The sequence below is a fragment of the Oribacterium sinus genome, assembly GCF_963553175.1.
Lineage (GTDB): Bacteria > Bacillota > Clostridia > Lachnospirales > Lachnospiraceae > Oribacterium > Oribacterium sinus_B.
Map to the genome: position 1 here is coordinate 1 of NZ_CAUVME010000008.1, position 57,671 is coordinate 57,671.

Annotated in this window: 42 protein-coding genes (1 of these 42 running past the window's edge); 8 read left to right on the plus strand and 34 right to left on the minus strand. The window is 44.5% G+C overall.

Annotation, left to right across the window (positions count from 1 at the left end):
- Positions 1 to 253 precede the first annotated feature (253 nt).
- Complete coding sequence (locus RYO92_RS03405) at positions 254 to 1,909, plus strand: LicD family protein (protein ID WP_315369494.1); 1,656 nt, start codon at positions 254 to 256, stop codon at positions 1,907 to 1,909.
- Between the two features lie 115 nt (positions 1,910 to 2,024).
- Here RYO92_RS03405 and RYO92_RS03410 read toward each other — a convergent pair whose 3' ends face one another.
- The 17 genes from RYO92_RS03410 to RYO92_RS03490 all read right to left on the minus strand — a co-directional run bounded on the left by RYO92_RS03410 (position 2,025) and on the right by RYO92_RS03490 (position 28,463).
- On the minus strand, positions 2,025 to 3,395 hold the full coding sequence (locus RYO92_RS03410; RefSeq protein ID WP_314344031.1) for an NAD(P)/FAD-dependent oxidoreductase: 1,371 nt from the start codon (positions 3,393 to 3,395) through the stop codon (positions 2,025 to 2,027).
- A gap of 368 nt (positions 3,396 to 3,763) precedes the next feature.
- On the minus strand, positions 3,764 to 4,852 hold the full coding sequence (locus RYO92_RS03415) for an HD-GYP domain-containing protein (RefSeq protein ID WP_315369495.1): 1,089 nt from the start codon (positions 4,850 to 4,852) through the stop codon (positions 3,764 to 3,766).
- 262 nt (positions 4,853 to 5,114) lie between these two features.
- Positions 5,115 to 6,158: a ribonucleotide-diphosphate reductase subunit beta gene (locus RYO92_RS03420; RefSeq protein ID WP_308579114.1), complete on the minus strand. Its 1,044-nt coding sequence runs from the start codon at positions 6,156 to 6,158 to the stop codon at positions 5,115 to 5,117.
- A 386-nt stretch (positions 6,159 to 6,544) separates the two neighbouring features.
- Positions 6,545 to 9,055 (minus strand): ribonucleoside-diphosphate reductase subunit alpha, encoded by a 2,511-nt coding sequence (locus tag RYO92_RS03425; protein ID WP_315369496.1) that lies wholly within the window; start codon positions 9,053 to 9,055, stop codon positions 6,545 to 6,547.
- 256 nt (positions 9,056 to 9,311) lie between these two features.
- Positions 9,312 to 9,662 carry a hypothetical protein gene (locus RYO92_RS03430; RefSeq protein WP_308579116.1) on the minus strand — a complete coding sequence of 117 codons (351 nt, stop codon included), beginning with the start codon at positions 9,660 to 9,662 and terminating at the stop codon, positions 9,312 to 9,314.
- A gap of 266 nt (positions 9,663 to 9,928) precedes the next feature.
- The gene (aepY, locus tag RYO92_RS03435; protein ID WP_304070026.1) at positions 9,929 to 11,044 is read right to left on the minus strand and encodes a phosphonopyruvate decarboxylase; all 1,116 of its coding nucleotides are present in this window, start codon (positions 11,042 to 11,044) and stop codon (positions 9,929 to 9,931) included.
- A 156-nt stretch (positions 11,045 to 11,200) separates the two neighbouring features.
- Positions 11,201 to 12,373 (minus strand): phosphonoacetaldehyde reductase, encoded by a 1,173-nt coding sequence (locus RYO92_RS03440; protein ID WP_315369497.1) that lies wholly within the window; start codon positions 12,371 to 12,373, stop codon positions 11,201 to 11,203.
- A 206-nt stretch (positions 12,374 to 12,579) separates the two neighbouring features.
- Positions 12,580 to 14,601, minus strand: a complete 2,022-nt coding sequence (gene aepX, locus RYO92_RS03445) for a phosphoenolpyruvate mutase (protein WP_315369498.1) — start codon at positions 14,599 to 14,601, stop codon at positions 12,580 to 12,582.
- A 50-nt stretch (positions 14,602 to 14,651) separates the two neighbouring features.
- Positions 14,652 to 16,646: a LicD family protein gene (locus RYO92_RS03450; RefSeq protein WP_315369499.1), complete on the minus strand. Its 1,995-nt coding sequence runs from the start codon at positions 16,644 to 16,646 to the stop codon at positions 14,652 to 14,654.
- A 165-nt stretch (positions 16,647 to 16,811) separates the two neighbouring features.
- Positions 16,812 to 18,710, minus strand: coding sequence for a LicD family protein (locus RYO92_RS03455; RefSeq protein WP_315369500.1), 1,899 nt, complete (start codon positions 18,708 to 18,710; stop codon positions 16,812 to 16,814).
- A 21-nt stretch (positions 18,711 to 18,731) separates the two neighbouring features.
- Positions 18,732 to 20,714, minus strand: a complete 1,983-nt coding sequence (locus tag RYO92_RS03460) for a LicD family protein (protein ID WP_315369501.1) — start codon at positions 20,712 to 20,714, stop codon at positions 18,732 to 18,734.
- A 258-nt stretch (positions 20,715 to 20,972) separates the two neighbouring features.
- Positions 20,973 to 21,611 (minus strand): PilZ domain-containing protein, encoded by a 639-nt coding sequence (locus tag RYO92_RS03465; protein WP_308579123.1) that lies wholly within the window; start codon positions 21,609 to 21,611, stop codon positions 20,973 to 20,975.
- Positions 21,612 to 21,639: 28 nt separating this feature from the next.
- Positions 21,640 to 22,527, minus strand: coding sequence for a lytic transglycosylase domain-containing protein (locus tag RYO92_RS03470; protein ID WP_315369502.1), 888 nt, complete (start codon positions 22,525 to 22,527; stop codon positions 21,640 to 21,642).
- 948 nt (positions 22,528 to 23,475) lie between these two features.
- Complete coding sequence (locus tag RYO92_RS03475) at positions 23,476 to 24,822, minus strand: N-acetylmuramoyl-L-alanine amidase family protein (RefSeq protein WP_315369503.1); 1,347 nt, start codon at positions 24,820 to 24,822, stop codon at positions 23,476 to 23,478.
- A 321-nt stretch (positions 24,823 to 25,143) separates the two neighbouring features.
- Entirely contained in the window at positions 25,144 to 26,550 is a 1,407-nt protein-coding gene (locus RYO92_RS03480; RefSeq protein ID WP_315369504.1) for an N-acetylmuramoyl-L-alanine amidase family protein, read from the minus strand.
- A gap of 22 nt (positions 26,551 to 26,572) precedes the next feature.
- Positions 26,573 to 26,908, minus strand: a complete 336-nt coding sequence (locus RYO92_RS03485) for an EscU/YscU/HrcU family type III secretion system export apparatus switch protein (RefSeq protein WP_007157565.1) — start codon at positions 26,906 to 26,908, stop codon at positions 26,573 to 26,575.
- Positions 26,909 to 27,059: 151 nt separating this feature from the next.
- Positions 27,060 to 28,463 (minus strand): hypothetical protein, encoded by a 1,404-nt coding sequence (locus RYO92_RS03490; protein ID WP_315369505.1) that lies wholly within the window; start codon positions 28,461 to 28,463, stop codon positions 27,060 to 27,062.
- Between the two features lie 214 nt (positions 28,464 to 28,677).
- Here RYO92_RS03490 and RYO92_RS03495 point away from each other — a divergent pair, with 214 nt between their 5' ends.
- The 7 genes from RYO92_RS03495 to csrA all read left to right on the plus strand — a co-directional run bounded on the left by RYO92_RS03495 (position 28,678) and on the right by csrA (position 34,352).
- Positions 28,678 to 28,989 (plus strand): flagellar biosynthesis anti-sigma factor FlgM, encoded by a 312-nt coding sequence (locus RYO92_RS03495; protein ID WP_007157568.1) that lies wholly within the window; start codon positions 28,678 to 28,680, stop codon positions 28,987 to 28,989.
- 15 nt (positions 28,990 to 29,004) lie between these two features.
- Entirely contained in the window at positions 29,005 to 29,439 is a 435-nt protein-coding gene (locus RYO92_RS03500; RefSeq protein ID WP_314833767.1) for a flagellar protein FlgN, read from the plus strand.
- 96 nt (positions 29,440 to 29,535) lie between these two features.
- Positions 29,536 to 31,320, plus strand: coding sequence for a flagellar hook-associated protein FlgK (locus RYO92_RS03505; protein ID WP_304071470.1), 1,785 nt, complete (start codon positions 29,536 to 29,538; stop codon positions 31,318 to 31,320).
- A gap of 243 nt (positions 31,321 to 31,563) precedes the next feature.
- Entirely contained in the window at positions 31,564 to 32,793 is a 1,230-nt protein-coding gene (locus tag RYO92_RS03510; protein WP_315369506.1) for a hypothetical protein, read from the plus strand.
- A gap of 86 nt (positions 32,794 to 32,879) precedes the next feature.
- Positions 32,880 to 33,458 carry a hypothetical protein gene (locus RYO92_RS03515; protein WP_315369507.1) on the plus strand — a complete coding sequence of 193 codons (579 nt, stop codon included), beginning with the start codon at positions 32,880 to 32,882 and terminating at the stop codon, positions 33,456 to 33,458.
- 126 nt (positions 33,459 to 33,584) lie between these two features.
- Entirely contained in the window at positions 33,585 to 34,049 is a 465-nt protein-coding gene (fliW, locus tag RYO92_RS03520) for a flagellar assembly protein FliW (RefSeq protein ID WP_040649253.1), read from the plus strand.
- Between the two features lie 54 nt (positions 34,050 to 34,103).
- The gene (csrA, locus tag RYO92_RS03525; protein ID WP_007157574.1) at positions 34,104 to 34,352 is read left to right on the plus strand and encodes a carbon storage regulator CsrA; all 249 of its coding nucleotides are present in this window, start codon (positions 34,104 to 34,106) and stop codon (positions 34,350 to 34,352) included.
- A gap of 72 nt (positions 34,353 to 34,424) precedes the next feature.
- Here csrA and RYO92_RS03530 read toward each other — a convergent pair whose 3' ends face one another.
- The 17 genes from RYO92_RS03530 to RYO92_RS03610 all read right to left on the minus strand — a co-directional run.
- Positions 34,425 to 35,540, minus strand: a complete 1,116-nt coding sequence (locus RYO92_RS03530) for a DUF4349 domain-containing protein (protein ID WP_315369509.1) — start codon at positions 35,538 to 35,540, stop codon at positions 34,425 to 34,427.
- Between the two features lie 270 nt (positions 35,541 to 35,810).
- Positions 35,811 to 39,512 carry a DNA-directed RNA polymerase subunit beta' gene (gene rpoC / locus RYO92_RS03535; RefSeq protein ID WP_308579129.1) on the minus strand — a complete coding sequence of 1,234 codons (3,702 nt, stop codon included), beginning with the start codon at positions 39,510 to 39,512 and terminating at the stop codon, positions 35,811 to 35,813.
- A gap of 10 nt (positions 39,513 to 39,522) precedes the next feature.
- Positions 39,523 to 43,422 (minus strand): DNA-directed RNA polymerase subunit beta, encoded by a 3,900-nt coding sequence (gene rpoB / locus RYO92_RS03540; protein WP_315369510.1) that lies wholly within the window; start codon positions 43,420 to 43,422, stop codon positions 39,523 to 39,525.
- A 408-nt stretch (positions 43,423 to 43,830) separates the two neighbouring features.
- Positions 43,831 to 44,337, minus strand: a complete 507-nt coding sequence (locus RYO92_RS03545) for a hypothetical protein (RefSeq protein ID WP_314344078.1) — start codon at positions 44,335 to 44,337, stop codon at positions 43,831 to 43,833.
- Positions 44,338 to 44,399: 62 nt separating this feature from the next.
- Positions 44,400 to 44,816 (minus strand): DUF1934 domain-containing protein, encoded by a 417-nt coding sequence (locus RYO92_RS03550; RefSeq protein ID WP_007157581.1) that lies wholly within the window; start codon positions 44,814 to 44,816, stop codon positions 44,400 to 44,402.
- A gap of 237 nt (positions 44,817 to 45,053) precedes the next feature.
- Positions 45,054 to 46,124: a D-alanine--D-alanine ligase family protein gene (locus RYO92_RS03555; protein WP_315369511.1), complete on the minus strand. Its 1,071-nt coding sequence runs from the start codon at positions 46,122 to 46,124 to the stop codon at positions 45,054 to 45,056.
- A gap of 102 nt (positions 46,125 to 46,226) precedes the next feature.
- Entirely contained in the window at positions 46,227 to 46,508 is a 282-nt protein-coding gene (yajC, locus tag RYO92_RS03560; protein ID WP_315369512.1) for a preprotein translocase subunit YajC, read from the minus strand.
- 35 nt (positions 46,509 to 46,543) lie between these two features.
- The gene (gene tgt / locus RYO92_RS03565; protein WP_315369526.1) at positions 46,544 to 47,716 is read right to left on the minus strand and encodes a tRNA guanosine(34) transglycosylase Tgt; all 1,173 of its coding nucleotides are present in this window, start codon (positions 47,714 to 47,716) and stop codon (positions 46,544 to 46,546) included.
- 34 nt (positions 47,717 to 47,750) lie between these two features.
- A complete protein-coding gene (secD, locus tag RYO92_RS03570) occupies positions 47,751 to 49,889 on the minus strand; it encodes a protein translocase subunit SecD (RefSeq protein ID WP_315369513.1) in 2,139 nt (712 codons plus the stop codon).
- A gap of 269 nt (positions 49,890 to 50,158) precedes the next feature.
- Complete coding sequence (locus RYO92_RS03575; RefSeq protein WP_315271920.1) at positions 50,159 to 50,653, minus strand: MarR family transcriptional regulator; 495 nt, start codon at positions 50,651 to 50,653, stop codon at positions 50,159 to 50,161.
- An 811-nt stretch (positions 50,654 to 51,464) separates the two neighbouring features.
- Positions 51,465 to 51,893 (minus strand): 3-hydroxyacyl-ACP dehydratase FabZ, encoded by a 429-nt coding sequence (gene fabZ / locus RYO92_RS03580; protein WP_183683756.1) that lies wholly within the window; start codon positions 51,891 to 51,893, stop codon positions 51,465 to 51,467.
- Between the two features lie 296 nt (positions 51,894 to 52,189).
- Positions 52,190 to 53,425 (minus strand): beta-ketoacyl-ACP synthase II, encoded by a 1,236-nt coding sequence (gene fabF, locus RYO92_RS03585; protein ID WP_314669478.1) that lies wholly within the window; start codon positions 53,423 to 53,425, stop codon positions 52,190 to 52,192.
- Between the two features lie 204 nt (positions 53,426 to 53,629).
- Positions 53,630 to 54,376 (minus strand): 3-oxoacyl-[acyl-carrier-protein] reductase, encoded by a 747-nt coding sequence (gene fabG / locus RYO92_RS03590; RefSeq protein WP_315365127.1) that lies wholly within the window; start codon positions 54,374 to 54,376, stop codon positions 53,630 to 53,632.
- 118 nt (positions 54,377 to 54,494) lie between these two features.
- Positions 54,495 to 55,433 (minus strand): ACP S-malonyltransferase, encoded by a 939-nt coding sequence (gene fabD, locus RYO92_RS03595; protein WP_315369514.1) that lies wholly within the window; start codon positions 55,431 to 55,433, stop codon positions 54,495 to 54,497.
- A 9-nt stretch (positions 55,434 to 55,442) separates the two neighbouring features.
- Positions 55,443 to 56,360, minus strand: coding sequence for a nitronate monooxygenase (locus RYO92_RS03600; protein WP_315369515.1), 918 nt, complete (start codon positions 56,358 to 56,360; stop codon positions 55,443 to 55,445).
- A gap of 28 nt (positions 56,361 to 56,388) precedes the next feature.
- Complete coding sequence (locus RYO92_RS03605; protein WP_331648123.1) at positions 56,389 to 57,420, minus strand: 3-oxoacyl-ACP synthase III family protein; 1,032 nt, start codon at positions 57,418 to 57,420, stop codon at positions 56,389 to 56,391.
- A gap of 10 nt (positions 57,421 to 57,430) precedes the next feature.
- Positions 57,431 to 57,671: the final stretch of an acetyl-CoA carboxylase carboxyltransferase subunit alpha gene (locus RYO92_RS03610; protein WP_315369516.1), read on the minus strand. Its footprint extends 674 nt past the window's final position; 241 of the gene's 915 nt are visible here — the last part of the coding sequence; its start codon lies beyond the right edge, outside the window — the gene reads right to left on this strand; it ends in the stop codon at positions 57,431 to 57,433.

Consider the following 57,671-nt stretch of genomic DNA (forward strand, 5'->3'; position numbering starts at 1 on the left):
CGTAATTACGCCGTTTATGGGCTCTTGACTCTTTCGCAACTGTCAAAGACGGGATATTAACACTTGAGCTTAAGCTTGTCAACAAAAATTGTAGATTTATTTCGAAAAAGATTTTTCTCTTTTTTAAGATACAAGATATGCCAGCTTGGCTTCCATATTTTGTAGTTTATTTTTTCCCTTGCTTAAATAATGATGGCTTTCTTTTTACCGAAGTATATAATGGATATACATTTACGGAAAAGGAGTACAAAAGATGGAATTTCCAATAGATTTCTTTTTGGATGAAGTTAGAGAAGGTTTTTTTATTCCCGCCATGATGAAACGGGCTTGGGCTGCGGAATTGGAAATCCTAGTTGAAATTGATAGAATTTGCGAAAAGTATAAACTTCGCTATTTTATTGATTATGGGAATCTATTGGGTGCCATCCGCCACAAGGGTTTTATTCCTTGGGATGATGACATTGACATTATGATGCTGCGAAAGGATTACGAAATCTTCGCGGAAGTGGCTAATGATGAGTTACCTAAAGAATTGGTTTTCCGCTCTCCGGAAGATAACAGCGGAAACTACGAGCTTTTCAGTTCCGTTCAGCATAGAGAAATGCTGATTTCCACTGATGCTATCGGAAAATATCACAACTACCTTTACGGTGCCGGTGTTGACATTTTCCCTTATGACTACCTTGCAACAGATCCGAATAAGGAAAAACAACGGGAGGAAATTTTAAAATCCTTGTGCATCCTGGCTTCTTTCCCTTCTATAGAAGGAGAGAATCAAGCGGTTCTGCAAGAAGAAGCGAAGAAGGTACAACATCATTATGGTATAGACCTTTTCCATTCATCGGATTATCGTAAAACTGTCCTTCATCTTTTAAATGACTGCTTTAAGGAATTTAATCAAGAGGGCGGCAGCAAGATTGCTTATTTGCTGGATTTAATTCTTTATAAAGAACAGGGTAACGGAATTTTTGAAGAACAATGGTATAGTGAACAAAGCTATTTGGATTTTGAATTTCTTGCTCTGCCGGTGCCAAAGGAATACAAGAAGGTTATCTCCGAAAAATACGATCATTATGAGCAGATAAAAAAAGCCGGCGGTGCGCACGACTATCCTTTATATCGAAAAATGGAATCAGCCTACAGGGATGGAATTGGAGGAAAGCTTTTCTACGAATATCCTATCGATAAAAATGATTTAAAGAAAAGATCAAATGTATTATCTATCTTTAAAGAAGAAAATAAGCCAGAATCCCAAAAGCCGCGCCTGTATTTTCTTCCTTCCCTTTACTCTCGCTGGGAGTCCATGAGAGGGCTATTTTTAGAGGCAAATAAAGATGACTCTGTGGATTGTTTCCTTATGCCCCTTCCTTATTATTACAAAGATGGGCTGGGAGGCTGTTCTCCGGCACAATGGGACTATGCTTTATATGAAGATGAGTTGGGAAAAGACAATCCTTCTCTTTTGGATTTTAGGACTATCGATTTACAGGAGATTTCTCCGGATTTTATTTTCATAAATGATCCCTGTGATGAATATAACTTAAGCTTTATGCTTGATCCGGCCTTTTTTAGCAAAAAGCTTAAGTCTTGTACGAAACAGTTGATTTATATTCCTTGGTTTGTTACTTCCGAAATTGATTTAGAAGATAAGGAAGACGGAAAAGCCATCGTGAATGCGGAAAATTATGTGATTATGCCCGCTCCGGTACATTCCGATTATGTGATTTTACAATCCGAAGGAATTGCAAAGCTGTATCAAAGTCTTTTAGAAAAAGAAAGCGGAACAGAATTTGCAAAATACTGGAAAGAAAAGCTTCTTCCCTTCGGAAGCCCCCTCTTCGACAAGAATAAAGATAAAGAAAAATATGCTTCTAAAGCTATATGGGAAAAGTTGAAAGCATATCAATAGATTCAAAAGACCGACCAAGGCAACGCTGCCCTATGGTCGGTCTTTTTTAGAATTTTTAATTCCTTTACTACTATATATACTGCAATTCTCAGTCTCAATTTTTTGCTTTATATAACTAGCCTGCGATTTCTCTGGCTACGAAGATTCCGGATGCGGAGGCATGGGAAAGGGAGTGGGTCACACCGGAACCGTCTCCAATCACATAGAGCCCCTTTACGCAGGATTCCAAATGCTCATCAAGAGCCACTTCCATGTTGTAGAACTTAACCTCTACCCCATAAAGAAGGGTATCTTCATTGGCTGTACCGGGAGCAATCTTATCCAAGGCATAAATCATTTCCATAATACCGTCTAAAATTCTCTTCGGAAGCACCAGGCTCAAATCTCCGGGAGTCGCCTGAAGGGTAGGCTGAACCAGTCCTTCTTCAATTCTCTTATGGTTACTTCTTCTTCCTCGCACCAAATCACCGAAACGCTGAACGATTACACCGCCTCCCAGCATGTTGGAAAGTCGGGCAATACTTTCACCGTATCCGTTACTGTCCTTGAAAGGCTCGGAAAAATGCTTAGCCACCAAAAGAGCGAAGTTGGTATTCTCCGTATGCTGCTCTTCTCCCTCGTAGCTGTGTCCGTTTACGGTAACAATGCCGTTGGTATTTTCGTTAACCACGATACCGTTAGGATTCATACAGAAGGTACGTACATTATCCTCAAAAAGCTCGGTACGATAAACAATCTTACTCTCATAAAGCTCATCGGTTAAATGGGAGAAGATTACGGCAGGAAGCTCCACGCGAACACCGATATCTACGCGATTGGACTTGGTGGGAATGTTCATGTCTTTGCAAACCGTTTCCATCCACTTACTTCCGGAACGACCTACAGAGATAATGCATTTATCCGCATAAAAATCTTCCTTCTTGGTATGGAGATGGAAGCCATCATTCTCCAGCTTTTCCACCTTCTCCACCGGACAATCAAAATGGAATTCCACCTGATCCTTAAGCTTGGCATAAAGATTTTCCAATACCACGTAGTTGATGTCTGTTCCAAGGTGGCGAACGGAAGCATCCAAAAGCTTCAAACGATTCTGCATGCAAAGCTTCTTAAACTTTGTTCCTGCAGTGGAGAAAAGTCTTGTTCCTTCTCCACCGTTTTCCATATTGATTTCATCTACATAACGCATCAGGGAAAGAGCTTCCTCTTTTCCGATGTATTCGTAAAGCGTTCCGCCAAAGTCATTGGTAATATTGTATTTTCCGTCGGAGAAAGCTCCGGCTCCTCCAAAGCCGCTCATAATGGAACAGCTTTTACAGGAAATACAGCTTTTAATCTTCTTTCCGTCGATAGGACAATGTCTCTTTTCCAGGCTATGTCCCGCTTCCAAAACCACCACGGAAAGCTTACTGTTTTTTTTCATCAGCTCGTAAGCCGCGTAAATTCCTCCCGGTCCTGCACCAACAATCGCTACATCATATTTCTTCATCCAAGCCTCCTGTAACTCCCTTACTACCGCAAAGGACTAGACCCCGCTTTTTTGAAAAAAGCATTTTACGACTTAGTATAGCATAAATTTCTCCTCTTTAAAGTATTTAAAATATACAGAGGAAATGGGATGGATGATAAGCCTTCACATTCTTTTCTATAGAACAGGTCCGGAAAGAGGGCACGCTCTCGCTAACCTCGCCTCGCATCGGTACTAAGCTTCAAGCTTCGCTTTCAGCAAGTACCGGCGGGCTCAGATTGCCTCTTTTCCGGACCTGTTCATAGAAAAGTGGATTTCCTTATATTTCCAATGCATTAAAAACAGAAAAAGAGACAAAAGCTGCTCTCCCATCCCTTTTCCTCTGTATATTATAAAACTATGATTTTGTTGCATTCCATGTCATGACATAAATCGTAAACCATTCCGGTCTGTAGCTCTACCACCTTGGGTCTTGTGGGATAACGCTTGTTGTTCTCTACCACCTTGGCCATCTGTCCCGTGGACAGCTCCACAATGGTATCTACCGGATAGAGGATAACGCTTTCAATAAAGCTTTGAATGATAGCGTTGTCCAACTCGGAGCCCATAGCCAAGACCATTTCCATAGCTTCTCTTCCGGTAATCGGGCCTTTGTATGGACGCTTGGTTACCAGTGCATCAAATACATCCGCTACGGAAATAATTCTGGAAAACAGGGAAATCTGGTTGCTGTCCAAGTTGTCCGGATAGCCCATGCCGTTCATCTTCTCGTGATGATGCAGTACACCATCCAAAATAATGGGAGAAAAGCTGTTTTTTTCCTTCAGGATTTCATAGCCGTAAAGACTATGATTTTGAATAACTCTGAATTCATCATCCGTAAGCTTTCCCGGCTTATTTAAGATTTCATTGGGAATTCTGGCTTTACCCACATCGTGCAGTAGCCCGGCAATCCCCAGCTGATGAAGCTCTTCCTTTGGCAGTCCGTATTCTCTTCCAATCATCATGGAAATAGCCGCCACGTCCACACTGTGCTTAAAGGTGTACTCATCACTGATTTTAATGAGGTTCACGTCAATCGCCACCGCATCATTTTTGAAAATGGCTGACTCCAGCTCTCCGAAAATATCTAAAGAGTTGGTAGCAAAGTCCTTATCCTCCGTGTGGTCGAAGATATGGTTCATTCTTTCTTCCAGCTGTTTCTTCATTTCCACGGAAAGCTGAATTTTAGCACGATCCGGTTTTCTATGCTGGCGAATAATCTGCTTGGTTTTCTCCGGAATTTTGATGTCTTTATCATCTCGCACCCGGTAAATATAGATTCCCGGCAGCTTTTTTTCTTTGATATAACGAACCTGATAGGCATCCAGATAAACGCCGTTTTCAATCATGGCTCTTCCACGAATGTCTTTTACCGACTCACCCAGTTGCATGCCAATCTGTATATCATCTCTTCGTACAAATAGCTTTTCTTCCATTCCTTCCTTTCCTTCTCTGATCATCTATGGCCGAACACACTTTTCCCTTTTCGGCCTTTCCCTATATCTCTATCTTATGCAAAGGAGAATGCAAAATGCCTCCTTCTAACACAAAAGCGGTTACTTCGAATTTCGTCAAAGTAACCGCTTTTTATAAGATTTTCTATGGATTTCAGAAAGAATTAATAATGCTTATTAAATTATTCTATGGAAGTAAAAGCATCCATATTCCGGATTCTTGAAAAGCTGTTTTTCAGCTTTATTATAGGTCATCCTCAATCGCTGTACTCTTAGCATAGGCTGTGGAACGAGCCTCAAAGAAGTCCGTCTTTACCATGTTGGCATCCGCATACTGGGATACCCATTTCATGGATTCCGGCTCCTTCTCATAGCCCTCATAAAGGTTGGGCAAGCCCAGAGAACGATAACGAAGGTTTCCTAAATAACGGATGTAATCCTCCACCATTTTCCCGTTAAGACCGGGAATGGAGTCTCCGATTACATACTGCCCCCAGGCGATTTCCTGCTCCACACCCTTCTTCACCATCTCGGTAATTTCCGCAATATGAGCCTCGTCAAATAGCTCCGGTTCTTCCTTTTTTAACTCCAAAAGCATATTTCTGAAAAGCCAAAGGTGAGTATTTTCATCTCGGTTAATGTAGCGAATTTCCTGTACGGAACCGGGCATTTTTCCATTTCTTCCTAAGTTATAGAAGAACATAAAGCCGGAATAGAAGTAGATTCCCTCCAAAATAAAATTCGCAATACAAACTCTTAAGAAGCTGTCCTTACTCTGCTTTTCCACAAACTCATTGTAGAGATTTCCGATAAACTCATTTCTCCGTAAGAGATGCTCATCCGTCTTCCATTGGTAGAGAATGTCGTTTCTTTCCGTAGGATTACAAATGGTATCCAGCATATAGCTGTAGCTTTGGCTGTGGATACACTCCTGGAAGGTCTGGATGGAAAGGCAGAGGTTCACCTCATTTGCCGTAACATACTGAGAAATGTTGGGCAGGTTTGCGGATTGCAAAGAATCCAAATAGACCAGAAAGCTCAGGATTTTATCATAGGCTCTTCTTTCCGCCTCGGAAAGCTTGGGATAATCACTCTTGTCCTGATTTAAGTTAATCTCCTCAGGTACCCAGAAGTTGTTCATGGCCTGACGATACCAATCCGACACCCACTCATATCTCATGTTGTTAAAGTCATTGATATTGGTCGTATTAAAGTTAATCATTCTACGATTACGAACATCAATATCCCCTTCCGGGTTAAATAAGGGCTTACGCTTAATCTCTTCCATACTCTATTTCCTTTCCTACTGCATTGAAGCAGTAGAGTAATCCATTCTTTTTGTTATCCTTGAAAAGCCATAGTTCAATTTTTCTATAGATAAATGTCTCTATGCATAAGGGAGATTTTTTTGACGCTTCAGAATGTATATGCCGCGATAAAGGCCATTACGAGGCTTCCTATGTATATGCCGCGATATGGTCATTACGAGACTTCCTCTATATATGCCGCGATAAGGCCATTGCGAGGCTTCCGTTAGGAGCCCCATGCTAGCAACGAGTGCGGTGCGTGTCTGAGCGAAGCGAGTTCGCAAGGAGCACGAGTGCATCGGCGCATGGGGCGAGTAGGAAACGCAGCAGGCCTTAAGCGGCATATACAGGGGAAGCGATTAATCCCTTATGCAGAGCAGGACTCACAATCCTCCGGATCCAATGCCTTCGACCTTACATAGTAAATGGTCTTTACCCCGCACTCCCATGCCAATGTGTAAAGATTCAAAAGCTCACTCATCTTATACTCATTGGTAATCCAGAAGTTAAAGCTCTGGGCCTGATCAATATGTCTTTGGCGAAGTCCCGCCGCCCGTACGGACCAGGTCTGGTCAATCTGATGGGCAGACTTATAGTACCAGTAGGTATCCATAGAAAGCTCCGGCGCCACTCTGGGCAGAATTGCCCCCTTCTTCTCCTCTAAGAAGAAGCGATTCATAATGGGATCTAAGCCCGCAGAGGTTCCGATCAAAATGGAGGTGGAGCTGGTGGGCGCGGTAGCTAAAATCCAGGCATTGCGGATTCCCTCATGGACTTCCTTCTTTAAGCTCTCCCAACGGGGACTGTTATAATTTCGTCTGCTAAAGTATTCTCCGGACTCCCACTCAGAGCCGACAAAGGCAGTGTAAGAGCCCCTTTCCTTAGCCAGTTCACTGCTGGCCTTAATTGCCGCATAGTTAATATTTTCAAAAACCTTATCCACAAAGTCCAGATGCTCCTGAGACTCCCAGGCAATGTGATGCTTTGCCAGCATGTGGTGATAACCGGATACCCCAAGACCGATAGCTCTGTAACGTTTGTTGGTAATCTCCGCCTCTGCCACAGGATAGAAGTTTAGGTCAATAACATTGTCCAAAGCCCGGACAACGGTTTTGGTGATTCTCTCAAGCTCCGGCTGATTCTCCACCGGAATGTTGCCAAGACAGAGGGAGGCCAGATTACAAACCACAAAGTCTCCCGGCTTAACGGTACTGACAATCACTTCATCTCCGTCCCTGGTCACTACCTTCCGCTCACAAATCTCCGCTTCCTTCATGTTCTGGGCGATTTCCGTACAAAGGTTGGAGCAATAGATAATTCCCTTATGCTTGTTAGGATTCATCCGATTCACAGTATCTCTGTAGAAGGCAAAGGGAGTTCCGGTTTCCACGGCGGATTTCAGAATCAGACGCACCAAATCCTTTAAAACATAAACTCTTTTGCTGATACGGTTATCCCGTACACAGTCCTCGTAGCGACTCTCCCAATCTTCCCCGTAGAAATCCTCTAAGCAATAGCCCTTTACCAGGAAAATGTCATGGGGATCCATTAAGTACCATTCCTGGTTTAAGTCTTCCTTCACCTTCTTCCAGAATAGGTCAGGATAACAAACTGCCGGGAAAACGTCATGGGCCTTCATTCTGTCGTCCCCGTTATTGGTCCTTAACTGTAAAAATTCCGGCAAATCCTTGTGCCAGGCATCCAGATATACAGCTACCGCGCCCTGGCGCATTCCCAGCTGATCCACTGCCACTGCAGTATCATTTACCACACGAATCCAACGGATGACACCGCCGCTGGCGCCCTCGAAGCCGCGAATCTTTCCGCCTCTGGAACGCACCTTTCCGAAATACATTCCCATACCGCCGCCGTATTTGGAAACATCCGCAAACTTGGAAATGCTCTGATAAATGCCGTCCAAAGAATCCGGAACCGTATCAATAAAGCAGGAGCTTAACTGGTGGTAGGGCTTTCTGGCATTGGACTGGGTAGGGGTGGCCATGGTCACCTGATGAAGGCTCATCATATCGTAGAACTCCTTTACATACTGTAAACGGTTCTCCTTTTCCTTCATGGCAAGGTGCATGGAGATTCCCAGATACATTTCCTGGGGACTTTCCAGTACCACATGCTGATGATCTCGAATCAGGTAGCGAGACAAAAGAAGGTCCAGTCCGGAATAACCGAAAAGGTCATTTCTGCTCTGATCAATAAACTTGGCAAGTTCCTCCACCTCTTCCTTGGAATAGTGTTCTAAAATATAAGCCCCGTAAAGTCCCTGCTCTGTAAGGTAAACCAGCTTATCATAAAAGCTGTGAAGATTTCTGCTCTCCTCCGCCTTCTTTAATTCCTTATGAAAATGATAGGAACGTAGTCTTCCCGCAATTCTCTCCCAGCCCGGCTCCTCCTGGGTGGTAAGCTCCGCTGCCGCTCTGGTAAGAAGAGCCAAACGCTTGCTAAGCTCCTGCTCTCCCTTGCTTAAGGACAGGTACTTTGCGGAAAGTCTTGCCAAATCATAATCCGGAAAATCCTTTTGACAACGACGAAGTACATCATCAATCTCGTTGTCTCCGATTTCCTCTTTGATTCTCTGGCGAAGATGTCTTAAAAGAGTTCTCTTCTCTCTATACAGGATATAGGCTCTGGCCACCTTGTAATCCCCGTTATGCATCAGGGCTTCTTCCACCGCATTTTGAATTTCCTCTACGGAAACTCTATGCTTCTCTGCCAGGCTCTCCTCTACCTTTCCCAAAAGAAAATGCAGTTTTTCCTGCTCTACAGAAATTCCCTCAGAGAGAAAGGCCTTTTCCATCGCTCTTTCGATCTTCTCTCCCTGATAGTCCTCTTCCAAAAGGCCTCTTTTAATAATTGTTTGCATAGCACCCATCTTTCTCTACTACTGTATCGGCTCTATTTTTTCGCATAAAAAAAGGCTTTCAGCCACTTTTTCTTGGAAAAACCTTGCCCCTTCAATTTTCTCATAAAACACAAATTCTTGTGTCACAATAGACACGCCAACACAATATAGCAAGAAATCCTTCCTCTAGCAAGTGCTTTTTCGGAATCTTTAGAATTGATTTTGCCCATTGAAAAAGCAGGTCCGAGGACCCGCTTTTTTACATCTGTATTTTATTTTATCCGATAATCTCTCTTTCATTGGCCAAGAGAATCTTTCCGCTTTGGCAGGCCGGGCAAATGCAGGTATCCTCTCCCTTTGCCTTAGCTTCCTTTGCGGCAGCGGCAGTATTCTTCGCTCCCTCTTCTCCGAAAATAGCTTTTCCGGCTTCACTTTCCGCAAGGGCAATCAAATCATCGATACTGGTAATATCCTCTTTGATTTCCTGAATCAAAGCCTTTGCCTTTTCCTGTTCATGCTCCGTTCCAAAGGCCTCCAAATACGCCTGGGCTGCAGCCTTCCCCTCCGGGCACAGGCTGTACGCCTCTAAGAATCTCTCCACTTCCTGCTTTAACGCCTCTCTTGTCATCTTGTCCTCCTTTTCCAAAGTAGTTTAATAAAGTCCTATGGCCAACATTATAGCACAGAAAGAAAGGAGCTGTGAAAAATCCCAATAATTAAACGTTTTTTAGCAATATAGGTCTAAAAATGGGGTAATCTGAGCCCGCCGGTACTTGCGAAAAACAAAGGAACTGAAGTTTTTCGCTTAGTACCGTTGCAGGGCGAGGTTAGCGGGAGCGTGCCCCAGTTTTAGACCTATATTGCGTAAAAACTTTTTTAATTTTTCACAAGCCCTTACTTCTCCAGCTTCTTCATAAACAGTTCTTTATTTTCCTTAGGACTCTCTTTGGGCCTTCCCAGGTTCTCCCGAGAGTGCATAGCGCAACGGACCTCCAGAAATATTGGTCCTTCTTCCTTGGCGCTTTCCAAAAGAACTCTTTCTAAGTTCTTTTGATTTCTTACCAGATAGGATTTATTGTATCCACAGGCCTTTGCCACACTGCCATAATCAACGTTTGGAGAAACGGTGGGCTGACCTCCTACAGTTTCATGGGCTTCATTATTTAAAAGGATATGTAAGATATTTTTTTGTCCCGAAGCTCCAAGAACTGCCATAGCCCCCATGTGCATCAGAAGAGCGCCGTCTCCGTCCAGACAAACTACTCTTTCGTTCTCCTTTTCCAATGCAATTCCTAAAGCTATAGAACTGGCATGTCCCATAGATCCTACGGTAAGAAAGTCTCTGCTATGATCCTCCCCCCGTTCTTCCCGAATCTCATATAGCTCTCTGCTGGCTTTTCCGGTAGTGGAAACAATGGGAGAATCTTCGGTATAGTCTACGATGCAGCGGATAGCATCTTCTCTGGAAAAGTTATAAGCATTGCTATAGTGATAGCCATGCTCCTTTTCCAAGGCTCCCTTCTTTACCACAATGGCGGCCTGTCTGCCCTTTTGAAACTCTTTTGCAAAGCCCTCTAAAGCATTTTTTAAATCTTCCTCCTTACTCTCCTTCTCCAAAACAAAGTAGGGAATCTGTAATAGCTTTAGAAAATCCAGTGTGATTTCTCCCTGAAAAAGATGCTGGGGCTCATCCTTCACTCCGGGCTCTCCTCTGTATCCGATCACAAGGAGAAGGGGGATTCCATAGACTCTTTCCGAAGCCAAAGACACTAAGGGATTCATGGCATTACCCTCTCCGCTGTTTTGGAGATAAACCATGGGAAGCTTTCCGGTGGCCAGATGATATCCTGCTGCAAGAGCTACGGCATTGCCTTCATTGGCTACAATATGGTGTTGCTTCCCTGTACCGTATTTTTCCATTAACTCATCACAGAGAGCCTTTAATTGGGAGTCCGGAACTCCGGTAAAAAAATCCGATGGGCACAGTTCTAAAAATCTCTCAACCTTCATGGGGCCTCCTTGCACTACTAAGCTGTCATTTATTGTTATAATTCTATCATAAGCTTTCTTTGCTTTTCTGGCTATTGCTTTTTCATCACAAAACGCAAAATATTGAAGTTTATGGATAGAAAAGAATAGATCTTCCCTAATTTCCACAGAGGGCTTTTACCGGAGTCCCAAAATCCCCTTATACAAAAGCCGTATATCCTCTTCTCTTAGCGCAATAGGGTGATTGGAAAGTCTTTCCGGATTCACGGCTACTACTAAATTCTCCAAGTCCCCTTCCTTTACCGAAAGACAGGGAAGAATCTCCAAGTCCTCCAAAATTTCCCTATAACGCTTTGCCCCCTCTTCCTCCGTTTCCGCCGAAAAGCATTTTGCCAAAAACAGCAGGTTTTCCGGATCTGTCATACGACTTTTTTCCCTACACATAAAAGGATAAAGCGCACGGTTTACCATGGCGGTGGCCAATCCGTGGGGAAGCTGATAGAGACTTCCCAATTTATAGGATAGGGCGTGACCGGCAGTGGTTCTTGTCACCGCAATAGCCTTCCCCGCAAGATTGGCCGCTTCAGCAATAGACTCCAAAACCTGCTTCGAAGGTTCCTCAGCTGAAGGGGCTTTTCCTTGAGCTTTTGCATTATTTTCATTTTCCAAAGAAAGATAGGCTTTATAGTTCGTTAAAATCAAAGAAATAGCCTTCTGTCCATAAGCTCTGCTGTCTTCGTTGCTGTATTTTGACCAAATCGCCTCCATGGCATGACTTAGAGCATCTAAAAGAGTGACCTTCTTCTGATACATCGGTAAGCTTCTTAGACTTCTTGCATCCTCTATACGATACTTCGGGTAAATGCTCTCATGCTCCACAGAGCATTTTTCTCCATCTTGATAAATAACCGCAAAGGGAGTGCTTTCCGAACCGGTTCCCGCCGTGGTGGGATGTACCACCAGGGGAATGTCATTCTCTCGATATTTCTGCTCAAGATAGGACTTTTCCTTGGATAAGCCGGTAAAAAGCTTAATGCACTTAGCCGTATCCAAGGCGGAACCGCCCCCAACAGCCAAAATACTGTCTCCATGAAAGGCGGAAAATGCCTTAATCCCCTCTTCTACCTCCTCCAATCGGGGATTGGGCCGGAAATCGGAAAAATGATAAAAAGCAATCCCAAGCTCCGAAAAAAGCTCTTGTAATTCTTCCCCGATGGGAAGCCTGGGAAAGGAGCTTCCTGCCACCAGAAAGATTCTTCGGAAGGAATGTTCTTGAAAAAAGCTTTTCAATTCTTCCTTTAGACTTTTCTTTCCCAGTACAATTTGATTCTCTATTTCTTCTCTGGTCATAAGTTCTTTACTCCTTTGCATCATCCCCTACAAGTACAAAATTATATACGCTTTATATGGGCACTTATAAAAAACAAGATTTTATAGGCTTCCCATGGGACACTTTTAAAAAACAAAGCTTTGTAGGCTCCCCAAGGGATATTCATTAAGAATTATAATAAAAAAGATGCCAAGATTTTCTCTGTGGCATCTCCTTAATATTGCTTTTAATCTTCTTCCGGAATTAAACGGATAATGTCCTGGAAGGGCATCAGCATGCTGTCGCATTCCTCTGCTCTTTCCTTTTCCAAAATCAAGGTAGCCGCCTTCTGAATCGCCGGCACGGTAGCCCGCATCAGTTGGTTGGCATAAATCACTACATTGACTCCTCTTCGCTTAAATTCCTCTTCCTTTACACTGTTAAAGCTGGTGGGTACCACAACGATATAGCAATCTTTCTCTTTTTCCCGGAAACGCTCCACAAAGGTAAAAATCTCCGTGGGATCCTTCTTTCTGCTATGAATCATTATAGCATCCGCCCCTGCCTTTCGGAAAGCAAAAGCTCTCTCTAAAGCATCTTCCATACCCTTTTCCAGAATCAAACTTTCGATTCTGGCACAAATCATAAAGTCCTTGGTTCTTTGGGCATTCTTGCCTGCCCGGATTTTCTCGGAAAAGGCTTCAATACTATCCTGTGTCTGCTCCACCTCTGTCCCGAAGAGAGAATTTTTCTTCAGTCCCGTCTTATCTTCGATAATCACCATGGATACCCCAAGACGTTCCAGGCTTCGCACGGTATATACAAAGTGCTCCTTGATTCCGCCGGTGTCTCCGTCAAAAATAATGGGTTTCGTAGTAACCTCTGTAATATCCTCAATAGTTCTGAAGCGGGAACTCATATCCACAAGCTCAATATCCGGCTTCCCCTTAGCGGTAGAATCACAGAGAGAGCTTATCCACATGGCGTCAAACTGATGGGCTCCCCCCTCCTTATACACCTTGGTCTGCTCTACAATCAAACCGGTAAGACCGTCATGAGCCTCCATAGCGGTAACCAAGCCCTTTAGCTCCAGCTCCTTTTTCAGTCTGCCTCTTCGAACGTCCGGCATGGAAAGCTCCGCCTTGGTTCTTTTTTCCAGCTCCGCGTACTTTTCTTCCTTGTGATAGGGAAGCTCAATCAGCTTTCCGCCATAGCTTGCCAAAACACTGCAAACCTCTTCTCGAATGGGCTTTTGGAAGCCTGCTCTCCAGTTATCTCCATGAAGCACATAATCCGGCTTATATTTTTCCAGATTCTCCTTATAGGAAAGACTGGTCTGTTCCACCACCTGATAGACTCCGGAAATGTTTTCGAACATGGCCTTTCGCTCGGAAAACGGCACCAGGGGATAGCGCTTATAAGAAGCTATCACTTCGTCCTTCAATACGCCTACAATGACTCTTCCCAGACGCTTTGCCTTTTTGATGAGGGATAAATGTCCGTTATGCAAAATATCCGTGGAAAAACAAATATATACGCTACGCTTTTTGATTTCCGATAAAATGTTGGAAACCACCGCCAGATCATCCGGGTTATCCACCTCCTGACAGAGCTTATTTCCCACATCATAGAAATTGAGGGGAATGTTCTCTAAGACAGTATTTAAAGCTTCCTCCGCGTATAGTTTCCTCTTCTCCTCATCCTTGGATTCACAAAACTCCACAATGGCGGAAAGCCATTTTCCAAAATCCTCTTTTTCAAATTTATATAAGGGCTGAGCAGCAAAGGCCTGTTCAAAGTAGGAAATTCCTATCTTTTGGATTCGGTCATTCTCCACCACTGCCTTAAAATCCTTTTCCGGAAGCTCTTTCGTCTTACTTCCCGCCATCAAAGATCCTTCGGCTTCGCAAAAGGAGAAAAACACATCGTTTTCCACCACTAAATCTCCATGCAGTAGCAAAATATCCGTATTCTCCAGATATTTTTTTGCTAAATACATGGAATAAATGTAATTAGTATTCTCGTAATTAGGGTTCCGCACAAAGGTGTAGCTTAGGGGGAGCCCAAGACTTTCCACATAGTGAATCAGCTTCTCCTCAAAGGGACCTGTGGTGATGATTACCTCGGAAATCCCCTGCTCCGCTACCTGGCGAAGCTGTCTACTGATAATGGTTTCCATGCTGGCAATTTCCGTCATGCATTTGGGGTGAGTCTTGGTCAGATCCCCCATACGGCTGCCCTTGCCGGAATTTAATATTAAGGCCTTCATCCTTATCTCCTTTTCCTTTTCCAAATTTCCACTTTCCTTTAGGATATGGCCTACGGTTGCAAATCTTCCTTTTTCATTAAAAATCTCCGAAAAGCGGCAATCACTGCTCTGCTTCCTTTTTCTTCATCTTCTCCGAAAAGACAGGAGCCCGCTCCGGAAATCTTTGTCGTCATCTTCTTTCTGATTACAGAGTTGGTAAAGGCGGAAATCTTTGCTAAGTAAGCCTTTTTCATCTCTTCAGATTGAACAATGCTTAAATCCGCATGGAAAAGCCCCGGAACGGTAACATAATACCGCATGTTTTCGAATGCTTTTCCGTCTTCCTCCTCCTTCGGATTGATCTCGTCCGTTACGAAGCTTGGAATGTAAACCAGCTTATTGGTAAAGTTCTTAAGGTTCTTGCTGTAAAAGAAAGGATCCACAGAATATACCTGATTAAACTCATCATAGGGAGAGAGCATTACGATACAATCCGGTCTTTCCATCGTAAAATCAAAGTCTTTATAATTCACTATAGGATAGAGTTTTTGAAATTCTTCCCCTTCGTAATGCATCTCATCCAATGCTCCGCCACCCAGTCTGTCAAAATATGGGATAGGCATGAGTTTACATTCCACATCCTCCATCTCTCCCAGAGCTTCATAGAGGGATTGGAAGCTGTTTAATTGTTCGAATCGGCTGGGTAAAAAGAGAACTACCCGCTTAAAATCCTTTTCTAAAGCCAACTTTACTTTTTTCAAATAAGAAGCGGGCTTTTGTACCGTGTTTTGTAAGTCCTTCCAAAGGGCTGCGGGAAAATTCCCTGCCGGGCCTTTCTTTTCTCCCGATTCTTCCTGTAAGGGCAGCGCTTCTTCTACCGCTTTATAGGAATGGAAAAGTGCTTCACAGTATTTCTCCAGGTAAGCTACCGTTTCGCTTCCTTCCCCCTTCTTGGCTTCAACGGCATTTCCAAAGGCAATGGCCTCTTCCTGGATCTGCCCCATAAGCTGTAAGCAAGCTGAAAAATCCCCTGCCATAAAGCATTCAAAAATTCTTTTATTCTTTAATACCAGATACTCCAAGGTCTCCAAAGCCATATCCCGGAAATTGGGGATTTTCTTATGCTCTAAATCCTCCTCGGAAAAACGGTATTCAAAAGTCCATTTATCTTCCGGTAATTCGTTCTTTAATTCGTCAATATAATGCTGAAAATAGGGATAACCATGTCCGCCTCCCGCTTTTACCGTCTTATGATAATCTCCGTACTTCGCTTTCAGAACACTGTCATAATCCTTGGGTACCGGAATCTTTGTATTACAAAAGGGAAGCCAAACCGTCTCCTTAAATGCGGCCTTGGGGAAACAAGCCTTTGCATGCAACATTCTAAAGGGCATGCAGGCCAGCATTTCTCCTCCTTCTCCATTAAATTCCTGAAAAACCCGATTCATCAGGGCATAGAATTGCCCTTCCAAGGACTGCTCTCTATCAAACTTGATTTTTAACAAATCCTCTATGGCTTCCAATTCTTTCTGAAAGATCTTGGTATTTTCCTTTTTATCCATGATTCCCTTGGTCATTGTGGCCAGCATGGAGAGAAGCTCCATGCGATAGGCCTCATCCTCAGGATCTTTCGCCAACTCATCCACCACGAAAATATCCACACTGGCAGGATAGGGAAACTCATGATACTTCTTCATAACATCTTCATTGAATTTTATTTCCGGTAAACCGACTGCGGAAATAAAGCTGCAGGAATCCCTATTGACTTCCACAGCCATAAACTTTAATTCTTTTGGCAGGCCTTTTTTTACCACCTTTACAAAGCGTTCAAAATCATCCCGCAACATCATAATATCCAGATCATCGTCCCAGGCAATAAAATTGTTTTCTCTTACTGCACCAAGCAGGGTTCCGAAATCCGCATAATATCGTATTTTGTGTTTTCTACAAATTTTATCAATAACAGCCAAGATTTCCAAACTGGCTGCCCAAGCCCTCTTCACAATTCCGGGAATATAAAATCCGTTCCGTACCTCATCATAAAAAAACTCTCTTGGAAATTCCATTTTCCACCCCTTTGTCTATTCCTTTAGAACTCTATTTTTTTACTTTTACTGTCATACTCTTCGGCGTTTGTCCTCAGTTTTATAAGTTTGTTAAAAAAGCGAGAACAATCCCTTATCTTTTTATGATGGCTTCGGTTCAGAATCGAAAAATCAGTATTCTACCCTTTACGCCTCCATACAAGCCAAAACCTGCTTTGTCAGCTCCTCTTCCTGTCCCCGTAGGCAGGAACCTGCTGCAACAATTTTCTTCTCCCACTGTTCTCTGCTTTCCTCTCCTGCAAAGGCTGTGAGTTTTTCGATATAGGATTTCCGGATCTCTTCCGACTGCACAAAACTATGGTCTGCATGGGCAAGTCCCGGCTGACAAGCGTAATAATCCATGATTACCACAGCCTTTTCATCTTCCTCTGCCCCCCAAACGATTTCATCCGTTACAAACCAGGGAATATAGAACAGATTCTTGGTATATTTCTTCATATTTTCACTATAGAAGAAGGGATCTATGCTGTATACCATGTTACAGGAATCATAGGGACTGTTCATCACGATACAATCCGGAAGTACAGTATCAAAAGCAAAGCTTTTATAATCCACATAGGAATATTCCTTAGGGAAAGCTTCCGTATCGATAAATTCTTCGGAAAACTCTCCACTACCTTTTCTGGTAAAATAGGGGATAGGCATCAAAAGAACTTCCCAGTCTTCTCTCTCCTGCATCTTCTTGTAAAATCCTTCTATAGAAGGAAAATTCTTTGCTTTATCCAAAAGAATCAGCATGGTTTTTTTCCATTCCTTGCTTAAAGTAGCCTCACACTCCCGGCGAATTTCTCCAAGCTTCTGGATTTCTTCCTCCGGAGAATCTCCCTGCTTAGCCTTTTCATAAGCATGGAATACGACCTCGCAGTATTGGGACAGAAGCTTTACACTTTCCGTACCTTCTCCAAGGCGTTGTTCTATGGTATTCCCGATGGCTAAAGCCGTGTCCTGCCCATTGGCCAGGGACTCCTGCAAAAAGCTGTAATCATTTTTTCTTGCCATCATGGCCTCTTCCTGAAGCCCCAAAGCCCGAAGAAGAGAAAATACCATGTCCCTGACATTTTCTTGCTTCTCATGCTGCAAGTCTTCCTTTTTAAAACGGTAACGAAAATGCCATTTATCTTCCCCACCCACCAGAGCAATAAAGTCCTTTTCGTATTTGCTGAAACAGGGATAACCGTGGGAGCCTCCGGATTTACTGGGCTTTTCATAGTCTCCGTATTCAATTCTTAACATTTTATCCACATTTTTCGGTGCAGGAAATTCAATCCCCTCAAATTGAATCGTGGATAAAGGAAACACCTCTTCCTGGGGATAATTCAGATGAGAGGCCTGAAGAATCTGCGGAATCCAAGCATATAAATCTTTTCTTCCCTTATCACCTTCATACTCTTTGCATATCCTGTTCAGTAAACGATAGATTTGCGGCTCCAACTTCTCCTTACGATTAAAGTGAACCTTCAGATTGGTTTCCACCAGCCGCATGGATTTTTCGAAATTCTTCCCTGAACGTTCATTATTAAGAACCTTCAGCATCAGTTGTCCCAGAATAACGAGTTCGGACTCTCTTACATTTTCCAGCTCCTGATCTTTTGCTATAGAATCATTTATGCAAATGTCTATAGATACCAAAAATGGAAACTCATGATAGCGGCTTAAGCGATTCTCATCCAAACTCACCTCATGAAAGCCCAGACAACCGATAATAAAGGCATAGTCCTTACTCTTTTCCACACAGTTAAAATACAGCTCGGGAGGAATTTCCTCTTCTACAACCTCTCTGAAACGATTAAAATCCTCTCTGTTCATGGAAATATCAATATCATCGTCCCAGGGAATAAATCCCCCGTTTCTTTTTGCTCCCAACAAAGTTCCATAATCTATATAATAGGGAATATCGTACTTTTTACAGATTCTGTCCAGCTCCAATAAAATTTCCAGGGAAGCCGCCCAACAGCGCTTCATAATGCCCGGTACATAATAGCCATTTCTTACTTCATCTTCAAAAAAATCTCTCGTAAACTCCATCTGTTCTCCTTTATGCTTCTACTAAATAGAATTTTCCTCGTCTACTATCGACAAAAAAAACTTTGCAATAATGGGCATGGCCCCTAAATTCTCTTTCTTGCTTTTTCTTTCCAGGCTTTCCAAAGAAATACATTTCTTCTTTAACAGGCTTTCACACCCGGCTTTGTCTTCCTGTGAAAATACATTTTCTTTCCAATAAGAAAGATATTCTTCTACGGTCTCTTCCTTTCGAAAAATACTGTAGTCACAGTGTGCAATTCCCGGCAAAGGAATATAATATCGTTGATTATAATAAGCCTTGTCTTCCCCCTCCTTCGGTACAGCCACTTGGAAATCGGGAAGATAAAGCAAATGAGGCGTAAAGGCCTTGATTTTCTTACTGTCATAAAAGGGATCCAGAGAAAAAACAGGGTTCACATGATCAAAGACCGTAGGGCTTACGATAATATCAGCCTGCAAGCTCTGTAAATTCAAACTTTCATACTCTAAAACGGAATACTTCTTTCGAAAGCTCTCCCCCTCATATAAGCGTTCTTTCAGCTCTCCCTTGACATTTTTAAATCCATAGGGCACCGGCAGGAGGTAAAGCTCCAGCTCTTCCGTTTCCGCCAAGATCCGAAAGCACTCTGCTAAGGTCTTTTCAAAACGCTCATAGGAATACGCCAAAAAGAGAACTCGCGGCTTCCAATCCTTCAAAAACTGCGTTTTAGACTCACACAAAACTCTTTGCACCAAAGGAAGCTTTTTCTTTAAATCGGGAATCCTTTCATTTTCCAAATCCTCATAGACTTGAAAAAGCAAGGCGCAAAACTCTTCCAAGAGCTTTACAGAGGAAAATTCCCCTCTGGTTTCAATGGCATTTCCTATAGCAAGAGCTTCTTCCTGACTGTTTTTACATAGCTCCTGCAGCTCCTCTTTATTAGTCGTCTTTTGCCCTGCCTCTTCCCAGAGCTGTTCCAGTTTTCCATAGCTTTCGATAATAAGATTTCTTAGATTTTTTCTGGGGTATTCTTCCAAATCCTCCTTGGAAAAGGAATATAAAAAGGGATTCTGCTCTCCCAGACTATTCTGAAAATTCGCTTCCGACTTTCGGTAAAAAGGATATTGATGTCCTCCCAAATTTTGTTTAGGAATTCTATAATCACCGTACTCCGCTTCCAGTACTTTTTCCTGCTCTGTAGGAACTGAAAATTCTTGTCCGTAAAGAGCAATCCGTTTTTCCTCTTTCCCTTGATACCAGCTTCTCTTCATTTTCCCTTTTCCATGCAAGGCATAGTCCGGCCCCCATGCGATGCACTCTGTATCCCTATCTCCCAAACAGCGATACAGACTGTCCATTGCGAAATAAATCTCTCCTAAAAAGCTGTTTCCCTCCTTAGGAAAAAGCTTGGGAACCTCGCCCCTCTCCCTCTTTAAGAAAGCTTCTATTTCCTCCGAAATGGCAACGATTTCCCTGTTCCATTTTTTATGAAGCTGACTATAGCTCTTGGTCTTCTCCCCTTCTACCGATTTCAAAAGGGAAGAAAGCTGATGAAACAAATATCTTCTCTCATCCTCTGTCTTATCCTCTAAAACATCCTCCAAAATGCATATATCCATTCCCGCATAAAAGGGAAACTGGTAAAAATAAGCTTGCTTCTCCGGGTTGAAGCCGGGCTCTTTCATCCCGATGGCAGCCATGGAGCTGGCGGTTTCTCTATCTTTCCCTACATAATAAAAGCCGATTTCCTCCGGCAGCTCTTCCTCAATACAAGCCGCCAAACGTCTAAAATCCTTTCTGTACATGGAAATATCCAGATCATCGTCCCAGGGAATAAATCCTTTATGCCGTACCGCACCGAGAAGGGAACCATAATCCAGAAAATAAGGGATAGCGTTCTTTTTACAAAATGCATCAAAAAAAGAAAGAAGCTGTAATTCTGCTGCCCAGGCTCGCTTCATAAGCCCCGGAACATAAAATCCCTCTATCACTTCATCTAAAAAAAACTCATTTTGAAATTCCAATTTTCCCTCCCGACAAGATACTCCCTCTGACAAAATGCTCTGTCTTAAAAGATTCTCTGTCTTAAAAGATTCTCTGTCTTAAAAGATTCTCTGTCCAACAAGATGCTTTAGCCCCTTCAGTTCCCCATAGTTTACTTATAAAGAACAAAAGGAGCGGCTGCTTTTACGCATCGCTCCAAAGATTTCCTTTCATTTTTCCTGCATCATGCTACTGAAGAGCATCATCTTTTTCCTTCCTTGGCGGCTTTTCGAAAAGCCCTACTCATCCTTTTTTCTTTTTCTGGCATGCTCAAAAATCAGTCGGAACACATGATTTCGTACCTCCGACTCCTCTCCGGAGCTCATTCGGAGGAAGCGAAGTCCATAGCCGTAGGTTCCCCGATCATTGGTCTTTACCCAAACCACCACCAGCTTCAACTCTCTATCCATCTTGTCAAAGCGGTAACGGAAATGAACAATATCATCTTCCTTCAAGGCTTCCCGGGTCTCCATAAAGATTCCCCCTGCACTTAAATTCCGGATAATGCCGAAAAAATGTACCTCTTCGTCCCCTTCTCCTTCTTTTACAAAGGGAAGCTCCATCGCTACGGATACGCGCACATCGTTTTGCCGCTGTACTACCCGAAGCACTTCCTTCACATCACAAATCCCCATCCAGGGATAGGGGCTGTCCGGAAAGGCAGGATTTCTTTTCATTACAACTTCCGCAAGAGTTACAATCATCCCCTGCTGCTTATCATAAAAATCTATTTCTGAAACAAAACGGCTGTCTTGAAACTTATAGCCTTTAAAGTAGAGAAAGATTTCCTCTCCCTGTAATTCCACATCCACCGGAAGGTTTCTATCCTCCTCCGGCCAATGAACCATGCCTCTATTGCAATCTCGTAATACCATCATTCTACTCCCTTAAATGAACAGCATTTGATCAATCCGAAATTTCCCCGATACGGGATGGCATCATCATCTGCATTTGTAATAGAGAAACTAAGCTTTGAAAGCTCTTTTTATCCAGTGTTACCGTACCATTGTCCGCTCCGTCTCCCGCTGCCGCTTCTCTCCCGGAATTTAAAAGCGCATTGCTAAGAATAGACTGAAGCACTCCGGAGAAAAGAACATTTTGACCTCCTGATAATCCCAGGCCGGAAAAGAGGTTGTTGGAAGAACCGCTTAAAGCCCCCAAGCCCCCTGTAGACAGCAAGCTGTTTGCGGAAATACTGCTTGAAGAGCTTCCGTAGCTACTTGTGCTGCTGCCCTGTCCGAAATAATTACTTTTTACATTGTACGCGGAATCCCCCAGATCAGCCATGATTTTCTTTACATAGTTCTGAGTCTCCTTATAGGGAGGCACTCCATTGTATTTTTTCACCGCGCCGGGGCCTGCATTGTAGGCAGCCAAAGCCAAAGGTACGGAACCGAAGCTTTTGATATTATCCCGTAACAACTTCGCTCCACCCATAATATTTTCATAGGGATCGAAAACATTCTTTACCCCCAGACTCTTGGCAGTGCCCGGCATGAGCTGCATAATTCCGGAAGCTCCTGCATGAGAAACATCGTTAGGATTAAAGTTTGACTCCGCCTTGGCAACCGCAATCAAAAGAGATTTGGATACCCCGTAGGTTCTGCTGGCTTCTTCAAAAATGGCATCATATTTAGCCGCACCTGCAGGCACGGACTTTTGCTTCTGCACATTTTGCATTACGGAGGCGAAAGAAGTTCCTGTGGTACCCTGTGTTTTTGTATTCAGTGCAGACTGCGCCTGCACAGCATTCTGATTCTGAATGTCATTTAAGATTGAAATTCCATTTGCCATCTAAATCTTTACCCTTTTCCTGTAAAATATATGGTGAAACGTCATTTGTTCCAGTTCTATTTGCACTATCTTTTCTTTTATCGGCAAGATGGGATGGTTTTATAAATCTTTACAGGGAATTTGCAAGGGAAAGTAGGAGTAGGACTCCTTTGCAGGTGTAGGCTACGTAAAGCAGGGAGTAGGACTCTTTTTCAGGGAGGCGGGAAATACGTAAAGCAGAGAAGTGGTACTCCTTTTCAGGCACGCTCTCGCTAAGCTCGGCTCGTAGCGGTACTAAGCACTAAGAAAAGCACTTAGTGCAAGTACCGACGGCCTCACATTGCCTTTAAAGGAGTACCACTTCTCTGCTTTACTGTATACTGCCACCCCCAAAAACAAATGACACTATCACATGTCGCGCCCCCTCACATTCCCTTTAAAGGAGTACCACTTCTCTGCTTTACTGTATACTGCCACTCCCAAAAAACAAATGACACTATCACATGTTGCGCCCCCTCACATTCCCTTTAAAGGAGTACTGCTCTCTACTTTACTGTATGTCGGTATACCGGAAAAGAAAAGAAGTCTCCCTTCCCTTGCCGGTTGCTCCAAACCTTTTTGCAAAAATTCCTCCTTTTCCTGAAACCCGAAGATTTTTTTATTGGAAAATCAAGCTTTTCCATCTCATTGAAAGGATTTTCTTTTTCACATTAGCACTTCAAGGCATTCCGGCAGAGGGGAGGAGTACTTCTTTTTGAAGGCAATGTGAGGCCATCGGTACTTGCTCGAAGGAAACGTAGTGCTTCGAGCTTAGTACCGCTATGAGCCGAGCTTAGCGGGAGCGTGCCTGAGAAAAGAAGTCTCCCTCCCCTTGCCGGTTTCCCTAACTCTTATTGCAGAAAATCTCTCCTTGACCATGCAAAGCTTCTTTTCCATTGAAAAAGCAAGGGCTTTCGCCCCTGCTTTTTATTATGCGGCAGCGCCGTCTGCTCCCAATACCACGCCTTCTACAGTGGTGTTCTTCAGCATTTTTCCCTGCCCGTCAAAGTAATATTTCTTTCCGTTAATCACCTGGAATCCGGTTTGCATAGCACCGGTCTTATCCATGTAGTACCATTCCTGATCCTTTAACAGCCAGCCAATCTGCATTTTTCCCTGCAAATCCTTATTCATATAGTACCACTGGCCTCGGCTGTTTTGCCACCATCCGAAAATCATATAGCCGTCTGTTCCGAAGAGGTACCAGGTTTCCGGATCCACCTGTAACCAAGTGTTTGCCGCCATGGTGCCGTCTTCCTTGAAAAAAGCATATTTATCCTCACCGGTTTTGGTGATTCCGGTTTGCATAACCCCCTGCTGATCCATAAAGAACCAAGCACCGTTACGCTCCAGCCAGCCCTTTTTCACTTTACCGTTTTCATCGATAAAGTACCAATGTCTTCCTACATATCGCCAGGAATTGGGGGCAACGCCGTTTCCTTCTAACAAAGCATCATCAATGCTTTTCTCATTTTCCGAAGCACTCACCGGATTGCTTCCCTCCGGCTCCTGTAGTTCTTCTGTGGAAGCGGTGACAAACTCTCCATCCTTCATATACTGCTTTTCCTCATCGGTGGAGGGAGTTGCCTTAACCTCATAATAATAGGTCTTTCGTAAATCCGACATCGCCTTGGATAAATCCAAAAATGTGGTCTTTACGTTGGTAAATTCGGTAATCTTCTTATCGTCCCCATACAATACCACCGTATAGGCAGGAGCATAGCTTACTTTTTTCCAAATCGCCATGGTATGGGCTTTGTTCCAACCGGCGCGGGAGGTTCTTCCCAACACCATTCGGGGAATGTAATCCAGCTTCAGCAAAAGCTCCGAGCCTCTGGGGCTGGCCTCCACAAAATTGGCACCGGAAACATTGACTTTGCTCTTATTGAAATTTGCAGCAAATACCTTGTTGTCCTTGGTTCCCAAAAGCACTTCCACTCTTACCTTCTGAGCCGGTACCCAGGATTCAAAATTTTTTCTATATTGGATGGAACGAATTTCCACATAATTCTCCAGCACCTTGATCTCAGGAGGAATAATTTCCTCCGCATCTCCGTACTGACTCTGGAAGTCAATGCTGACCGATTCCACCACGGTGGAATCCGCCGCTCTGGCCCTATTCTCAAATGGAATTAAGAAGAGCCACAGGAGTAATAAAAAGAGAATAAGTCGTTCCGCCAGCTCCAGGAATTGCATTTCTCTGCCCCCAAAGCCATTAGCGTCTTTTTCTTTTCCCTTCCATTTTCCTTCAAAATTGATCAGATCCTTCTTCTTCATCGCTATCTCCTTAAGCTTTCTTCTCCAATCTTCTCCATTTTCTCCATTGTATTTATCGGTTTTTTCTTAAATTTTATAAATTTAAAATTTCAATAAGTACAATGATTCTTGAAATTTCTTCACTAATCTTGAAAAAACTTTTTTCTAACTATCATAATACTTCTTTTTCGCAAAATACTCAATTCTATTTTCTTAATTATCCGTCAAAAAGTACATTTTTTGCAAAATACGCTTTTCCCAAAAAACTTTGATTGGGGCATAAAAATGATATGAGCTAAAATAATGACATGAGCTAAAACAATGATTTGACAAAATACCCCTTTATCTTCCAAATTCTCCCTGCAGGAAAATCCCGTCCCCATTTAAAGGAAAACCGCCTACAGAGGTATTTTTCAGCATTTCTCCGCTCTCCTCTTGGAAATAGCGCCAATCCCCGTCAATTTTCTGCCAACCGGTTTCCATGGCTCCATTGCTGTTTAAATAATAGGTCTTTTCGTTTCTGGTCAAGAAGCCGGTAAACATTACCCCCAATAAACTGTTGTCCAGTTCATTGCAGTAGTACCATCTGCCCTGCCAGAACAGCCAGCCGGTGTGCATTTTTCCGTCTGCTTCAAAATAATAATATCTGCCCTGGATGACTCTCCAGTCTCCGGAAAACATCTCTCCTGCCACTTGACCGTTGGCGGCCTCCGTCTCCGGAAGCAGATAATACCACCGGTCCTGATCCTTCACCCAGCCCACAGCCATGGCTCCGCTTTCCTGGAAGAAATACCATTTGTCCTGGATTTTCTGCCAGCCCTTCACCATCTTGCCGTCCGGCTGGAAATAGTACCAGTATCCGTCAATTTTTCCCCATCCCTTATAGAGCTCCCCACTGGGCAGGCGGAAAATATAGCTTCCGTCCGTTTCTTCCCAGCCGATTTTTTTCTCCGTTCCCGCTTGAACCTTCTCTCCTTCTTTTCCTTTACCGTCCGAAACATCTCTGTCTCGAATTTTCAAATCGGAGGATTCGGTATATCCGCTGCCTCTGGCATATTTTCTTTCCTTGGCATCCTTCACCAGGGTTTTTACCTTCACCATGTAACGTCCGGCCTTTGTCATATAAGGATAAAAATTATACTGATTTCCGGAAAGCTTTTCTATTTCGTGAATTCTGGTACCGTCTCGAAAAAGTTGAACCGAATAAACGCCGGAATCCACTTCTCCCGGTTGCCAACGAACAGATCCCAGGCTTTTCTCATTCCAGTCCACGGAAACCGGGGCGTCATAGGCTCCTTCCACGGCCTTCATTTTCAAAGTCAAAACCAGATCGTCACCCTCTCTTTTGGCGGAAACATAATATCCTCCCGTAATATGGAAGGAGCTGGCCCGATAGGAAGCCAGAAAATAATTGCCGGTCACATCAGTGGGGCTTAGGGTAAGCAGTAATTCCAATTCCTCTCCTACCTTAACGGTGGACTTATTCTGCCCTCCCCACTCTGCAGCGGTAATAGTAAAAAGAGAACTCTTTCCTCTTACGGTCACCTCATGCTTTTGAATTTCTCCCTTTTCGATGAAAATTTCTCCGGGACTGTCTCCTGACTCAAGCTTTGAGTAAATCTGAATGTGAATGCTGTTAATCGGTTTAGAAGCTGCAAAGCTCACCACGCCGCTGAAATACAAGAAAAAAAGGCATAGTCCTAAGAGAGCTATCCCTTTTTCCAAAAAACGCAAAAAATTGTCCTTCATGATTACTCCTCTTCTTAAGAAACTAAGAAGAGAGATTGTTTTTCCGTTCTTCCCTTCTTCGTTCCCGTTCTGCTCGATCCTTCTCCGGATCCCCGGTAAAGCCGAGGAAATAGATATAGATCTCCACTATCGCCTGAAACAATTCCTCAGGAATTTCTGCTCCCAGTTTCATTTGGGTAAGAAGAGAAGCCAAACTGTCGTCTTCATAGACGGGGACGCCTGACTTCATTGCGGTTTCCGTAATTTTTTCCGCCATGTGGCCCATACCGGCCGCCACAATCATAGGGGCGCCGTTTTTCTCATTATCATACTTTAAGGCTGCCGCCTTTTTCTCCATTATCTTACTAAAGTCTGCCACTTTCTCTCCTTTATTCCTGAAGATAGTATTCTATCGACAGTTTTTTCTTCCTTGAAAAGGACCTTTCCTTAACAAAATCCTTACACTTAAATTTACGACATATAACAAATAAGGCTCGATAATCCTTCCTTGAAGTTTACTCTACTTTGCTTTAAATCCTTACGTTTAAGCCCTTCTCCGCTTCCTTTATCTCCGGGAAAACTTCCTGAATCCGGAAGTCTCTGGTCTTCTGGTATACCCCAAGATTCGCTACGGAAAGCCCGTTTCTTCTTAAGATATGGGAAAGTACATCCTCCACATCCTTCTGCTTATCCATAAGCTCCTCCGGCATAAAGAGCTGTAAATCCACTCGCATGTCGGAAATACCGGAAATGATTTCAAAATTTCCCAGGCTTTGAATGTTGAACTTCAAAAGCATCTTGGTCAGCTTTCCGCCGGCACCGTCCTTTGCTTCCTGCTCTACCCACATCTCACTCATCACATCCTTATCATCGTAACGGAAAGGCATCACCAAATGCTGCAGGGGCATATATACACTTTCGTTGACCAATAAGCCGTGCAAAACCTCCTGGAAGTGGGAAATATTTTCCGTTCCCGCCTTTCCCTCCGCACCGGCCTTCAAAAAGTCCGTAAACAGCTTGGGGAAGGCATTCTCTTCCTGCCCTTTAACCTGATCTACGAGTTCCTTAAATGCTTCCTCCGGATTTCCCTTAAACAAAAGACGGAAGTCAGGATTATTCATCAAAGCATCCTTTTGCTTTGCCAAAAGCTCCTCGGAGCCGTTTTCATACTTAACCGCATACAAAATAAACATCACCACCGCATTTCTTACCGCCCCGTAGTCATGGGTTCTGGAAATGTAGTTGGACATGAAAGGAATAATCTGATTATTAATTAAGGAAGTATTTTCCTCCGTCTTTCCCGGCTCAGCCTGAAAATTAAGCTGGGACAGCAGGTCCTCAAACTCTCCCTGAAAGGAGGGAAGCAGCATCTTATCAATATCTCCCGCAATGGTTTCCATCTGCTGCAGAAAATGTCCGGAAGACGCGAAGTCGTTATAAGTCTTTCCGAAATTCAAAATCGCATTCTTTAAGGAAGGAGAAATATTGCTGCTTAACATTCCTCTTAAATTATTAAAGAGATTTCCGGAAAATTTGATCTGGGCCTTCTGCTGATCCTGTAAAAATGCTTTCAAATCCTCAGGGCTTTCCATCTCCATAGAAGAGAAAAGCTCCTCCATTACCTGACCGATTTCGCCCTTTTCCTGGGAAAGCGCCAGAGCGCCGTCACCAAAAAGCACCGTCTCCAATGCTTTAGGAAGATTCGCCGTTTGAGAAAGCTCCTTTAAAAAGGCGGCATAGTTCCCTTCAAAATCTACGCCGGAAAAGCTTCCCTCTCCGGTAGCGGTGCCGGTTTGTCCGGTATTCTGACCGTCTGCACGATTCACCGTACCCGGGGAAACCGGATTCTTTATAGAAGGATCTTGTGATATTCTCTGATTAATCGATGGATCCGGGGTAATCGGGGAAGAACTTACCTGTAAAATGTTTGCCATTTTCCCTCCTTGGATGTAAAATAAAATGATTTCAAAAAAATTGCAATTTTAATGGACTATTCCTTATATCGACAAAAAACTCGCCGATATAGTAGAGGAAGAAGGGGTTTCATTCATAAAATTTTTCTTGTGAAGGGAAGTATACCCCAAGAGTTTCTGATATGCAAGGAAGAAACTTGGAGCCATTTAACGGGAAAACCCAGGAGGACAAAAAATGAACTTTTCTATCAGACCTGATTTTAACACTCGAGTAGATTATCAAACTCGTCAGGCAGCACTACCACAGAAGCCGGTAGACCAGGTAGAAGCTACACAGAAAGCGGATGTAGACAGATTGTCCCTTTCTAAGGGAAACGTTGTAGACGACAGAAGCTTTGCAGCAGCTTTGTCTAAAGCTACCAACGACTCTCTTCGCGTAAGTGCCTCTGACAAAAGAGTAGCAGAACTTCATCAGCAAGTTCAGGCAGGAACCTATCGTCCTAATGCACAGCGTATCGCTGAGAAGATGTTAGGATATAAAGATTAATACAGAGGAAGAATTATGACTATTTCCAACAGAGAAAAGTGGGAACAGCTCCTGCCCGTATTTTCGGAGCTTTCCTCTCTTGTTTCTGCTTTATGTGACTTGGAGGATTCCTTAACTGTCTCCGCATCTAAAAATGATTTGGAGGAGTTAACCCGACTGGTCAGTGAAGCACAACCCACTCTGCTTCGTTTTCGAGGCTTAGAGCAAAAAAGAGTAAAGTTACAGAAAGAATGTGGATTTGCCCCTCGTTCCATGACGGAATTTCTAACCGGGATTCCGGAAGAATTGCGGGAGGATTGGGAGAATCCAATTGCAGATCTTCAGAATAATCTGAGACGCTTTATACATTCCAGAGAAAACGCCGATAGAATATTACAGGTTCGCATCAGCGACATTTCCCAGCAGCTTCAGGGACAGCCTGAAGTATCTTTCCGGGATAGAAGGGTGTAAGACTCTTCTCTTCCGGAGGGGAATGAACCTTAAGGCGTATTTTTTTTCGCCTATTTTTAGAAGTCTTAAATTTTAACAACCTTTTAGGAGGACACTATGGTAAGAGCAACCTTTTCCGGCTTTGATACAGCCCTTTCCGCACTGCGGATGAATCAGAAAAAATTAGATGTAGTTGGGCATAACTTAGCCAATATGAATACTGAGGGCTATACTCGTCAAGAGCTAAAGACCTCCTCTATTAACTATGAAAACCCAACCTCCTTTTACATGAATTCCAACGATGTAAATGTGGGCTTCGGTGTGGCCATGGATGAAGTACGCCAGTTAAGAGATCAGTTTTTGGACGGACAATACCGTACCCAAAACGGAAAATCCTCTTATAACGAGTCTATCGGAGAATCCTTGAAGTCTCTTTCTCTGTTTTTGGATGAGACCAAGGTAAACGGAATCCGTTCCTCCTTTGACGACATTCAGCGTTCCTTAACCAATATGCAGGACCCTTCCAAAGTACAGGACCCTGTTTATGAAGGTGAGTTAATGTCCAGAGTGCAGGCTATGACAACTCTGATGAACTCTGCTGCGGAGAGTATTCACCAAGCAGAAAAGAATGAGTTCCATAAGATTGACGGAACCAACACCTCCGAAAACGGTGCAATCCAAAAGATTAACTCTTTGGTTAGCGATATCGGAGACTTAAACAATCGAATCAAAAAGAATCAGCTTTTAGGAAACCCTGCATTAGAGTTACAGGATCAGAGAAACTTAAAGCTGGATGAGCTTTCCAAGTATGTTCCTATCGAAGTGGAGCATTTCTCCGAGGAATACAGCTCTCCTACCCCTCCCACAACCCGTTATCGTATCTATAACTACGATTCTGCAGGAAATGTAAAGGGACGTTCCGACTGGCCGGAGGATGTAAGAGTAAACCTTGTTTACCGTGACAGCAGTGCCGGAAACGGAACGGAAGTAAAGAAAATCACCCTGGTTAACGGTGCTATTGACGCAGACTTACAGGACGCTTCCGGAAAGCACAACAACGTAGGTAAGGTGGAGCTTGCAGCAGGAAGCATTGACGCACCTCTTAATACCAAGTTGAAGTTTACCGGCTTCCAGAAGAGAGGTGCGGCGGCAGATACCTTTACTACAGACACCAAGGACGTTCGTTTCTCCTCCGGATCCGTACAGGCCAGCCTGGATATGCTTTCCACCTCCGATGTACGTGCTTTGGTACGAGGCGGAGGAACCATTAACCTGGCAGACTTAAAGGCCAGCAATGAAATGAATTCCTACAGCTATGATTTCTATATGGGAAAACTGGACCTTTTGGCAGAGACCTTTACCAAGAACATGAACGAGGTAAATAAAAAGGGTAACACCAACTATGCCGGTGTAACCAACCCCAACCATGTCTTAATGATTAACAAGGATAATGCCGGTGGAAACGATCCCAGTAACGTTACCGCAGCCAATATCGGAATTTCCAGAGGCTGGGTAAACGGAACTACCCATATCGGAACCAACGGCTTTAGAAACGGTGCTTCTGCTACCAATCGAGGAGATACCACCGATACTGTTTTGGAAATGTTGGAGCAGATGACTTCTCCTATGATGAAGATGAACAACACCAAAACCAACTATGCGGATTACATGAACAATGTATCCACCACTTTGGCCACCGATTCCTATGCCAATAAGAATGCACAGGAAATCAACAAGGCAGTATTGGACGGAATCAATAATTCCAGAGATCAGCTTTCCGGCGTCAGCTTGGACGAAGAGGCGGCAAACATGATGACCTACTCCTCTTCTTACAACGCAGCGGCAAGACTGATGACCACATTGAATGATACCTTGGAAACCTTACTGGCTATTGGACGATAAGTAATTACAGGAGCTATCCCTGCTACAGGGGGAATGGCTCCTGTATTTTTATGTAACAATGCGGTAGCCATTCCCCCTGTATTTTTAAGAGTTTTTCTGAAAAATACTTATAGTTTAAGAAAAATAGCTCGATATATACTGTAATGAAAAAAGAGCTAAAACGGCTCTTCTTTCATCAGGGAAAGGATGCCCGGTAACATGCAAGAAGCAAAGGATAAACATCCGGAAAGAATGGAGTAAATCATGAGAGTAACAGCAAGAACCTATTATCAGGATTATGCAAAGTCCGTCGGAAATCTTCATGGCAAGTTAAACGAGTCTATGGAGCAGGTTTCCACCGGAAGAAAATACAAGGCAGCCGATGAGAACCCCATTGCTTACTATGCCGGAAAGCGAATGGACAATCAGTACATGGATGCCGAGTCAAAGAAAGGCATAATCGACGACGTAAAGAATCGTTTGTACCAGCAGGAAAAAGGTGCATTAAGCATTCAGGAAGATATGCGTGCCGTTAATACCAAGGTGCTCGCTATCTCTAACGATAGCCAGAATGCTAATGAAGGAACTGTGGGAACCTATGAAACAGAGTTTACCCAGCGTCTTCATTCCGTAGTAAACACCTTGAATTCCCAGTATGACAACTTCTATGTCTATGGCGGAAACGATATGACCACCGTTCCCTTCTCCTTAAAGGAGGATTTAAACGGTACCAACCCAAGTATTACCCTGACCTATACCCACAAATTCCCGGGAGACAGCAAAGCCACAGAGCTGAACATTAAGTACAGCTATGACGGAACAAACTACAAGAATGAGTTCTCCGGTACCGATGCGGACGGGAATGCCCTCAATGAAAATGATAGCTTGAAGATGATTCTTTCCGCTATGAGAGAGCAGGGAAAAATGAGTACCGGCTACGGTTCTTTAAGAGACAGAAGTACTCTTTTAGATACCTACACCGGCGGTTTAAACATGATTACCGGACTTTCCTCCGATACTCTGAGAGGTCTTAGTGATGCGGATGCCATCCAGAGAATCAAAGGTGCCTCTAACGGAGGTCCTGTTGTAGCCGAGGAAGATTCCTTGGTAAACAGCCCGGTAGCCTTAATGTCTAAGGCAATTTTAACTTCCAACCAGTATAGGGAAGCCTTAAAAACAAATACAAATGTGTCTACAGCGAAATCTCGTTTTCATAAAGATATGTCCGACTTCATCAACCAAAATGATGATGCGGAGGCAAGAGTCAGCGACAGCTACAGAGAATTGGGTATTAAGTATGCCGCACTGGAAACTACCCAGAGTAAGTTAGATATTACGATGGATACTCTCCAGGAGGAATATACCTCTAAGCTGGGTGTGGACCCCTATGATGCAGTAGTGAAGATGTATTCCTACCAATACAGCTACAATGCCGCAATGAAGGTTGGTTCCAACATCATGCAGTCTTCTTTATTTGATTTCGTTGGTAGATAAAAAGAACAGGTCATCTCTCCATTAACCTGACCACGGCAAGGCGATTGCTATAGTTTCTATAGCAGGTTGGAAACAGGGAGGCGAGTATGGGACAACTCATCAAAGTAAGTACGACTGACTTTAAAGCGATTCACCTAAGCAGTGGTGGAAAGCTGGTCCCTTCCGATCAAATTGACCAAGCACGAGGGAGAGCGCTTCGTCTAAGTACCATTGAAGCACAAAAAGCCGGAAAACAGGATGCTGCTGCTTTGCAGTATAAGGTAAACCGGCAATACCAAAGAGTAGAAAACCATTTGGCTTACTACTCCGCCATGCAGGCTGTCTCTGCCAAAAGAACGGAGACGGGCACAGATTCCTTACCCCTTACAGGAGCTGATACCCAATCCCCAAATCTCTATATCCAAGGCAATAAACAAAGAGCAGCTGCAGAAACACTGGAGATTTTAGAATCTCAAAGAGCTATGAGACAAGAAAAAACAGCCGGCTATCTTCAGGATCGGGGAGCCTTTGAAATGCGGGTACACAAGGGAGATTTATCTTTTCTTCCCGCGATGGATATGACCATCGTAACCCAAATGCCGGACATTAAATTCGAGTATACCGGAGATTTTATCTATTTTCCGAAAAAACCCGATATGGGCGGATCCATAGATTTAGAAAGCTGAAATCTTACAGAAGTCCCTTGCTTTTGGCAGGCGGCATAGGATAACAGCCGACCCTCTCTCCGAAAGGAGGGAGGGAAATCTCCAAAAAATTACAAACATGATCATTATTATTCTATGGAGGAAATTATGCAATTACATACCAAGGACTATGGCGTTATCGATTATGAGGAGAAGGATTTGTTTCATTTCCCTGATGGGCTTTTCGGCTTTTCAGAGGTGCAGCACTATCTTCCCTTATGTTTAAACGAAGAGGAAGATTCTACCATTCTTCTTTTACAGGGAGTTGAGAATCCCGAAGTGGCTTTTGTTGTCATCAATCCATTCTCATTGGATCCTGACTATGCTCCAAACCTTACCGAGGAAGAGCTTACTTACTTAGGGGTTAAGGATGCGGAAGAATTAAGCTACTATGTGACCTGCGTTTTACAGGCAGACTACCTGGACAACACCGTAAATTTGAAGTGTCCTTTGGTGATTAATCCAGAGAATCATAAGGGCATGCAAGTAATACTTGAAGCAAGCGGATACGAATACAAGCACACTCTGGGCAGCTTTGAATCTGTACAGGCAAAGCAGAAGGCTGCCGTATAAGATAGCCCGGAGGAGTTTCCACAGGGATGTGGAAGAAAGAGGTGAAGGAAAACCATGTTAATTTTAAGAAGAAAAAAGAATGAAAGCATTTTAATCGGCGATAATATTCGTCTTACGGTAATTGAAACTGCCGCTGACGGCGTTCGTATTGCCATTGATGCTCCAAAACATATCTCCATCTTACGGGAGGAGTTATCCCATGCGGAAGAAGCTAACCGCTCTGCTGTTGCAGGCGATTCCAATGCAATCTTCCAGTTACAAAACGGTTTATTAAAAAATCTTGCCGTAAGCAAACCAGAATGATCATAAGAAAGTCCCCGGAGAATTCTCCGGGGACTTTTGTTTTATGTTCTACTATTTATTTCGCTCTATATGCTACTTTATGTTCTTATCCTGCTCCTTTAACGATTCCTGCTCCATGGCTTTTGCCCTCTTTACCCTGGCTTTCTGCTCTCTTTTATGGAGAAAAATCAGGAGAAAGACGATAGCTGCAATTCCTATAATCTGAGGACTGTACACAAGGATTAGGAAAAGAAGAGCTTCAAAGAACCATTTGATACCGTAAAGATTTTCTTTAAATCCCGTCTTCAATCTATCCTTAAAACCTTCCGCCTTCTGCTCTCTTGCCTCCGGCTTTGACTTTTCCGTCAAAGTCAGGTTTAAGGTGGCAAAGTTAATCCTGTTGTCATATTCCAGAATTTGGCTTCCGTAATTCTCCAACTGATAGCGTATCTCAGTTAAACGATTTTCCAAAATCAGAAGCTGATCCAGATTTTCCGCCTTGTCCATCAAAGCCAGAACCCTCTCCTGCTCCTTTTCTAAAGAGTTCTTATGAGCCTGGGCATCATGGTACTGTAAACGAACATCTTCCAGACTCTCGTTGCGAGACTTAATTTGTCCCTCTCCTTCCACGAAAGTAAGGAATTCATCCATCTTATCCTTTGGAATACGAATGGTAAAATACATCCTACTAAAGTCGCTATAGCTGTCGTCATCCTGAAAATCCTCTGATTCCACATAGCCGGACATTGCTTTCACTTTTTCTCGAAGCGCCTTTGCTTTTTCCGGAATATCCTTTGTATCGATTTCCATATTCACGGTACGAATCTTTTTTTCCGAAATCTGAACATTGGAGTCCTCCGTAACATCGGGAGTATTGGAATCAGGCGTATTGGAATCAGTATTGCTTACTTCCGGAACGGTCTCCTCAGCGGCTTCTCCCTGAGAGGCTCCGGGAACTTCATTTTCCTTAGTAATTACAGAATCCTTTCCGGCACTGGATTTTGCCACCTGTGCTCCTGCAAAAGCTGCTTCATCAGATCTTTCAGCCTCTGCATCCCCATATACCCCACTCTTAATAGAGTTATCCTCTCTATAGCTTGTGTCTTTTCTTGCTCCGCTACAAGCTGTCAATACTCCTGCGGATAAAATGGCGGCACAATATCCTATTGCCAAAATAGATATTTTTCTCTTTTCCTTCCTTTTTTTCATAATTTCCTCCTTGGCATATGCCCTGATGTTGCAGGTCAGTCTTTTCCTTCTTAACAAGTATCACCGGCGTAATATGCGGTATCTCGTTGACCAGAAAGTACTGCAATATTCTTCTCTCTACCTTATAAACGGTAAAAGGAAGGAATTGGTCACATATTCTCTTATTTTTAATGAAAATATTTCTTAGCCTTTCAGACCTATGCTGTATGAAAGTGCTTCAAATTTTCCAAAAAAAGAGAGGCACTTCGCCTCCCTTTTTTTAAGCTAAGTTTATAACTCGTTTTCGCCCTCTTTAATTGCTCTCAGGGCTGCGGATAATCCGGATAATCCCTTGGGATCCGCATCAAAAATCTCTTCTGTGCTTAAAGGTTCATTTACCTCATTGCTAAGCACGTCGGAAGTATCTACCACTTCTTCCTTATCTGTAGAAAGTTTAACGTTTCTATATCGACGCATTCCTGTACCTGCAGGAATCAGCTTACCGATAATAACGTTTTCTTTCAAACCGATGAGGTGGTCAATCTTACCGTTGATAGCCGCTTCAGTAAGAACCTTGGTGGTCTCCTGGAAGGATGCTGCAGACATGAAGGAATCGGTAGCCAAGGAAGCCTTGGTAATTCCCAACATGGTTCTCTTTCCTTCTGCAGGTACCTTTCCTTCTGCAATGAGTCTCTCATTTTCATCTTCGAAGTCTAAACGATCAACAGTGGTTCCCGGGATAAAGCGGGAATCTCCTGCTTCATTGACACGCTCTTTCTTCATCATCTGGTGCACAATCATCTCGATATGCTTATCGTTGATTTCTACACCCTGTAAACGATATACTCTCTGCACTTCGGAAATCATGTATTCCTGTACAGCCTTAACACCCTTAATCTTCAGAAGATCATGAGGATTGATGGAACCTTCGGTTAATACATCTCCGGCTTCCAGAACCTGTCCATCTGTAACCTTTAAACGAGATCCGTAAGGAATCAGGTAAGTCTTGGACTGAGCCTTTTCGTTGTCGGTTACGATAACCTCTCTCTTCTTCTTGGTGTCACGAATTTCCACAACACCCGGAATCTCCGTAAGAATTGCGAGTCCCTTCGGCTTTCTGGCCTCGAACAACTCCTCTACACGGGGAAGACCTTGGGTGATATCTCCACCTGCCACACCTCCGGTATGGAAGGTTCTCATGGTCAGCTGTGTTCCCGGTTCTCCGATGGACTGAGCCGCGATGGTTCCTACTGCCTCTCCCACTTCAACCGGCTTTCCTGTTGCCAGGTTTGCTCCGTAACACTTTGCGCAGATACCGGACTTGGAACGACAGGTCAATACGGTACGGATTCGAATGGACTTTCTGCCCATCTTGTTTAAAGCATCCATAACCTGTGGCGCTCTCTTCGGTGTTACCATGTGGTTCGCCTTGATAACCATATTTCCGGTTTCCGGATCAATGATATCCTCCGCTACATAACGGCCGGTGATTCTCTCCTGTAAGGACTCAATCTTTTCCTGTCCGTCGGAAAGCTCTGTAATCTCTAAGGAAGGAATAGTCTCTCTTCCCTCGGAGCAATCCAGATCACGGATAATTAAATCCTGGGATACGTCTACCAAACGTCTTGTTAAGTATCCGGAGTCCGCTGTACGAAGAGCGGTATCGGAAAGTCCCTTACGTGCTCCGTGGGCGGAGATAAAGTACTCCAATACATCCAGACCTTCACGGAAGTTGGACTTAATGGGAAGTTCGATAGTCTTACCGGTTGTATCCGCCATGAGTCCACGCATTCCGGCAAGCTGCTTAATCTGCTTATCGGATCCACGGGCTCCGGAGTCCGCCATCATGAAGATGTTGTTGTAGTTATCCAGTCCTGTTAAGAGGTCATGGGTAAGCTGTTCATCGGTGTTCTTCCAGGTCTCGATAACTTCCTTGTAACGCTCTTCTTCAGTAATCAAACCTCTGCGGAAGTTCTTGGCAATCCTGTCCACAGTCTTCTGTGCCTCTTCCAGGAGCGTTTCCTTGGTCTCGGGAACGGTCATATCGTGGATGGATACGGTCATGGCTGCTCTTGTAGAGAACTTATAACCGATGGACTTAATATCATCCAAGGTTAAAGCGGTCTGCATAGCCCCATGCACATCCATTACCTTTTCCAGAATCTGCTTTAGATTCTTCTTCTTTACCAGGAAATTGATTTCCGGAAGGAAACGATTCTCAGGTAAAGAACGGTCAATAAATCCTAAATCCTGCGGAATAATCTCATTGAAGAGAAGTCTTCCTACAGTGGTCTCGATAATACCTTCTTCTTCCTTCTTGCTGCCGTCTTCCTGTAAGAATTCCTTCTTTACCTTGCAACGGATCTTCGCATGAAGGGTTACATAGTGGTTCTCATAAGCCAAAATAGCTTCATTGATAGACTTGAAGAGCATTCCCTCTCCCTTGTCTCCTTCTCTTTCCTGGGTTAAATAATACACACCCAGTACCATATCCTGAGAAGGTACCGCAACCACACCACCGTCAGAAGGCTTTAAAAGGTTGTTGGGAGAAAGTAACATAAAACGACACTCCGCCTGTGCTTCCTGTGTTAAAGGAAGATGGATCGCCATCTGGTCTCCATCGAAGTCCGCGTTGAAGGCCGCACAAACCAGCGGGTGAAGCTTAATCGCCTTACCCTCTACCAGAATCGGCTCGAAGGCCTGAATTCCCAAACGGTGCAGGGTAGGGGCACGGTTTAACATAACCGGGTGCTCTTTAATAACATCTTCCAAGATATCCCAAACCAATGGATCCAGTCTTTCCACCATCTTCTTGGCATTCTTAATGTTATGAGACTTGTTGCTCTTTACCAGCTCCTTCATAACAAAGGGCTTAAAGAGCTCGATAGCCATCTCCTTAGGCACACCGCACTGATAAATCTTTAATTCCGGTCCTACTACGATTACGGAACGTCCGGAGTAGTCCACACGCTTTCCTAAAAGGTTCTGACGGAAACGTCCCTGCTTACCCTTTAACATATCGGAAAGGGACTTTAAAGCACGGTTTCCGGGACCGGTTACAGGACGTCCTCTTCTGCCGTTATCGATCAGGGCATCCACCGCCTCCTGCAACATTCTCTTCTCGTTACGCACGATAATTTCCGGTGCTCCCAGCTCCAAGAGTCTTGCCAGACGGTTGTTTCTATTAATAATTCTACGATACAGGTCATTTAAGTCGGAGGTAGCAAAACGTCCGCCATCCAGCTGTACCATAGGACGTAAATCGGGAGGAATTACAGGAAGGTTGGAAAGAATCATCCACTCCGGCTTATTTCCGGAGGAACGGAAGGCTTCCACCACTTCCAAACGCTTTACGATACGGGCTCTCTTCTGTCCGGAGGAGCTGTCCAGCTCTCCACGAAGGTCCGTATACTCCTTCTCCAGATCAATGTTGGAAAGCAGCTCATATACCGCTTCCGCACCCATTCCTACTCTGAAGTTGCCGTAACCGTACTGCTCTACGGCATCTCTATATTCCTTCTCGGAAAGCACATCCTTATAGTTTAATCCCGTTTCCATGGGATCCAGAACCACGTAGGAGGCAAAATACAGAACTCTTTCCAGAATTCTGGGACTGATATCCAAAATAAGTCCCATACGGGAAGGAATTCCCTTGAAGTACCAAATGTGGGATACGGGAGCCGCTAAGGCGATATGCCCCATCCGCTCTCTACGTACAGAAGACTTGGTAACCTCTACACCGCAACGATCACAAATCACACCCTTGTAGCGAATCTTCTTATATTTTCCACAGTGACATTCCCAGTCCTTTACCGGTCCGAAAATTCTTTCGCAGAATAATCCGTCCTTCTCCGGCTTCAGGGTTCTATAGTTAATGGTTTCCGGCTTCTTTACTTCTCCATAGGACCAGTCCAGAATTTTTTCCGGGGAAGCCAAACCAATTTTTATGGAATCAAATTGTACCGGCTCATTTCCACTTTGAAAGTTTGCCATTTTTCCTCCTCTACTCGTTATCACCATCATCACCGAAGTCGGAAGCTAAGGAATAAAAATCATCCTGATCCAGCTCTTCTATAGAGTCATCCTCTTCTGCGCTCTCTTCATTTTCCTCGGCATCCACCAGCTCTCCATCCTGGAATTCCTGCTTGGTATAGCCGTAGGCACCGAAGTTTTCCTGCTTATCCTGACGATAATCTCCGCCGGACAAGAGTCTGTGCATATCCTGATTTGCATCGTAAAGATCTTCCGTAATCTCTACTACTTGCTGATTCTCATCCAGCACTCTCATATCCAGACACAGAGCCTGCATTTCCTTTAAAAGTACCTTAAAGGACTCGGGCACTCCGGGTGCCGGAATATTTTGTCCCTTGATGATGGCTTCGTAGGTCTTTACACGACCTGCCACATCGTCGGACTTCATGGTCAGAATCTCCTGCAGAGTATACGCTGCACCGTAGGCCTCCAGAGCCCAAACCTCCATCTCTCCGAAACGCTGTCCACCGAACTGGGCTTTACCTCCCAGAGGCTGCTGAGTAACCATGGAGTACGGACCGGTAGAACGGGCATGAATCTTATCGTCTACCAGGTGGTGAAGTTTCAAATAGTGCATGAAGCCGATGGAAGTAGGACTGTCAAATTTCTCTCCGGTTCTTCCGTCTCTCAGCTGTACCTTTCCGTCAATACCGATAGGCACACCCTGCCATTCCTTACGGTGGTCAAGATGCTCGCCCAAGTAAGCAAATACTTCCGGATCCAATTCTTCCTTATGCTTCTCGGAAAATTCTTCCCAAGAAAGGTTTACATAATCATTTGCCAGTAAGAGGGTCTGCTGGATATCCACCTCGGTTGCACCATCAAAGATTGGGGTGGAAACGTCGATTCCCAGAGCCTTTGCCGCCAAGGAAAGGTGTAACTCCAAGACCTGTCCGATATTCATACGGGAAGGCACACCCAAAGGATTCAATACGATATCCAAGGGACGACCGTTTGGCAGGTATGGCATATCCTCTACAGGAAGCACCCGGGAAACTACACCCTTGTTTCCGTGACGTCCCGCCATCTTATCTCCCACACCGATCTTTCTCTTCTGGGCGATATAGATACGAACGGACTGGGAAACTCCCGGAGCCAGCTCGTCGGAATTCTCTCTGGTATAAACCATGGTGTTGATAACGGTTCCGTAAGCACCGTGAGGTACCTTTAAGGAGGTATCTCTTACTTCTCTTGCCTTCTCACCGAAGATGGCACGAAGCAACCGCTCCTCGGCGGTAAGCTCTGTCTCTCCCTTAGGAGTCACACGACCTACAAGAATATCTCCGGCACGAACCTCCGCACCGATACGGATAATTCCTCTTTCGTCCAGATTCTTTAAGGCATCATCACCTACACCTGGAACATCGGAGGTAATTTCCTCAGGTCCTAACTTTGTATCTCTGGCCTCACACTCATACTCTTCAATATGAACGGAGGTGTAAACATCGTTTTGTACCAGACGCTCGGAAAGTAAAACCGCGTCCTCGTAGTTGTAACCTTCCCAAGTCATAAATCCGATTAAGGGGTTCTTTCCTAAGGCAATCTCGCCGTCCTTTGTGGAAGGACCGTCTGCAATAACATCCCCTGCCTCTACCCGGTCATGGGTGTTGACAATGGGCTTTTGGTTATAACAGTTACTGGGGTTACTACGCATAAACTTCATCAGCTTATACTCGTCAATTCCTCCGTCCTTGTCTCTTTTAATCAAGATTCTTGCAGAGGAAGAAAGAGTAACCTCTCCGCTGTTCTTCGCCACTACACAGGCTCCGGAGTCTACCGCCGCCTTGCTGGACATACCGGTATCCACCACTGCAGATTCGGTAATCAAAAGTGGCACTGCCTGACGCTGCATGTTGGATCCCATCAGGGCACGGTTCGCGTCATCGTTTTGCAGGAAAGGAATCATGGAAGTAGCTACCGAGAATACCATCTTAGGAGATACGTCCATTAAATCAATACTGGTCTTGGGGAAAGCAGAGGTCTGATCCCGATATCTACCGGAAACATTATCATGCTTAAAATGTCCTTCCTCATCCAAAGGCTCATTCGCCTGAGCAACCACGAACTGGTCTTCCTCGTCTGCGGCAAGATATACTGCCTGATTGGTAACCACCGGATTGGCAGGGTCTGTCTTATCTACCACTAAGTAAGGCGCCTCGATAAAACCGTACTCATTGATTCTTGCATAAGAAGCCAAGGAGTTAATCAGACCGATGTTCGGTCCTTCAGGAGTCTCGATAGGACACATTCTTCCGTAGTGGGTATAGTGTACGTCTCGCACCTCGAAACCTGCACGATCTCTGGAAAGACCGCCGGGTCCCAATGCGGAAAGTCTTCTCTTATGGGTAAGCTCGGAAAGCGGGTTATTCTGGTCCATGAACTGAGACAGCTGAGAGGAACCAAAGAATTCCTTTACCGCTGCCGTTACGGGCTTAATATTGATTAAGGATTGAGGCGTAATTTCATCAATATCCTGGGTGGACATTCTCTCTCTTACGACTCTTTCCATACGGGACAATCCGATACGATACTGGTTCTGTAAAAGCTCTCCAACGGCACGGATACGACGATTTCCCAAGTGGTCAATATCGTCCACTGTACCGATTTCTTCATCCAGATTCAGTAAATAGTTAATGGAAGCGAAAATGTCTTCCTTAGTGATATGCTTTGGAATCAGGCTGTGGATGTTCTTACGAATCGCATCTCTCAGCGCATCCTCTCCCTGTCCCTCTACAGAAGCCAAAAGCTCCTTTAAAGCAGGATAGAATACCAACTCATTTATACCGCACTCCTCAGGATTGATGGAAGCGGGAATCCACTCCTTAATATCTACCTGCATGGAAGAAAGCACCTTCTCGGTTCTTGTCGGTCCGTCAATCCAAACAAAGGGAACTGCAGCATTCTGAATCTGCTCTGCCAATTCCTGGCTAACGGTTGTGCCTGCCTCAGCCAGCTGCTCACCGGTTTCCGGTGCATAAACAGCCTCAGCCAAAACATGACCCTTGATTCTGTTTTTAAAGTGTAATTTCTTGTTGAACTTGTATCGTCCCACCTTGGCTAAATCATAGCGTCTGGGGTCAAAAAACATGGAGTTCAATAGGGATTGGGCGGAGTCCACGGAAAGGGGTTCTCCCGGTCGAATTTTTTTGTATAACTCCAAGAGACCTTCCTGGTAATTTTCAGAAGGATCTTTGTCGATAGAAGCTAAGAGCTTTGGATCTTCTCCGAATAAATCAAGGATATCCTTGTTGGAGCCTACACCCAGAGCACGAATAAAGACAGTAACCGGTACCTTTCTGGTTCTGTCTACACGAACGAAGAATACGTCATTGGAGTCTGTTTCGTACTCAATCCAGGCACCACGATTCGGAATTACGGTACTGCTGTAAAGCTCCTTACCCACCTTATCATGGTCTACCCCATAATAAATTCCCGGAGAACGCACCAACTGAGAAACGATAACTCTTTCCGCACCGTTGATGACGAAGGAGCCGTTCTCTGTCATTAAAGGAAGGTCACCCATGAAGATTTCATGTTCATTGATTTCTTCCTTATCCTTATTAAAGAGGCGAACTTTAACCTTAAGGGGAGCTGCATAGGTTGCATCTCTTTCCTTACACTCTTCTATGCTGTACTTTGCCTCTTCCTTAGCCAGTTTGAAGTTCACAAACTCCAAGCTAAGATGTCCTGCAAAGTCCTGGATGGGAGAGATATCATCAAAGGCCTCCCTCAAGCCTTCATGCAAAAACCATTCATAGGAATCCTTTTGGATTTCAATGAGGTTTGGCATTTCCAGAACTTCTTTGCTCTGAGAGAAAGTCATTCTGAGATTCTTTCCGGTTTGCACCGGATGCATTTTGCTTTTTTTCATCGACCGTTCACCCCTAATATCCGAGATATATCTCATCTCTTTGCTAAGAATCCACAATAAAACTTGTCCCAACTTGCCTTTAGTATTATAATCTGCTTAAAACAACTCGGGAAACTCCTTTAATTTATGGATTAGTTGACGATACGTTCACTTTTCTTTGGCTATATTCTTCCTTTGGACGAAAAATAGGCAGAGTTATCCCCCTACCGGCCAAATAAGCAAACTTCATACTACCATTCTTTACCTTTTTCTGTCAAGGAGAAATATAGCTCTTTACGCTTTTCTGCGAAACATTTCAAAAGAAAAAAGCCAGATTCTATGAGAAAAAACGCAAAGCTAATTCTTTCTCATAAAACCCGGCTTTTTCTTATTTTCTACTTTTCTTATTTTCCGCGTTCCGTATATTCCTTACTTCTTTGCCTGTTGCTTCTTCACTTCGTCTTCCGCCTTCTTTCTTAAGTTGGCGAAAAATCCTTTCTTCTTTGGTGCCTCAGGTACCACTCCGCCTCGTACAGACTTGATAGAGCGAATATAGATTCCGGATACTGCACACTTTACTTCCTTCTTTACAGGAAGTACCTCATATACATTGGGATCCGCCATAAGAGCTAATACCTTCGGTCCCACCTTTGCCTTAACAATGGGAAGCTTTGAAAAGCGAAGATAGAAGGGAAGCTCCTTCTCCACCTGTTCCGGTAAACCTGCCGCAACGGCTGCCTTCACACTCAGCTTCTTCTTATCAATAATCAACATGGAAACTTCCATGGTATTGGCTTCAATCATGGGTTGCTGTGCAGCCTGCTTTTCCTGCAAACGTCTTCCCATAAAATATAAAGCTATTAATACGATGAAAAGCAAAATCAAAATTACCAACAAAATCGAAATAATGCTTTGTGGAGCAATTGCCAGTACCATGAACACCTCATTTCCAAGTCTACAAATTATTGTGCTTATTTTTGCAAAGAAACGTTTACATTTTACTCCGAATAGGGCGAAATTGCAATGGAGAGTTCTGTCTCCGCTACCTTTTGCCCAAACTGAAAGAGTGTGTAATAGAGACGAATTTCTCCTTGTCCCCGAGAAAAGTCGACATTTCGAAAATCCACCTCTGCCGTATCAAACTCCAAGGGCAGAACGCCTACCTCCGTTTCATAATCCACTTTCCAACGGACGCCTCCTTCATAGAGAAGTTTCTCCTCTTCCTTCCAGTTTCGTATAATTTCCAGACGACCTTCCGTCGGATATAACTTCATGCCATGGTGTACTCCCTCTTGAAAATAACTGAGAAGAAACTGCTCTCCTCTTTGCATCAGTACACCGGAATGTTCCAGTACGAAGCTGTCCAAGTCCCCGTCATATTTTTGCCTGGTATGCATAGTCATTTTGACCTTCATCTTAATCTCTTACCTCAGTCACAGCTTTCTTTTCCATAACTTTTCTTTTCCATAACTTTTCTTTTTCATAACTTTTCTCTACGACAATAAAGACAATATAATAGGGACCCTGCGTGCATAACAGAGCCCCTAGGAGAATGGAAATCAAACATTTAAAATCAAATTGATTGTGTACTTAGTATAGCACAATCTTGCAAAAAAGTTTAAAGTCCACGGAAATAATTATTTATGAAATTCTTAAGGTCTATGAAAAGCACTCTCTAGAAGTTTCTCTACCAGCTCTTCTATGGAATATCCCTTTTTCTTAAAAAGCATGGGATACATGGAAATAGAAGTGAAGCCCGGCATAGTATTAATTTCATTAAAAATCACCTCTTCCCCGGACAAGAAGAAATCCACTCTGGAGAGAGAGAAGCCGTCCACCGCTAAGAAGACCGTCTCTGCCGCCTTTCTGATTTTCTCTTCAATCTCCCCGGAGATATCCGGATAGAGTTCCGTCTTGGAATCCGGATTATTATATTTGGCGTCATAATCGTAGAACTCTGCTGCCGCAAGAATTTCTCCCACAGAGGAGCTTTCTACCTGCCCTTCTTTTCCGGAGAATACTGCACATTCCAGCTCTCTTCCTGTAATGCTTTCTTCCACCAAGACTCTTCTATCCACCGAAAGGGCATTTTCCACCGCCTTCTTTAAGGCCTCTCTATCCTTTGCTTTACTTACGCCGCAGGAAGAGCCTGCATTGGAAGGCTTTACAAACACCGGATAGGAAAGAGCAGCTTCCACCTTGGAAATAATCTTCTCCTGATTCTCCCACTGGCTTCGCACAAAGGAGATATACTTAGCCTGTCGAACGCCAATCTTTGCCAAAGGCTTTTCCACCGCCATCTTAGTATAAACCTTATCCATAGAAATCGCAGAGGAAAGTACCCCGCAGCCCACATAGGGAATTCTGGCAATCTCCAAAAGTCCTTGAATGGTTCCGTCTTCTCCATCCTTGCCATGAAGCACCGGAAAGACTACATCAATTTTTTCCAAGTGACTTTCTCCGTTTTTCCCCAGAAAAAGCACGGAAGAAAGCTTTGCGTCCGGAAGAATCATGGCTCTCTCTGCACTTTCCTTCCAGCTTCCGTCTTCAATGGCTTCTTCTTTCTCCACCGGAATCCATTCCCCGGATTTCGTAATACCGATACAAAGCACCTTGTACTTTTCTTGATTTACCGCCCTCTTAATCGTGAGCACAGAGCGACAAGAAACCTCATGTTCTGTAGACTGTCCCCCAAAAAGTAAAACCAGGGTCTTCCTCATCATTTTCCTTCTTTCTATTTTTGTAAAACATCTTATTCTTCCCAAACAGGAGAATAAGTATTTTGAAAGCTTAAAACAAAATCTGCTCTACTCTCGATCAAAGCCTTAGGTGGAAGCCTTCTCAATCTGAACGATGGCTGTCTTCTGCATCGGAATACGACAGTTCTTGTTTCCGCCGAACTCTACGATTACCGTATCCTCGGTAAGGTCAATGATGACACCGTAAAATCCCGAACTGGTAAGAACCGTATCTCCCACAGCAAGGGAGCTCATCAAATCCTGCAGTTTTTTCTTTTCCTGCTGCTGAGGACGAACACCCAAAAAATAGAACATGGCAATAATCACTACCGCATAAATAATCCAACCTACTGCTCCCAATCCTGCCATAATGTATCTCCTTTTCTTCTGTCAAATCTTCTCCCTTAGGAGTTTTGTATTTTTAGTTTATATAAGGCTTCCGTCTTCCAGCTTTCCCAACGATTTTCCCGAATGGCGTTACGCATTTCCACCATCAGGCGATTGTAATAGGAAAGATTATGTAAAACGCAAAGCCGCATTCCCAGCATTTCCTTCGCCTTTAAAAGATGACGGATATACGCTCTGGAAAAACCGCCGGTATACGTTCCGTCCTCTTTTCGAATCCCTTTGCAAGCCGGGCAATCACAGCCCTCTTCAATGGGGCGCATATCCTTTTCATAAGCCAGGTTCCAAAGATTCAGCTTTCCGGTGGCATGATACACATGACCATGTCTTCCGTTTCTGCTGGGGAATACACAATCGAAAAAGTCAATTCCCCGATCCACAGCCTGAATCATATTTTCCGGAGTTCCTACCCCCATAAGGTAAGTAGGCTTATGCCGGGGCAAATGAGGAACCACCGCATCCAAAATCCGGTACATATCCTCATGGCTTTCTCCCACGGCCAGACCGCCAACTGCATAGCCTTCCAAATCCAACTCCGTAATACGCTTGGCATGGTCGATACGAATATCTTCCAAAACCCCTCCCTGATTAATCCCAAAGAGAATCTGCTTAGGATTCAGGGTATCTTCCAGGCTGTTCAAACGATTCATCTCCGCCTGACAACGAAGAAGCCAACGGGTGGTTCTCTCCACGGAAGGAAGAATATAATCCCGCTCCGCCAAGGCCGGCGGACACTCGTCAAAGGCCATGGCAATGGTAGAGCCCAAGTTGGACTGAATCTGCATGGATTCCTCCGGTCCCATGAAAATCCTTCTTCCATCTATATGGGAGCGGAATTCCACCCCTTCTTCCCGAATTTTTCTTCCGGTTTTGGCCAGACTGTAAACCTGAAAACCGCCGGAATCGGTAAGGATAGGCTTGTCCCAATTCATCATCCTGTGTAAGCCTCCCAGCTCCCGGATAACCTTGTCTCCGGTTCGCACATGGAGATGATAGGTATTGGACAACTCCACCTGTGTATGCACCAGACGAAGATCATCCGTGGATACCCCGCCCTTGATGGCTGCCACAGTACCCACATTCATAAAGACCGGGGTTTCTATCACACCATGGACGGTTTCCACATGGGCAGACTTGGCTCTTCCGCACTGCCCTTTGATTTCATATTTCATTTTGGCAGCTGCCATAGTCACCCCTTTTCCTTTACTATTTCTTGCTAAGCTGTTCCTTCTTTCTCTTGGAAAGAATCACAAAATCAAACCAAAGCGGTCCTGCGATACATACGGAAGACCATGCACCTGCCACAATACCCACCATCAAAGGCAGAGTGAAATCTCTAATGGAGCTTACTCCGAAGATGTAAAGCACAAATACGGAAATAAAGGTAGTCAGTGATGTGTTGATTGAACGGGTTACCGTACTGGAAATCGCCTCATTTACCACATATTCCAATCCCTTCTTCTTGCTACCGTTGTGTAAATTCTCACGGATACGGTCAAAGATAACGATGGTAGCGTTAATGGAATATCCTACGATGGTTAAGATGCAGGCAATAAAGTTTGAGCCCACCGCCCAGCGAAATACCGCATAAAAAGTAACGGTAATCAATACGTCATGAGCCAAGGCCATTACGGAAGCGGATGCAAACTTAATGTCTCTGAATCGAATCCAGATATAAATCAACATACAGAAGATCGCAATCAGCAAAGCCCAAACCGCATCCTTCTTCATTTCAGTGGAAACCGCTCCGGAAATATTCTCGGTAACAATCTTATCCTCGGAAATGGAGAACTTCTCCTGAAGGCTGTCATACAGCTTGGTTCTTTCCTCGGTGGTCATGGTTCTGGTCTTAATGATAACCTCATTGGTTCCCGCAACCTTAGCTGCCTGGGTGGAGGCGTTACCTCCGGTAGCCGCAGTAAACAGAGGGATCACCTCACTATCTATCTCCTTCATGGACATATCCTTATCGAAGGTAATGGTGGTGGAGGAACCTCCCTTAAAGTCCAGGTCATAGTTAAAGATATCTCCGGTATTTTTCTTATTCATTGCCAGGAAAATGAATCCCACAATAATTACTAAGGAAGAAATGCTGTAGGCAATTCTTCTGAAACCGATAAAGTTGATTACCTTGGTTTCCTTCTTAATACCGTAGAGCTTGGGGTTTGTCGCTCCCAAAGCGAAAAAAGCAGTTAATAATCCTCTGGTTACAAAAAGTGCGGTAATCAGAGAAATGATAATACCGATGGCCAAGGTGGTTGCAAAGCCCTTTACGGTTCCTGAACCACGGACATACAGTACTGCCGCCGCAATCAAAGTAGTGATGTTACCGTCCAAAATTGCAGACAAGGCCTTTTCAAATCCCGACTTAATCGCCTTATCCACGGAATTTCCGGCACCGATTTCTTCTTTAATTCGAGTAAAGATAATAACGTTGGCGTCCACCGCCATACCGATGGATAGGATAATTCCGGCAATACCCGGCAAAGTCAGGGTAACTTCAAAGGCCTGCATCAGCACCATTTCCAGCCCCACATACATGAAAAGAGCCAAAGATGCCGCAAGACCGGGGATACGATAAACACAAAGCATGAAAAGCATAACCAACGCAATACCGATAGCCGCGGCCTTCAAAGAGGTGGAAATCGCTTCCGCACCCAAGGTAGCACCGATTACATTGGAACGAAGCTCTGTCAGGCTAACCGGTAAAGCACCGATACGAATGGTAGAAGCAATCTTCTGCGCCTGCTCATAGCTTTCGATGGGACTGATGCTAGCCTGTCCGCCGGTAATCGCTTCTTTAACATTTGGAGAAGAAATGACTTCATTGTTATAGATAATGAAGATACGCTTTCCCACATTGTTCTTGGTGGCTTCCGCAAATTTTGTCGCACCTGCCTCTGTGAAATGCAACTCAATCACATATTCACGATTGTTGTTCTGGTTGGTCATTCCCGCAGTAGCTGTTTTTACATCATCACCGGTAAGAAGAACATTGCCATCCTCATCCGCAAACTGCAGGGTACCCGGCTCTCCAAGTTCCGCCAAAATCTCATTGGCATCGGTAGCTCCGGGAATATCAATATTGATACGATTCTTTCCTTCCTGATATACCTGCGCCTCTGTGGAATAGCTCTGAGCCTTCATTTGAAGCTTATACACCGTGTCACTCATCTGCTCGGCGGTAGGATTCTCTTCCACGGTTTGGTAGGTGATGGACACACCACCGTTCAGGTCCAATCCCAGCTTAATGTTTTTTGCGTTCAGGTATCCCAAAACGCAAAAAGCTATGGTCAGCAGGAGGATTCCTATAAGCCGTAGCACTGCATTTGATTTCTTGTTCATCTTCTACTTCCTTTACAATCGAATTTGGTGAAACGCTTTTCTCCTCCGGAAAAGGAAAAATGTTTCACCAGATTTCGCCCTTATCCCTGTTTTCTCCGAAGTTTTCCGGTTACTCCCATCACTCGGGCATATACCGATTTATATTATCATAGGCTCACCCTGCTCGCAAGAAAAAAGGCAATTCCTTTCCTGGAAATACGGGATTTTTTCAAAAAAATATCCCCAAGGCCTTCCTTGCCAAGGGGACTTTTTCGATTCTTCCGCTACTTTTACTCTTCCACTTCACCGATGCTAACGTGGTTTTCAAATCCTGTTTTGGTAAATTTTCTGGTATCCATCTCCGGCATAAGCTCTGTGGTAATAATCTTTACCATCTCTTCAAACTTTGCCAAATCTTCCTTGCTGAAACGCTTCTTACAACGAGCTTCTACAGTCTTTACATAACTGTAGGAAACATTGTAATAATCCCAAAATTTCTTCGTGGGACGAAGGTGGAACTCTCTTCGATCATTTTCATCCTGAATTTTCTCGATGTAGCCCTTCTGCACTAAGGCATTCACCTTATAAGCGGCATTAGGAGCGGAAATTCCCATCATAATGGCAAATTCCTGTACCGTCGGCTCTCCCAGAGCCTTGATACATTCAATGCTATAGCTTTCTACAGTGGTCAGACTGGCCTCTCTCTTTTCGAATTTCGCAAATACCTGCATATAAAAATAAATTCGAAACTTGTTGTACAACTCAATAATCGATTCACTAAACATAGCATTCTCTCTTCTTGAAATAAGTAGACTGTGACTTGTTAAACTTTAACAGAAAATCTTGTATTTGCCTATAGGGTATAAGAAATTTTTCTATAAAATTTCAACTGTTATTAATAAAATGATTTTATATAAGGGGTTTTAATGGTTCTCTTCTGAACTCCGGTAGTGTTAAAGGATAATAAGCTACGCATTTCTGCGATACAGCCTTCCTCTTCGGGCACGCTCCCGCTAACTTCGCCCTGCAGCGGACACTACGCGAAAAACAGCAGTACCTTTGTTTTTCGCAAGTGCCGGCGGGCTCAGATTGCCCTCATCGGATGCTGTATCGCAGAAATGCTGTTCATAATTATAATTCTACCCCTCCGTCGGTCTCAGAAGTTCGAAACGAGAAGCATTAAAAGCAGGCGAATATAATTCATTTCATCTAATGAGTGAAATTTATAGAATATTCGGAGGATGGAGAGCCTCTTGTCGTTTCGTCGGTGTCGCAAAATGCACTCCAAATTTCTCTGATTCCTTTCTTCTTTCGGCACTACTTCAAAGCAGCGCTCAGATTCCCTAAGATTTCCCCCACTTTATGTACCAATGGAAAAGAATGTCCCAAAGTTAGTCCGGGGTTTTCCGACAGTGCCGTGCTGAAAGCGGGGTAATCTGAGCCCCGGGTACTTGCTGAAAGCGAGCAGGGCGAAGCTTGAAGCTTAGTACCCCTGGTAGGCGAAGTTAGCGGGAGCGTGCCCCGCTTTCAGTCGGCACTGTGGGAAAACCATATCTACTTTTTTGCGACCTCTTTTCCTCAATAGTGCATAAAGCTCTACTGCACTGCAAAAGTCAATTCCGCCTTCACTACGGTCTTTCCATCCACCTTGGCTTCCGCCTCTCCTATGCCAACCGGCCCTTTTCGGTTTACCACCCGGCAGCTAAGCTCCAACACATCCCCGGGACGAACCTGCTGCTTGAACTTGCAATTTTTAATTCCTCCAAAGAGAGCAATTTTTCCTTTATTTTCCGGAAGAGCCAAAAGAGCCACCGCTCCGGTCTGGGCCAGAGCTTCCACAATCAAAACCCCCGGCATTACCGGATAGGAAGGAAAATGTCCCTGAAAGAAGGGTTCGTTGATGGTAACGCATTTCTTTGCCACCGCAAATTCTCCCGCTTCGTAGTCTTGAATTTCGTCAATCAGCAAAAAAGGATAACGGTGGGGAATAATGGCTTTGATTTCTTCAATGTTTAACTTAGGCATATTGACCTCCTCTAAAAAAATTCCACCGGCAGTTTCCCCGCCGATGGAGTTCGTATTGAAGATGGAACTGTTAAAATAACTTAAAGTGGCTTTTCGGCTGTATAGCTTTAAAATACGGGTAGTCTGAGCCCGCCGGTACTTGCTGAAAGCGAGTGTAGCGAAGCTTGAAGCTTAGTACTGCTGCAGGGCGAGGCTAGCGGGAGCGTGCCCGAATTTAAAGCTATACAGCAGAAGAAAGCCAAGTTTAGTTTAACAGTTCCATCTTTCTATTCACGTACTATATTACTGCGGGGAAACTACTCTGCTTTTCCAAAAATCAGACAGGCATTGTGGCCGCCAAAACCTAAGGAATTGGAAAGGCTGTAATGCAGCTCCTGCTTTCTTCCCTGATTTGGTACATAATCCAGATCCAGCTCCTCATCCTTTACCTGATAATTCATGGTTGCCGGTACAAAGCTGTCCTTCAAAGCCAGCACGGAGAAGATGGCCTCCACAGCTCCTGCGCCGCCCAAAAGATGTCCGGTCATGGACTTGGTGGAGGATACGGGAATAGAATAAGCTCTTTCTCCAAAAACCGTCTTGATAGCTGTGGTTTCTCCCTTATCATTTAAATTTGTGGAGGTACCGTGGGCATTGATGTAGTCAATCTTTTCAGGAGCAAGATTTGCATCCTTTAAAGCCAGCTTCATGCAGTCTGCTCCCCCTTCTCCATTTGGAGCCGGGGAGGTAATGTGGAAGGCATCACAGTTGGCACCGTAGCCCAGCACCTCTCCGTAAATCTTTGCCCCTCTCTTCAGAGCGTGCTCTCTTTCCTCCAGTACCAAAATGCCGGCACCCTCTCCCATTACGAAACCGGAACGCTCCTTATCGAAGGGAATAGAGCCTCTGCTCACTTCACTGGCCTGAGAAAGAGCCTTCATACTGGAAAATCCGCCGATTCCCAATTCGGAAATGGTAGCCTCGGTTCCACCACAAACCATAGCGGTTTCATAGCCGTCTCGGATTCTATGGAAAGCATCCCCGATGGCATTGGAGCCGCCTGCACAAGCAGTTACCGGGCAAATGCACATTCCCTTTAAATGATGGCGAATGGCAATTTCCGCCGCCGCCATATTGGAAATGGACATGGGGATGAAGAAAGGATTTACACGCTCAAAGCCCTTGGAAGCACCACGAGTATGCTCTGCTTCAATAGTTTGCAGACCGCCGATTCCGCTGGAAACGATACAGCCGATTTCTTCCTCGGGAAGAGTTCCTACGATACCGCTATCCTTTACCGCCTCTTCTGCTGCCCACATGGCAAACTGGGTGAAGCGGGACATATGTTTTAAATCTCTTTTATCAAAAACGGTCTCCGGATGAAAATCCTTTACTTCTCCGGCTAAGTGAATGCTGAAGTCCTCTGCCGGAAAGGCGGTAATGGGGCCAATGCCCACCTTTCCCTCCTGAATTCCCTGCCAGCTTTCCGCAACGGAATTTCCGGTGGGGTTCACTGTTCCTAATCCGGTAATTACAACGCGTCTTCTCTCCATAGTATTCTTTTTCTCCATTTCCAATCAAGATTGCACTCTAGATTTGCACTCTGTTTTACAAACAATATTTTGCTCTATAGATTTGCACTCTGCTTTACAAACAATTTTTTGCTCTATAGATTGCACTCTGATTTTACAAACTATATCTTCGCTCTATATTGTCACTCATAGTTTCTTTCTATGTTACCACTCTATAGTTTCACTCTACATTCCCATGCCGCCATCTACCAAGAGGGTTTCTCCTGTAATATAGCGAGATTCTTTTTTGGCAAAAAAAGCTACCGCATTTGCCACATCTTCCCCGGTTCCGAAAGCCTTCATAGGGATGTTGCGTAGCATCTCCTCCTTCACCGCCTCCGGCAGTCCTTCCGTCATTTTCGTATCAATAAAACCGGGACAAACCACATTTACCGTTACATTTCGTCCTGCCAGCTCCTGAGCCAGGCACTTGGACATGCCGATAAGTCCAGCCTTGGAAGCAGCATAATTGCTCTGTCCCACATTTCCGTGAACCCCTACAATGCTGGAAATCTGAATGATTCTGCCGTAACGCTTTTTCATCATCAACTTTCCTACGGCTTTGGAAAATAAGAAGGCTCCCCGAAGGTTGGCGTCCAAAACTTCATCAAAATCTTCTGAAGACATTTTTAGAAAAAGATTGTCTCTTGTGATGCCGGCATTGTTCACTAAAACTTCAATTTCAGAAAAACGGGCAACGGCCTCCGCCACAATTCTTTCCACATCCTCTTCCTTCTTAATATCACCCTGGCAAAGGAGGGTTTCTACGGAAGGATAAGCCTTATGAATTTCTTCCTCTACAGCCCTGGCTGCCGCTTCATTTCCGGCGTAGTGAAGCACCACATTTCTTCCCTCCGCCGCCATTTTCAAGGCAATAGCACTGCCGATGCCTCCGCTGGCACCTGTAACCAGACAAGTCTCTCTTTCCGCCATCTTCCTTCCTTTCTATCCATTACGCCTTGTATCTTCCAAGGATAGTCCTTTCTATTGTTCCCTCTTTACGCTTGTTGAAAGGCTTATCCCTTTTTTCCTTGCTTTCCTAAGCCGGAATCTACGCTTTCTTGCTCTCTAAAAATGCTTCCAGCTCTTCCTTATTTTCCAAGCTTACCACTTCAAAATCTTCGATACCCATATCCTTGGCCGTCTTCTTTAAGAAACCGGAAATAGTCTTTCCCGGACCGATTTCTACAAAGTTTCTCACCCCAAGGTCCAGAAGTCTTCTAAGATCCTCTTCCATACGCACCGGCTTTTGAACCTGTTCCACCAAAAGCTCCGGAACGCTTGGATCTCCTTCCTGTCTTTCTCTTCCTAAGAAGTTGTGAAGCACAGGGCAAGTTCCCTCTCGGAAGCTAATATCTTTAAAATACTCCCGCAGTGCTTCTCCCGCACTTTTCATAAAAGAGGTATGGAAGGGGCCGGAAACCTTTAAAGGAATCGCCTTTTTGGCACCTGACTCCAAAGCCAGTTTGGAGGCCTCTTCCACAGCCTTCTTTTCTCCGCCGATAACGATTTGTCCCGGGCAGTTTAGGTTACAAAGGCTCACAGCGCCTCCCACTTCCTTACAAACCTTGTCCAAAGCTTCCTCAGACATCCCAAGTATTGCCGCCATGGAGGATTCGATTCCCTTGGAGGCCTCTTCCATTTTCTTACCACGGAAGGCTACCATTTCCACCGCTGTCTTTGCGGAAAATACGGAAGCCGCCTCCAGTGCGGAGTATTCTCCCAGGGAAAGGCCCAGCGCATAATCCGGCTTGATTCCGTTTTCCTGTAAAACCGCTGTCATACCGCAGGCAAATGCCACAAGAGCCGGCTGGGTATAACGGGTTTCATTGATTTTTCCCTCCGGATCCTCGAAGGAGAGCGTCTTTACATCAAAGTCCAGCTCCGCCTCGTCATAGGCCTTTCGAAAGGCGGGGAAGGCTTCATATAAGTCCTTTCCCATTCCTTTAACCTGACTTCCCTGTCCTGCATATAAAAATGCTGTCTTCATCTTTCCTCCTTATGAAATCCCGGGAATTCCCCGGCAAATATCCGCTAAAATCTCCGCCACCGGACGAATCTTAGTAACCTGTCCGCAGGTCTGTCCTGCCATGAGGGATCCGGTTTTGGTATCTCCGTCAAAAACCGCCCTGCGAAGGGAGCCCAGAGTGAACTTTTCCAGTTCCATCTTATCCGCTCCCGCCTTTTCCTGACTTAGGTATTCCCTACTCATCTGATTCTTTAAAACTCGTACAGGTACACCGGCAATTCTTCCTGTCACAATGGTGTCGGAGCCGGAGGCCTTCAGTACCGCCTCCTTATAATTTTCATGGATGGGGCATTCCTCCGCCGCCAAAAGAGCGGTACCAATCTGGGCGCCGCAGGCTCCTAAGGTAAGCACTGCCTGCATTTGCCGATTATCCGCAACACCGCCTGCTGCAATCACGGGAATAGAAACCGCATCCACGGTCTGAGGCACCAAGGTCATAGTGGTCATTTCTCCGATATGACCTCCGGACTCACAGCCCTCTGCAATTACCGCATCCGCTCCAAGCTTTTCCAGTCTTTTCGCCAAGATGGGAGCCGGCACCACAGGAATCACCTTGATTCCTGCTGCCTTAAAGGCTTCCATGTAAATGCCGGGATTTCCGGCTCCGGTGGTTACCACAGGCACCTTTTCCTCAATGCAGATTTCCACCATCTTATCGGTTTCCGGATTCATCAGCATGAGATTCACCCCAAAGGGCTTGTCGGTTCTTTCCCGAAGGATGTGGATTTCCTTACGAAGACCCTCTGCCTCTCGAATGCCTCCTGTTCCAATCAAGCCCATGGCTCCCGCGTCAGAACAAGCCGCCGCAAAGGCTCCCGTGGCAATATTGGCCATTCCTCCCTGAATAATGGGGTAACGAATTCCTAACATCTCCTGTAATCCGGTCATAATCTCTCCTTAATTTCCTTTACTTTCTCTACGCTTTTTCGTACTGAATTTCTGCTGAGGCATAGGTCAGTCCCGAGCCGAAACCCACCAAAACCAGCTTGTCTCCGGAATGTAAAAGGCCCTTTTCCTGCATATCCTTTAAAGCCATGGGAATGGAGGCTCCGGAGGTATTTCCGAAATACTCCATATTTTCAAAAAACTTCTTAGGATCCGCCTTCATGTGTCGTACCACATTTCGAATGATTCTGGAATTGGCCTGATGGCAAACCACATGCTGCACAGTTTCCAAGCTGTCTCCGGTCTTTTCCAAGACCTTCTCAATGCAATGAGGAACGATGTCAATGGCAAAGAGGAAAACCCCCTTTCCGTCCATTACCAGGTGATCCAGCTTTTCATGCTTTCCGGCACTGACTCCCTCGCCCAGCTTCTCCGGATTCTCCGTGCCGTCCTCATAGAAGCCGTCAAAGGCTCCGGTGTAAATGCCGGGAGCCATAATGGAATAATCTCCCTTAGAGCCCAGGTAGGAAGCGTAGAGAGTCTTGGCATCTCTTTTTACTACAGCAGCTCCTGCTCCGTCTCCGAAAATGACGGAGGTGGTTCTATCCTCTATTTTCAGTAGTCGGGAAAGCTGTTCCGTTCCCACCACCAGGGCATAGTCCTTATTGGTGGAAAGTAAAAGCCCCCTGGCCACCTCCAGCCCGTAAACAAAACCGCTGCAGGCCGCATTCAAATCCAATACGGGAACATCTTCTTTCGTGCCCAATTCCCTTGCCACGATGGCTGCAAGGCTCGGGGTAGAGAAATCCGGAGACATGGTAGCCACCACAATCACCCCGATGTCCTCTCCCTTTAGTCCCGCATCCGCTACAGCCTCTTTGGCCGCCTTTATGGCTAATGTTCCTGCACTCTCATCCTTTTCGCAAAAACGCCTTTCATGGATTCCCGTCCTTGGATAAATCCATTCGTCACTGGTGTCCACCAGCTTCGCCAGGTCATCATTGTGTACCCTCTTACTTGGGATAGCCGATCCAAGGCCAAGTATCTTTAGTCCTTCCATCATTCCTCTTTTCCTAAATGTTTCTGAACTTAGAGAGTCTGTCCTTACGGATTTCATGACGACTCATGCCTTCGTAGTATGCTAAAGTCTTCTCCAAGGTTTGATCCAAAGCCTTGTAAAGACTTTCCGGATCATCCTGGGCGCCTCCCAAGGACTCCGGCACAACCTCATCCGCCACATTGGCTTCCTTTAAATCCTTTGCGGTAAGCTTCATGACCTTTGCCGCCTCTGCCGCACGGGAACTGTCCTTCCAT

Coding starts and splice junctions, on each gene's coding strand:
- RYO92_RS03405 (WP_315369494.1), top strand. CDS start 254: ATGGAATTTCCAATAGATTTCTTTTTGGATGAAGTTAGAGAAGGTTTT.
- RYO92_RS03410 (WP_314344031.1), bottom strand. CDS start 3,395: ATGAAGAAATATGATGTAGCGATTGTTGGTGCAGGACCGGGAGGAATT.
- RYO92_RS03415 (WP_315369495.1), bottom strand. CDS start 4,852: ATGGAAGAAAAGCTATTTGTACGAAGAGATGATATACAGATTGGCATG.
- RYO92_RS03420 (WP_308579114.1), bottom strand. CDS start 6,158: ATGGAAGAGATTAAGCGTAAGCCCTTATTTAACCCGGAAGGGGATATT.
- RYO92_RS03425 (WP_315369496.1), bottom strand. CDS start 9,055: ATGCAAACAATTATTAAAAGAGGCCTTTTGGAAGAGGACTATCAGGGA.
- RYO92_RS03430 (WP_308579116.1), bottom strand. CDS start 9,662: ATGACAAGAGAGGCGTTAAAGCAGGAAGTGGAGAGATTCTTAGAGGCG.
- aepY (WP_304070026.1), bottom strand. CDS start 11,044: ATGAAGGTTGAGAGATTTTTAGAACTGTGCCCATCGGATTTTTTTACC.
- RYO92_RS03440 (WP_315369497.1), bottom strand. CDS start 12,373: ATGACCAGAGAAGAAATAGAGAATCAAATTGTACTGGGAAAGAAAAGT.
- aepX (WP_315369498.1), bottom strand. CDS start 14,601: ATGAAGGCCTTAATATTAAATTCCGGCAAGGGCAGCCGTATGGGGGAT.
- RYO92_RS03450 (WP_315369499.1), bottom strand. CDS start 16,646: ATGGAATTTCCAAGAGAGTTTTTTTATGATGAGGTACGGAACGGATTT.
- RYO92_RS03455 (WP_315369500.1), bottom strand. CDS start 18,710: ATGGAGTTTACGAGAGATTTTTTTGAAGATGAAGTAAGAAATGGCTAT.
- RYO92_RS03465 (WP_308579123.1), bottom strand. CDS start 21,611: ATGATGGTATTACGAGATTGCAATAGAGGCATGGTTCATTGGCCGGAG.
- RYO92_RS03470 (WP_315369502.1), bottom strand. CDS start 22,527: ATGGCAAATGGAATTTCAATCTTAAATGACATTCAGAATCAGAATGCT.
- RYO92_RS03475 (WP_315369503.1), bottom strand. CDS start 24,822: ATGAAGAAGAAGGATCTGATCAATTTTGAAGGAAAATGGAAGGGAAAA.
- RYO92_RS03480 (WP_315369504.1), bottom strand. CDS start 26,550: ATGAAGGACAATTTTTTGCGTTTTTTGGAAAAAGGGATAGCTCTCTTA.
- RYO92_RS03490 (WP_315369505.1), bottom strand. CDS start 28,463: ATGGCAAACATTTTACAGGTAAGTTCTTCCCCGATTACCCCGGATCCA.
- RYO92_RS03495 (WP_007157568.1), top strand. CDS start 28,678: ATGAACTTTTCTATCAGACCTGATTTTAACACTCGAGTAGATTATCAA.
- RYO92_RS03500 (WP_314833767.1), top strand. CDS start 29,005: ATGACTATTTCCAACAGAGAAAAGTGGGAACAGCTCCTGCCCGTATTT.
- RYO92_RS03505 (WP_304071470.1), top strand. CDS start 29,536: ATGGTAAGAGCAACCTTTTCCGGCTTTGATACAGCCCTTTCCGCACTG.
- RYO92_RS03510 (WP_315369506.1), top strand. CDS start 31,564: ATGAGAGTAACAGCAAGAACCTATTATCAGGATTATGCAAAGTCCGTC.
- RYO92_RS03515 (WP_315369507.1), top strand. CDS start 32,880: ATGGGACAACTCATCAAAGTAAGTACGACTGACTTTAAAGCGATTCAC.
- fliW (WP_040649253.1), top strand. CDS start 33,585: ATGCAATTACATACCAAGGACTATGGCGTTATCGATTATGAGGAGAAG.
- csrA (WP_007157574.1), top strand. CDS start 34,104: ATGTTAATTTTAAGAAGAAAAAAGAATGAAAGCATTTTAATCGGCGAT.
- RYO92_RS03530 (WP_315369509.1), bottom strand. CDS start 35,540: ATGAAAAAAAGGAAGGAAAAGAGAAAAATATCTATTTTGGCAATAGGA.
- rpoC (WP_308579129.1), bottom strand. CDS start 39,512: ATGGCAAACTTTCAAAGTGGAAATGAGCCGGTACAATTTGATTCCATA.
- rpoB (WP_315369510.1), bottom strand. CDS start 43,422: ATGAAAAAAAGCAAAATGCATCCGGTGCAAACCGGAAAGAATCTCAGA.
- RYO92_RS03545 (WP_314344078.1), bottom strand. CDS start 44,337: ATGGTACTGGCAATTGCTCCACAAAGCATTATTTCGATTTTGTTGGTA.
- RYO92_RS03550 (WP_007157581.1), bottom strand. CDS start 44,816: ATGAAGGTCAAAATGACTATGCATACCAGGCAAAAATATGACGGGGAC.
- RYO92_RS03555 (WP_315369511.1), bottom strand. CDS start 46,124: ATGATGAGGAAGACCCTGGTTTTACTTTTTGGGGGACAGTCTACAGAA.
- yajC (WP_315369512.1), bottom strand. CDS start 46,508: ATGGCAGGATTGGGAGCAGTAGGTTGGATTATTTATGCGGTAGTGATT.
- tgt (WP_315369526.1), bottom strand. CDS start 47,716: ATGAAATATGAAATCAAAGGGCAGTGCGGAAGAGCCAAGTCTGCCCAT.
- secD (WP_315369513.1), bottom strand. CDS start 49,889: ATGAACAAGAAATCAAATGCAGTGCTACGGCTTATAGGAATCCTCCTG.
- RYO92_RS03575 (WP_315271920.1), bottom strand. CDS start 50,653: ATGTTTAGTGAATCGATTATTGAGTTGTACAACAAGTTTCGAATTTAT.
- fabZ (WP_183683756.1), bottom strand. CDS start 51,893: ATGCCTAAGTTAAACATTGAAGAAATCAAAGCCATTATTCCCCACCGT.
- fabF (WP_314669478.1), bottom strand. CDS start 53,425: ATGGAGAGAAGACGCGTTGTAATTACCGGATTAGGAACAGTGAACCCC.
- fabG (WP_315365127.1), bottom strand. CDS start 54,376: ATGGCGGAAAGAGAGACTTGTCTGGTTACAGGTGCCAGCGGAGGCATC.
- fabD (WP_315369514.1), bottom strand. CDS start 55,433: ATGAAGACAGCATTTTTATATGCAGGACAGGGAAGTCAGGTTAAAGGA.
- RYO92_RS03600 (WP_315369515.1), bottom strand. CDS start 56,360: ATGACCGGATTACAGGAGATGTTAGGAATTCGTTACCCCATTATTCAG.
- RYO92_RS03605 (WP_331648123.1), bottom strand. CDS start 57,420: ATGATGGAAGGACTAAAGATACTTGGCCTTGGATCGGCTATCCCAAGT.